Origin of the sequence: Halobaculum sp. P14 (assembly GCF_051195155.1) — an archaeon.
In the GTDB taxonomy this organism is placed as follows: domain Archaea; phylum Halobacteriota; class Halobacteria; order Halobacteriales; family Haloferacaceae; genus JBNTKA01.
This window is the reverse complement of sequence record NZ_JBNTKB010000001.1, coordinates 111,771-166,032: the sequence shown is the minus strand read 5'-3', so window position 1 is coordinate 166,032 and position 54,262 is coordinate 111,771. Positions and strand designations below refer to the sequence as shown.

The following is a 54,262-nucleotide window of genomic DNA, read 5'->3' as shown; positions in this document are numbered from 1 at the left end:
CGTGACCGCTTCGTCGTCGTGCGTCAGCCGCTCCAGAACGAGCGCCGTCAGGTCGGGGGCCGCGCCGGCGTCCAGCAGGTCCCGGGCGACGTCGCCCGGCATCAGGTCGAACGGCCGCGGGAGGACGAGGAGGTGGCGGTCGCCCGCCGCCTCGCGGAGCCGTTCGAGGTCGTCGGAGAGGTCGCCGCTCTTGTGGAGCGTGACGAACTCGGTGTCCTCCATCGGCGTCCGTGCGCGGCTCGCGGCCACCTGGAGCGACGAGACGCCCGGAACCAGTCGCACGGGCCGGTCGACGGCTCGCTCGACCTTCCCGAGGAACTGGTAGCCGGAGTGGTTCGGGTCGCCCATCAGGACCGCGGTGCCCCGCGCTCCGGCCGCGACGCGGTCCGCGAACCGGGAGAGCGTCTCGCCCTCGTCGCGGTAGCCGCACGTCAGGAGGTCGGCGTCGGTCGTCCCTGAGACGAACTCCACGACCGTCTCGAACCCGACCACGACGTCCGCCTCCTCGATGGCTCGCGCGCCGCGCGGCGTCAGGAACTCCCGGTTCCCCGGGCCGATGCCGACGGCGTAGACGGGGTCGTCGACGTTCCGGGCTTCGGGGTTCCGCGCGGCGAACTCGGCCGGGTCGGGCCCGGCGTCGAGGCCGTACTCATCGCTCACCGCTTCACCTCATCGCCGACGGGGTGGTCGGTCGCCGCTTCGGCGGTGTCGAGCGACACCTCCCCGTCCCGGACGTCGCTCGCGACGTGGACGAGCTCGTTCGTCAGCCCCGCGGCGAGACCGCTCCCGCCGCGTCGGCCGACGTTCGTGATCGCGGGGACGCCGTGTTCGGCCGCGACCGACCGCAGGCGCGTCCGGCTCTCTGCGGCCTTCACGAACCCGACCGGGGTGGCGACGACGACCGCTGGCCGCGTCCCGTCCTCGATGCAGTCGGCGAGCGCGAGCGCGGCTGTCGGCGCGTTCCCGACGGCGGCTACCGCGCCGTCGTACACGCCGCGCTTGTCGAGTTCGAGGACCGACGCGGCCGTCCGCGTCATCCCCGTTTCGGCGGCGAGGTCGGCGCCGTTCCCGATGGCCTTCCGGACCTCGCAGTCGTGGCCGCGGCCGGTGATTCCGGCCTGCACCATCGTGATGTCGGTCACGATGGGCGCGCTATCGAGGACCGCGCGGGCGCCCGCCCGTACCGGTTCGGAGTCGTCGGCGCCGGTGAACCGAACGAGGTGCTGGAACTCCGGGTCGCCGGTCGCGTGCACCGACTTCTGCCGAATCCGGTCCGCGAGCGTCTCGTCGGGGACGAGTTCGCGGACGCGGTCCATGCTGGTCTCCGCGATGTCCATCGCCTCGCTCGTGGTGGCGCCGAGGTCCGCGTACTCCGCGAACTCCTCAGTCGTCATCCGAACGCACCTCCTCGGGCGTCGCGGCCTCGGCCGGACTCGCTCTGGCCTCCAGGTCCCCGTCGACTGTGAGGTTCAGGTCCCGGAGCCGCTGTTCGACGCCGTCCTCGGCGTCCCAGAGGCCGCGCTCGATGGCCTCGAGGAGCGTGTCGGTGATGGAGTCGAGCGCCCAGGGGTTGACGTCTCGCATCCACTCCTGGCGGTCGTCGTCGAACGCGAACTTCTCCGCGACGTCCGCCCACAGCGTGTCGGAGACGACGCCCGCCGTGGCGTCCCAGCCGAGGACGACGTCGACCGTCGTCGAGAGGTCGCCGGCGCCCTTGTAGCCGTGCTCCTCCATGGAGTCGAGCCAGTCCGGGTTGAGGACGCGGGCGCGCATCGCCTTCCGCACCTTCTCCTCGTTCGTGTAGACGTCGACGTTGTCCGGGTCCGAGGAGTCGCCGACGTACGACGCCGGCTCCTCGCCCGCGGCGTCCGCGACGGCGGTGATGAAGCCGCCGTGGAAGGCGTACCAGTCCGAGGAGTCGAACTCGTCTTGCTCCATCGTGTCCTCGATTTTGACCGTGGCGTCGACGTTCCCGAGGCGCCGCTCGAAGGCGTCGTGAGCGTCGGAGACGCGCCCCCGAGAGCCCATGGCGTAGCCGCCCCACTGGACGTAGACGTCGGCGAGGTCCGAGCGCTCGTCCCAGTTCCCCTCGTCGACGGCCTTGTTCGTCCCGGCGCCGTACCCGCCGGGCCGCGTCGTGAACACGCGGTGTTTCGCCGCTTCCTCGGGGTTCTCCACGCCGTCCGCGTCGAGCTCGTCCGCCTCCTCCTCGACGTGTTTCTTCACGTAGTTCAGCTCGTGCGGTTCGTCGAGTTCGACGAGTGCGTCGACGGCGTCGTGAATCACGCCGGCGGCCTGCGGGAACGCGTCCCGGAACAGCCCGGAGACGCGCGTCGTCACGTCGATGCGCGGCCGGCCGAGTTCGTCGAGCGGAATCGGATCCACGTCGTCGACGCGGCCCGCGTCGGTCCAGACGGGTCGGACGCCCATCAGGCCGAGCACCTGCGCGATGGTCTCGCCGCGCGTGCGGACCGTGGGGGTGCCCCACGCGACCACGCCGACCTCCTCGGGGTAGTCGCCCTCGTCTTCGCGGTGGCGCTCGGCGACGCCGTCGGCGACCTCCTTGCCGACGTCCCACGCGGTCTTCGCGGGCACCTTCCGCGGGTCGAGCGTGTAGAAGTTGCGTCCCGTCGGGAGGAGGTCGACGCCGCCTCGGGTGGGCGCGCCGCTGCCGCCCGGTTCGACGTACTCGCCGTTCAGCGCGTCCGCGGTCTGCGGGATTTCGGTCTCGGCGTCGAACACCCGCGGGCCGGCTTCCTCGCAGATGAACCGGAGGACGTCGCGGAGGTCGCCGTGGGCGCCCGACTCCGCCTTCGCGTCGCCGAGCGTGTCGACGTCGACGACGAGCAGGTTCATGTTCACCTCGTCGTCCGGGCCGCCCTCGACCTCGGAGGCCGCCAGGTCGAACCCGTAGTCCGCGAGCGTCTCCACGAGTTCGACGCTCGTCTCGTACACCTCGTCGGCGGCCTCGGCGTACGTCATGCCCAACTGGTCGTCGTACTCGCCGGGCGCGTCGAGCATCGTCTCGTAGTCGACGCCGAGCACGCCGGCGACGCTCTCGCGGAGGGAGGGCGCGCCGGGGTTCTCGAGGCGCGTGAGCGCGACGAGGTACTCGACGAGCCGTTCGCCCGCCGGCGGCTCGCCCATCGTGTGCAGCCCGAGGCGTATCTGCGTCGTCTTCACGTCCGTCACGTACTCGTGGACGCGCTCCACCAGTTCGTCGACGGAGACGTCGTCGCCCGATACGTCGCCCTCCGCGAGCGTCGAACCGGCCTCGCCTCGCGAGTCGCTTCGCTTCTCGCTCGCGTTCCCCGAGGCGCGTGGCGCCTCGCTGTCCGGGCCGCGGACGTCCGCTCTCTCGGAAATCTTACCTTCGACGCCGAGTTCCACGGCGAGGTCGAGGTCGTCGACGGCCTCGCGGATGCGGTCCGCAAGGTGCTCTTCGCTCTCCGCGCCGGCACCGGTCCCGGCTTCACGGTAGCGCGACGCGAGTTCCTCCAGTTCGGCGAGTTCGTCGTACGTACCCGCGTTCCGCATCACCGGGGTCAGGTAGTCGACGACGGCGGCGTACGAGCGGCGCTTCGCCTGCGTCCCCTCGCCGGGGTTGTTGATGATGTACGGGTAGACGTTCGGGAGGTCGCCGACGAGCGCGTCCGGCGCGCTCTCCGAGTCGAGGCCGACGGTCTTGCCGGGGAGCCACTCCAGACTCCCGTGGGTGCCGAGGTGGACGACCGCGTCGGCGTCGAAGTCGTTGCGGAGCCACGCGTAGAACGCGTAGTAGTCGTGCGGGGGCTGCAGGTCGGAGTCGTGGTACACCTTCTCCGGGTCCATCCCGAACCCTCGAGGCGGCTGGACCGTCACGAGGACGTTCCCGAACGCGGCGCCGGGAATCGCGAACGGCCGGTCCGGAGGGTCTCCCCACTCCGCGACGACGTTCTCCCGGAAGCCCGGGTCGGCGTCGCGCCACCACTCGTCGTACGCGTCCGGCGAGACGACGTCGACGCTCTGCTCGCGGACGTCCTCCGGGGCGACCCAGCGGTCGTCGAGCGTCAACTGACTCGTCAGCGTCTCGATGAGTGACTGGCCGTCCGGCAGAGCCGTCCCGCCGAGGTCGTAGCCTCTCTCGTCGAGTTCGTCAAGGAGGTTGACGGTGCTCTCGGGCGTGTCCAGGCCGAACGCGGTGCCGATGCCGTCGTCGCTCGGCGGGTAGTTGTGGAGGACGACCGCGACGTTCTTCTCGTCGTTGTCGAGGTGGCGGAGGCGCGCCCAGTTGACCGCGAGGCGCACCGCGTGTTCGACGCGGTCGTCGATGGGGAAGTGCTGCTTCGGCGCGGAGCCGATGCCGGCGTCGTCGTCCATCCGCTCCTTCCCGGAGATGGGGTGGGTGATGACGTTCCCGTCGAACTCCGGGAGTGCGACCGAGAGCGCGAGTTCGAACCCCATGACGCCGGTGTCGCTCGACTCGTACCGGGAGCGCGAGCGCATCGTCGTGACGGTCTGTAACACCGGGACGCCGAGGCGGTCGAGGAAGACGTCTTCGGCGCTCTCGCCCTCGTCGCTGGCGGACCGGCCGCGCTCGTCCATGGAGAGCGAGAACATGAACGAGGAGAGGACGGCGTCGACGACAGCGTCGCCGTCGGCGTCGGTGAGCCACTCGTCGGTCACCCACTCGGCGTCCTCCTGTTCGTCCGCGTCGGTCGCGGGGTTACAGAAGACGGGGAGCGCGTTCGCGCCTTCGGATTCGAGCGCGCGGACGACCGCGTCCACGTACCGGGTGTTCTCGTGCGTCCAGTGGGACTCGTAGAACCAGACGGCGACCGTCGGCGCCTCCGGGTCGAACGTGGCGCGGAGTTCGTCGTACTCGACGCCCGGGTGGTCCGGGTGGTAGACGCCTTCAGTGGGGAGCGCGACGGGGTCGTCGTAGTCGGGGGAGTCCGTCGAGTACTGCGCGGTGAGAAACCGGACGCAGTTCGCGATGTTCGCGACACCGCCGTGTTCGAGGTAGTCCGATACCGTCCGTCGCGTCTCGTCGTCGGCGGTCGTGTCCTCGACGGCGTAGGCGTCACCCGTGGACTTCACCACGAGCGGGACGCCAGCGGCGTCGAGTCGGTCGGTCACGCGGTCGTAGTCGGGCATGCTGTCCTCGGCGCCGTGGAGCCAGAGTACGGCCGCGCTCGCGTCCTCGGCGGCGTCGACGAACGACTCGACGTCGGCCGCTTCTTCGAGGTCGCTCTCCGAGCGGACGACGAGGTCGGCGTCGACCCGCTCGCCGGCAGCCTGGATGGCGCCCAGTTCGTTCTCCGTCGCTGTGTACAGGGCGAGTGTAGTCACAACTCTATTAAACCTCCATTGTTCTATTACAACTATGGTTGAGTTATCTGGTGGGAAAAAACTGTCGCCGTCCCGGCGGAGCGACGTTCCGTTTCCCGCCGTCGTCGGCCAACACCGCCTGAAACGGGCGCTCACGGCGCTGGCCGTGAACGACGAACTCGACGGCCTGCTCGTCCGCGGCGAGAAGGGAACGGCGAAGTCGACGACGGCCCGGGCGCTCGTCGACCTCCTCCCCGAACAGCGAGCGGTCGCGGACTGTCCGTACGGCTGTCCCCCCGACGCCCCCGACCGGCAGTGCGAGGAGTGCCAGAGCCGGGAGAATCCGTCGGTGGAACAGCGACCCGTCCCCTTCGTAACGCTCCCGCTCGGCGCGTCCCGCGACCGCGTCGTCGGCTCGCTCTCCGTCACCGACGCGCTCGCCGGGACCGCCGAATTCAACCCGGGGTTACTCGCGCGGGCGAACCGCGGCTTCCTCTACGTCGACGAAGTGAACCTGCTCGACGACCACCTCGTCGACGTCCTCCTGGACGCCGCCGCCTCCGGCGTCAACCGCGTCGAACGCGACGGCGTCAGCGTCACTCACCCGGCGGAGTTCACGCTCATCGGCACGATGAACCCGGAGGAGGGCGATCTCCGCCCCCAGTTCCGCGACCGGTTCGCCCTCCAGGCGGAGGTCGCCGGAACCGCCGACCTCGACGACCGACTCGAAATCGTTCGACGGGCGCTCGACGGCTTCGACGGCGACCACGCCGCGGAAACCGACCGAATCCGCGACCGCGTTTCCGACGCCCGTGCCCTCCTCGACGACGTGACCCTCCCCGACTCGCTCGGCCGAGACGTCGCGGAACTCTGTCGGGACGCCGGCGTCGAGGGACACCGCGCCGACATCGCCACCGCCCGAGCCGCGCGCACGCTCGCAGCGCTCGACGGCCGGCCCACCGTCGCCGAGTCCGACGTCCGCCGCGCGGCGGCGCTCGCGCTCCCCCACCGCCTCAAAACCCGGCCGTTCGAAGACGAGCCGGACGCCGACGAACTGCTCGACGACCACTTCGACGACGACCGGCAGAACGAGGATCACGGGGGGAACGAAAACAGCGACGAGGCGGAGGAGAGCCCCGGGGACTCGCCCGAGGGAGAGACGGAGTCGTCGGAGGCCGGTCCCGAAGCGGATTCCGCGGGACGCGACAGCCAGGAACGAAACGGCGAGGAAGAGAACTGCGAGGAGCGGGACGACGAACACCGTGGAGGCCCACCGGGCGACGGCGAGGACGGTTCTGGTGAGGCGCCGGAGCCTCCGGGTTCTGACGGGGGTGCCGCGTCCAGTTCGACCGCGGAGAAGGGAGACGGCGGTGCCGACGAATCCGGGGGCGGCGGAGACGACGAGGAAGCGGCGCCGCTCGTTCCCGGGCAGTCGGTCGCCGACTCCGCTGACCCCGCGTTCGGTCGCGCTCCCGAACTGGACGTGACAGCGGACCGTGCCGGCGGCGGTGGTCGCGCCGACGCCGGGCCGACAGCCGGTGGACGGGGGGTTCAGGTCCGGACGGAGCGAGCCGATTCGGGCGGCGACGTCGACGCGGCGGCGTCGGTTCGCGCCGCAGCGCTCCGGGGAAGCGACCGCGTCGAGTCACGCGACCTCAGGCGGTCGGTGCGGTCCGGTGCGGACGCCGCGCTCGTCGTCTTCGCCGTCGACGCCAGCGCGTCGATGCGCGGTCCCCTGCGCGCTGCGAAAGGCGTCGCGCTCGACCTCCTGCAGGACGCCTACGAGCGCCGCGACGTCGTCTCCGTCGTCACGTTCGCGGGGACCGACGCCGACGTCGTTCTCCCGCCGACGGACGACGTCGACCACGCGGCCCGCCACCTCAAGTCCCTCCCGACGGGGGACCGGACGCCGCTTCCCGCGGGGCTTCGCGCCGCGTCGGACGTCCTGTCGCGCGCCGACCCGTCGGCGAGCGTGGTCGTCGTCGTCACGGACGGCCGCGCGAACGCCGGGAGCGACCAGCCGACCGCGGACACCCGGGCGGCCGCTCGCGCGCTCGCCGACCACGGTGCGCACGTGCTCGTCGTGGACCCCGGAACGGGCGGCCGGTCCAGCCTCGTCGAGGACGTCGTCGCCGCCGCGGACGGCGAACGCATTCCTCTCGATGCGCTCACGCCCGACCGAGTCGCCGACGCCGTCCGCGAAACCACCGGAGGTGGAGCCTGATGGCCGGGTTCGGAGTGGGCTCCGAAGCGGGTGTGTTCGCCGCCGCAGCGGTCCTCGGCGTCACCCACGGGTTCGAACCCGACCACGCCGCCGGCATCTCGGCGCTCACGGACGACACCGACGGCTGGCGGCACGCCGGGTTCGTCGGCGGGAGTTTCGCCCTCGGACACGTGCTCGTGGTCGTCGCGTGGGTCGGCCTGCTCACGGCCATCGACCGCACCGCCGTGCCCGCGGCGGGGGTGGTCGACACCGTCGGAACGCTGTTCGCGGGAACCGTCCTCGTCGCGGTCGCCCTGCTCCTCGCGACCACCGGGACCCGTCGGCTCCGCGGCCTCCCGCCGCATCCGACGCCCGCCGGTGCGTCCGGGCCGGTCTCGCGGACCATCGCGTACGCGCACACGCACGTCCACGGCCACGACCACGACACCACCCGGGACTACCTCCGGACCGGCATCGTCGGGTCTCTCTTCGCCCTCTCACCGCCCGTGAGTATGCTCGCGCTGGTCTCCGTCGTACTTCCGACCGCGGGGCTCGCCGCCACGGGCGTCAGCGTCGGCGTGTACGCGCTCGCGCTCACGGCCTCGATGCTGCTCGTCGGACTCGGGCTCGGCGGCGTCTTCTCGTTCGCGAAACGCCGCGGCCACGCGGTCCACGCCACCGTCGAACTCGTCGCGAGCGTCGTGGTGTTCGGGTTCGCCGTCCACCTGCTCGCCTGACGATTCTGTGAAAAGCGACCGCTACGTTTCGGCGAGTCGAAGCCGGTAGGCGCCGTGTTCGACGTCGCCGTCGTGGTACGCCACCGGTTCCTCGACAGCCGCGATTCTGTTCGCGTCTACCGCGACTGCGGTCACGACCCCCGGAGTCCGTTCGCTGGACTCCGGGCCGCTCTGCACGCCGTAGACGTCGAATCCGTGTCGTCCCGGGTCGCGGTCGCGGAAGTGCTGGGCGGCCGGCGCGACCACCCGGTGGCCGTCCGCCGCGACGGCGTGAGCGAACCCGCCGACGGAGGACCGCCAGCGTCGGTTTCCGTCGGCGTCGAACCCGACCGCGGTGTGTTCGTTCGGGTGGCGGCGGTCGGTTTCGCGGCCGTCCTCCGGGAACGTGTTCCCGGTGACGAAGACGACGCCGTCGGCGGTGGCGCGAACGTGGTTCGGATACGCGTACACCCGTTCGTCGCCCCGTTCGACCGGCCGGGCGAGGTCGACCGACCACTCGACGCCGTCGCCGCCGAGGACGTAGCCGCGGTAGTCGGCGTGGCTGGCGACGGCGAGTCGGCCGTCCAGGAACGCGACGTCTCCGACCCGGCGTTGTCCGTCACCGGGCGGGTCCCAGCGTCGGGACACTTCGCCCGTCTCCGCGTCCAGCACGGCGAGGCCGTCCCGGTGGGTTCCGGGGCATCGGTTGTACGCGACGGCGACGCGGCCGTCGTCGACGGCCAGCGAAATCGGCGACGCGTCAGTTCGGTGTCGCCACTGGACGTCCCCCGCGTCGTCGAACGCGTACACGACGCTCACGAACGTCCTGTTGCCGTCGTCGCCGCGCTCGTAGCGGCGTGACGCGACGTACACGCGGTCACCGGTCGCCGCGGCGTCCGCGACGAACGGGAGGAAGAACCGGGTGTCCTGCTGCGGAGCCCCGAGGTCGGCCGCGGTCCGGTACCGCCACCGCACCGCGCCGTCGACGTAGTAGGTGAGCGTGCCGTTCGCGCCGCGTTCGCCGGCGAGGACGCCGCCCGCGAAATCGGTGAGTGCGACGACGCTCCCCTCGACGCCGTCGTCGCGCCACAGCTCGTCGAGGGACGAGTCGAACGCGCGCACGCTGCCGTCGGCGCAGCCGACGACGACGGTCTCGCCCGCGAAACAGATGCTCGACCGGCGGCCGAGTTGGCGGGACCCCGCCGGTGTGACGCCGCCCAGGCCGACCTCACTCATCGGCCGGGAAGGCGTCGTGGAGCGAGTGGTGGGTCTCGCCGAGGTCGTCGAGGAAGGAGTCGCCGTGGTCTGCGAGCCGGGCGAGTGACCGCTCGGCGTCGCGGACCGCGACGAGGCGGCCGCGGAGGTAGTCGTAGCCGGGGGCCGACTCGTCTGCCGAAGCCACATCCTCTTCGAGGTCGACGAGCGCGGCGTCGAGGTGTCGGCGGAGCGCCGAAAGGCTCTCGGCGGTCGCCAGCCCCTCGATGGGGCCGTCGAGGTGCCCCTCCAGTTCCTTCTCGGCGTGTTCGCGGGCGCTGCGGTCGTCGGTTCCGAGGACGTTCATCAGCCCCAGTCGGAGGGCTTCGAGTTCGTGACAGCTCATAGGAGTTGGGAGTCGATGTCGGCGACGATGCGGTCCCGGTCGAGGTGGGACGAGACGATGCGGTCGGCGTCGTCGGCGTCGACGCGCTGGTACCAGACGCCGTCCGGGTAGACGGCGACGTTCGGGCCGTCCCCGCACTGCCCGAGGCAGGACGTCCGGGTGACGCGGACGTCGCAGTCGTCGGAGTCGCGGGCGCTCTGCCGGAGGCGTTCGAGGACGGCGGGCGCGCCGTCGGCCGCACAGGTCTGGTTCGTACAGACCGCGACGTGCTTTTCGGGGGCGTCGTGGGCGTGCGGTTCGTCCGCGACGTCGTCGCGGTCGGCGTGCGCCTCCTCGTGGTTCAGCGCCCGCAGCATCGCTTTCGCGCCGCCGACGTCCTCCTCGTAGCCGTCGAGTTCCACCTTGTACTTGCAGGTGTCACACGACATCTCGACGCTGTCCGTGCGGGCCTCCTGCCAGCGGTCGCCGAGCACGTCCAGGAGCCGGGAGTCCGTGCCGAGCGGGTCGCCGCAGGCGGCGTCGACGTAGGGGTAGTCCGCGTCGAACTCGGCCGCGCCCTCTCGGATGCGGCCCGTGAGCACGCCGTCGCCGAGCATGTAGGGGACGACGACCACGCCGTCCGGCCGGTGTTTGGCGACGTCGTGCAGGGTCTCGGAGAGCGTCGGCTCCGTGACCCCGATGAACGTCGCTTCGACCCGCGAGAACGCGCGGCCCTCGTAGAGCAGGCGAGCGAGTTTGTGGACGTCGGCGTTGGCGTCCGGGTCGCTCGACCCACGCGCACAGAGCACGACCGCGACGTCGTCTTGCTCTCGGTTCACGCCGAGGTCGGCTTCCACGGACGCCGCGCGGTCGTCCAGCAGGTCGACGATGGCCGGGTGAACGCCGAGGTGCGCGCCGTTGTCGAACGAGACGTCCGGGTAGTTCTCGCGGGCGCGCTGGAGCGCCGCGGGCACGTCGTTTTTCACGTGGCTCGCGGCGAACAGCGAGAGGTGGACGACCGCGATGGACGACACCGACGGCGCGAGCCCCGCGATGGCGTCCGGAATCGAGGGGTCCGCGAGTTCGAGGAACCCGGCGTCGACCGGGAGTCCGAGCCGGGTTTCGAGCGCCGCGGCGAGCTCCCGGACCTGGTCGTTCGACTTCTCGCGGCGCGAGCCGTGCCCGACCAGCAACACGGCTTCGTCGCCCCCCTCGACCGCAGCCGTATCCGCCTGACTCATCGGCACCACGCCTCCGAGCCGGCTGCTTCTTCGAGGCTCCGACGGAGCTTCCGGCGCCTGGACGGCGCGAACAGCCCGGACTCCGCCGCCCCCTCGTAGAGCCACGGACCGAGTTCGGGCACCGCCTCGTCGGCGACGCCGAACCAGTACCCCGAGGACGCCTCCGAGACCTCGTCGGCCGGGGCGTCCACCGGGACGTCGGCGAGCAGCGTCCGGATCCGTTCGAGGAGCCGGCGGTCGGGGTGCACGAAGGACACGCCGACGGTGCCGGACGACGACTTGAAACAGACCGTGCCGCTCGACTCCACGAGACCGCGGAGGAGTTGGCGCTCGTGGCCGTCGAACGAGTCGAACCGGTAGCCGCCGGCCTCGCCGTCCAGCGGGAGCCCGAACGCGGCGGCCGCGCGCCGCGCGAGGTCGCCGAAGACCTGGACCGTGTACTCGTCCGCCGAGCGCGTAATCGACGTGTCGTGCGCGTACCGGCGCTCGGTGCTTCGGTGGTCGACGTCACCGCCGTCCGCGATGGCGACGAGGCGTTCGGCGGCGGCTTCGTCGGTCGTCTCGACGGTGACGGAGTTCTCGCGCAGACGGCCCGCGCCGGCGACGTGCCCCCAGAAGTACGCGGTCTCGGGGTGGTTCGCGATGAGGGAGTCCGGCGTCACGGGCTCGGTGCTCACGCGCTCTCACCCCCGAGTTCTTCGACGGTGATGGCGTCGAAGGGGCAGGCTTCGGCGGCCTGCCGCGCGTCGTCGACGAGCGAGTCCTCGAACGTCCCGACGACCGTCTCCGAGTCGGTGCGGACGGTGCCGCCGTCCGCGTCCGCGGGCGGAACCGGGTCCGCCGTCGGGTCGAGCGTCGCGACGCCGTCGTCGCCCTCGACGAACCGCGGGTCGCGCGTCAGGCAGGCGAACACGCCGTCGCACGCCTCGCGGTCGATTGTGACTCGGTACATCAGTAGTCGTACTTGCTCTCGTAGCCGCGGGGCGTGACCATCCGGCCGTCCCAGACGTACGTCTCCTCGTTGCCGACGACGACGGTCGTCGTCATGTCCACGAGGTCCGTTTCGCCGTACGCCTCCAGTTCGCCGAGCGTCGTGATTTCGACGGCTTCGTCGTCGCGGCTCGCGCCGTGGACGATGCCGACCGGCGTGTCCTCGTCGCGGTGGGTGAGCAGGATTTCGCAGGCCTTCTGGAAGTTCTCGCGGCGCTTGCGGCTCCACGGATTGTAGATGGTGATGGTGAACGACTCGCTCGCGACGGCGTGAAGCCGGGACTCAATCTCCGGCATCGGCGTCAGGTGGTCCGAAAGCGAGACGCTCACGGAGTCGTTCACGAGGGGGGCGCCGAGCCGGGCGCCGCAGGACTGCGCGGCGGGGACGCCGGGCACGACCTCGAAGTCGAGCGCGGACGCGGTCGCGCCCTTCGACTCGATGATTTCGAGCGCCAGCCCCGACAGCGCGTAGACGTTCGGGTCGCCGCTGCCGATGATGGCGACGTCGTTCCCGGCGAGCGTCCGGTCGACCGCCTCCTCGGTCCGGGAGACCTCGCCGCACATCGGCGTGTCGTAGACGTCGTCTGCCTGCTCGATGACCTCGTCGGGGAGGAGTTCGGTGTAGGTCGTGTAGCCGACGATGTGGTCGGCGTCCAGCAGCGCGGCCTTCGCGCGCTGGGTCATGCCTTCCGGGCGGCCGGGGCCGAGCCCGACCGTCGTGAGCGTTCCGGGGTCCGCGTCGAAGTCGTCGGCGGACGCGCCGACGTTCTCCTCGGTCGCCTCCTTCTTCGAGGCCGCGGCGGAGCCGCACCCCGAATCCGACGAGGAGCCGGTGTCCGCGGAGTCGGTCGACCCTCCGCATTTCGACGCGTCGCTCGCGTCGTCGGTCGTGGAGGCCGTCGCGCCGCACGCGCTCTCCGAACTGCGCTCGGTGGTCGCGCCGCACTCGGAAGCCGATTCGTCCGTCGTGGTAGTGTCGTCAGTGCTCATTGTCGTTAGAAGTCGTCCACGTCACGCCCGCCGCGCGGGGTGACGAGGTGTTCGCCGTGGTCGTTCTCCCAGACCGCCGTCTCGCTGTTGCCGACGAGGATGGACGCGCCCATCCCGCCGACCTCGTCGTCGTGTTCGGTGGCTTCGCCGAGCGTGGTGATGGTGTGCGTCTCGCCGTCGCGGTTGCGGCCGGCCTCGCCGCGCCCGGCGTCGTTGATGATGGCGACCGGTACGTGGTCCGCGCGCTCCTCGCGCAGCACCTCGATTGCGCGCTCGTAGTCGCGCCAGCAGTTGTAGAGGAAGACGACGAACCCGCTGATGGCCGCCGCGCGGAGTTTCTCCTCGATCTCCGCCCAGCCGCGCCACTTGTCGGACAGCGAGACGGTGCAGAAGTCGTTCGAGAGCGGCGCGCCGAGGTTCGCCGCCCCGCCGAGCGCGGCGGTGACGCCGGGCACGATTTCGATGGGGACGTCGTACGCCTCGTCCTCCTCCGCCATCAGGTAGACCAAGTCGGACTTGCCGTAGACGTTCGGGTCGCCGCCGGAGACGTGCGCGACGTCCTCGCCGTCGCGGACGCGCTCGAACGCCTCGCGCGCGAGTTCGACCTGACGCCCCATCGTCGAACGGACCAGCTCCTGGTCGGGCCGGTCGTCGGAGTCTTCCGGCGGAAGCGTGCCGTCCCGGCGGAGGAACTCCTGGTAGAGGTTCGACGCGACGACGCAGTCCGCGGTCCGGATGACGTCTTTCGCGCGCTGGGTCATCCCGCCCGGGAGGCCGGGACCGATGCCGACGACGTAGAGGGTGCCGTAGTCGCTCGCGTCGACGGCGGTCCCGGCGTCGGCGCCCGGTTCGGCCTCGCTGCTCGCGGTTGCACCGCTCGCATCTTCCGAGGCCTCGCTCCGTTCGGCCTCGCTGCTCGCGGTTGCACCGCTCGCATCTTCCGAGGCCTCGCTCCGTTCGGCCTCGCTGCTCATCGTCCCACCGCCACGGTCACGGCGTCGTCGTACCGCTCCTTCTCCACCAGCAGCTCGTGGTCGCGGCCGCCGGCGATGGCCGACGCCTCGGAGATTCCGGGCCAGCCGATGAGCTCCTTCGACCGCGACGTCGTCGGTCCCTCGAACTCCTCCAGGGTGTCCTTCTCGAAGGCGACGACGCCGACGCCGAGTTCGTCGGCGGCTTCGAGCAGGCCGTCCTCGTCCTCCTTGCGGGTGCCGGTGGCGACGAACTCCACGTCGTCGACGCCGTAGTCGGTGTCGTCGAGCACGGACTCCCACGCGTCGAGGAACTGCTCCTGCTTGGCGCCGGAGACGCTCCCGGTTCCGAGGACGACGCCGTCCGCCTCGTTGCGCTTCAGGACGGTGACCCCGTCGCCGACCAGCACCGCCTTCGGGCCGTCGAGGCGGGCGACCGGGCCGAGGTCGTCGTCGAGCACCGCGAGGTTCGTCGCGACCGTCGAGTCGCCGTTGACGACGTGGGTGTCGAGGGCTTTCGCGCGCTCCTCGACGCCCTGTTTGCCGGCCGCCTCGGACGCGGTGGTCATCGCGGGCACCGCGCCCATCGACGCGAGGTCCTGGGCGACCTGGTTCGCGCCGTGGTGGCCGCCAGTGAGCGGAATCGCCCACGTCAGTTCCTCGTCGACCACGACGACCGCGGGGTCGTCCCACTTGTCGTCGAGCAGCGGCGCGGTCTTCCGCATCGCGATGCCGCTGGCCATCAGGCCGACGAAGCAGTCGTACTCGCCCCAGTGCTCGGCGAAGACCTCGCCGTGGTACTCCAGAACGTCGATGGACGCGTAGCGGTCGCCGATGCCGTCCACGATTTCTTCGGCCGTGTCCATCTTCCGGCCGAACGAGACGATGGCTATCTCCTCGGCGACCTCGCCGTCGGACTCGGGCGTCGAACAGTGCGCGCCTGCGTCGTCGTTGTCGGTGCTCATGTCAGTCGTCAGCCTCCTGTGGGTCGTCGTTCGAGTCGGCGCCGCGGTTCGCCCAGTCGCCGTAGAGGTACGAGCGCTCGTAGCCCGTGCCCGCGCCCGCCTCGCCGATGATGACGAGCGCTGAGGCGCGGTAGCCGGCGTCCTCGACCGCCTCGCCGATGGTGTCGATGGTGCCCTCGATGACGTCCTCGTCCGGCCACGACGCGTGGTAGACGACGGTCACCGGGGTGTCCGGGTCGTGGCCGTCCTCGCGGAGTCGGTCCATCACGTCGGGGACGGCGTGCGTCCCGAGGTAGATGCAGGTCGTCACGTCCCCCATCTCCACGAACTCGGAGATGTGGTCGTCCGCCGGGTCGAGGGTCTTCCCCTGCGGCCGGGTGAAGGCGACGTGGTCCGCGGTGCCGTTGAGCGTGAGTTGCGTCCGGAGCGTCGCGCTCGCGGCGAACGCCGAGGTGACGCCCGGGACGACGTACGTCGGGACGCCTTCGTGTTCGAGGGCGTCCATCTGTTCGAGCGCCGCCCCGTAGATGGCCGGGTCGCCGCTGTGGAGGCGGGCGACGGTCCGGCCGTCCTCGTGAGCGTCACGCATCAGCGGAATCAGTTCCTCCAGGTCCTTGCCGACAGAGGAGACGGTTTCCGCGTCCGCGCAGTACCGCTCGATGAGGTCGCTGTTCACGAGCGACCCCGCGTGCACGACGAGGTCGGCCGCCTCGACGAGTTCCTTCCCGGTCACCGTGAGGAGGCCGGGGTCGCCGGGGCCGGCGCCGATGAACGGGACGCCGTCCTGGACGTCGCCGGCGGTGTGCTCGTAGACGCGGGGGTCGCGGCCGCGTCCGCGTTCCGCGGCCGCCGCGTCGATGGCGTCCTGCGGGTCCGTCGCGCCGCTCTCAGTCATCGGCGCGCACCTCTGTCTCCGAGCGGGTGAACGCGGTCGGGCGGTCCTTCTCCAGCGTCCGCCGTTCGGCGTAGGCGAGCGTGTAGTAGTCACGGTCCGCGACGTCGGCGGGGTCGTCAGTGACGAGCGTCTCGCCCTGCTCCATGAACAGCCGGCGGCCGTACGTGACGTCGTAGCCCGCGTCGACGAGGCCGTCGTGCGTCGCCGGCGCGTCGGTCACCTTGAACAGGACCATGCGGTCCGGCCCGGTCGGAGCGTCGCCGTTCGCGGCTTCCCGGAGCGCGAGCCCGGCGCCCGCGTCGACTTCGACGCCGAGCGCCGCGGTGAACGCGGTGACCGCGCTCACGCCCGGGACGACCTCGACGTCGACGTCGGGGTGGAACGCGTCGAGCGTCCGGCGGAGGTGTCCGAACGTCGAGTAGACGTTCGGGTCCCCGAGGGTGACGAACGCGACGTCGTCCGCCGCGGCGAGCGGGGCGACTTCCGCGGCCGCCTCCTTCCACGCGGCGCGGAGTTCCTCGCGGTCTCGGGTCATCGGGAAGTCGAGGTCGCCGATGCGCTCTTCGGGGACGTGCTGCGTCGCGACGGACCGCGAGAGGCGGCCCGGCGAGTAGACGACGCTCGCCGCTTCGAGAACCCGCTTGCCGCGAACGGTGACGAGGTCGGGCTGTCCGGGGCCGAGACCGACGCCGTACAGCGTCATGCGGTTTCCTCCGCGTCCTCGTCGTCGGTTCCGCCGCCGAGCATGTAGACGGGGTTGTCCGAGTCGAACGACGTCGCGCCGGCGAGTTCGTAGCCGTGGCTGACCTGGAACTGGACGACTTCGTCCAGGAGGTCGCGTTCGCGGAACGCCTCGACTGCGGCGCCGGCGACTTCGAGCCGGGAGACGTTCATCACGACGCGGTCGACGCCGGTTTCGACCGCGTGGTCGAGGACCCCCTCGTAGTTCCGGCTGCCGCCGAGGAACAGGGCGTCGGCGTCGTCAGGGAGGCCGTCCGGCGCCTCGGCGGTGCGGACCGTGACCGCGTCTTCGAGCCCGTTCGCGGCGAGGTTCTTCCGGGTCACGTCGGCGCGGTCTGCGTGTCGTTCGAGCGCGGTGACGCGGCCCGCGTCGCGTGCGGCGTCGGCCGTGACGGCGCCCGTGCAGGAGCCGACTTCCACGAAGTGGTCGTCGGGGCCGAGGGCGAGTTTGTCGCGAAGGACGGCCCGCACCTCCGGCTTCGTGGGGCCGGCCTTCGCGTCGTGCGGTAGTCGTGTCCGTGGCATCGCAGAGAACAACGCAGGTGGAACCTAAAACAATTGTGGTTGAATTAGGGCAAGTGTGGTTGGGGTCCGTAGTTCCCGGCAAGTCGGCCGGTGCGGTCGGGTGAGACGGCGACGACAGCGGCCCCTGAACGCGCAACTCGGTGACGAATGAAAAATTACTACATCCGTCTTCACGTGGTCGGCGTATGGGTACAGCTGACACGGTCCGCGTCGGAATCGTCGGGCTCGGCGGCATCGGCACGCACCACGCCGACTACGTCCGCGACCTCGGCGAGACGCTCGTCGGCGGCGTCGACGTCGCCGAGGGCGCGCGCGACGCGTTCGCCGCGGAGTACGACGTGCCGACGTTCGAGACGTACGCCGGACTGTCCGACGAGGGCATCGACGCGGTCATCGTGACGACGCCGAACAAGTTCCACGAGCAGTACGTCGTCGAGGCGCTCGAAACCGGCGTCGACGTGCTCTGTGAGAAGCCGCTGGCGCACAGGCTCGACAGCGCGGAACGCATCGCCGCGGCCGCCCGCGACGCGGACGGCTTCTGCATGGTCGGGTTCAACAACCGGTTCCTGCCGGCCGTCGAGGTGTTCAAGGGCTACCAGGAGCGGGGCCGGTTCGGCGACGTGACGCACGTCGAGGCGAACTTCGTCCGGCGTCGCGGCGTCCCCGGGCGCGGCGGCTGGTTCACGACGAAAGAGCTGTCGGGCGGCGGGTCGCTCATCGACATCGGCGTCCACGCCATCGACCTCGCGCTTCACTTCCTCGACTTCCCGGACCTCGTCGAGGTTTCGGGCCAGACCCGGTCGGCGTTCGGGAGTCGCGCGGACTACACCTACCTCGACATGTGGGGCGAAGACGGCGAGGAGAGCCAGTTCGACGTCGACGACTCCGTCACGGCGTTCGTCCGGACCGCCGACGGACAGACCGTCTCGCTCGAAGTCGCCTGGGCGACGAACCGGCCGCCCGAACACGACTTCGTCGTGCAAGGCACCGACGGCGGAGCGACCCTCGACCGGCACGCGGGCGATCTCACCATCCACGAGGTCGCCGACGTCGGCGACCCGCACTTCACCGACACCGCCGTCGAGACGCGCGACGAACCGACGCACCGACGCGAACTCGCCCGGTTCTTCGAGGGGGTTCGGGCCGGCGAGGCGCCCGCGCGAAACACGGTCGAACAGGCGCTCGACGTCCAGCGCGTCATCGACGCGATTTACCGGTCGGCGGACGCCGGTTCCGCCGTGACACTCGACCAATGAACGTCGGCGTACTCACCGTTCCGTTCCATGACGAACCGCTCGAGGACACCCTGGAGTACCTCGCCGGCATCGGCGTCGACGCCGTCGAACTCGGCTGCGGCGGCCACCCCGGCGACGCGCACCTCCCGCGTGAGCGACACCTCCACGACCCGGACGCACGGGCGGCGCTCCGCGACACGCTCGACGAACACGGCCTGTCGGTGTCCGCGCTGGCGACGCACAACAATCCGCTCCACCCGGACGACGACACCGCCGACCGCGCGGACACCGAACTCCGCGAAGCCGTCGAGCTCGCCGCTCAGCTCGACGTGAACACCGTGACGGCGTTCTCCGGGCTCCCGGCGGGCGGCCCGAACGACGAGGTGCCGAACTGGATTACGGCACCGTGGCCGAGCGAACACGCCGACGCCCACGAGTACCAGTGGGGCGTCGCCGAGGAGTACTGGGCCGACCTCGCGGCGTTCGCCGACTCCCACGGCGTCGACGTCGCCGTCGAGATGCACCCGAACATGCTGGTGTACGAGCCGCACGGCATGCTGGAACTGCGCGAGCGCACCAACGACCGCATCGGCGCGAACTTCGACCCGTCGCACCTCTACTGGCAGGGCATCGACATGCCCGAGGCGATACGGCTCCTCGGTGACCGCGACGCCATCCACCACGTCCACGCGAAGGACACGAAGGTGTACGAGTCGAACGCGCGGACCAAGGGCGTCCTCGACACGACGCCGTACGGCGACGTCGAGGACCGGTCGTGGCTGTTCCGGTCGGTCGGCTACGGCCACGGCGAGGCGCACTGGAAGGACGTCGTGTCGACGCTCCGCATGGTCGGCTACGACGGCGCGCTCTCCATCGAACACGAGGACGCGCTGACGAGCAGCCGGGAGGGACTCGAGAAGGCGGTGGACGTGCTGCAGCGCGCCGTCTTCGAGACGTCGCCCGGGGAGGCGTTCTGGGCGTGACGCTCGACGTCGGCTTCATCGGCTACCGGTTCATGGGGAAGGCGCACGCGAACGCGCTGTCGCGGCTGTCGATGTTCTTCCCGGAGGCGCCGGAGACGAACCGGGCGGTCGTCGTCGGCCGCGACGAGGACGCGCTGACGGACGCCCGCGACCGGCTCGGCTTCGACCGGGCGGCGACCGACTGGGAGGACGTCGTCGACGACGTGGACGTCCTGTACAACCTCGGCCCGAACTTCCTGCACGTCGAACCGTCCGTCGCGGCGCTGGACGCCGGCGTCCACGTGCTGTGTGAGAAGCCGCTCGCGCCGACGATGGCCGGCGCCGAGCAGATGGCGTCGGCAGCCGCGGAGTCGGACGCCGTCGCGGGCTGCGGGTTCAACTACCGGTTCATCCCGGCGATTCAGCTCGCGAAGCGGCTCATCGACGCCGGCGAGCTCGGCGAGATTCGGCAGGTGCGCGGCCGCTACCTGCAGGACTGGCTGGTCGACGCGGACGCGCCGTGGACGTGGCGGATGGACGCCGAGCGTGCCGGCTCCGGGGCGCTCGGCGACCTCGGCGCGCACACCGTCGACCTCGTCCAGTTCCTCGTCGACGACGTCGTCGGCGTCTCCGGCCGACTGGAGACGTTCGTCGAGGAGCGCGACACGCCGGCGGGCGAGACGCGACCGGTCACCGTCGACGACGCCTACTCCGCACAGGCGACGCTGGCGAACGGCGCGACCTGCACGCTCGAAGCCTCCCGCGTCGCCGCCGGCCACAAGAACGACCACACCATCGAGGTGCACGGCTCGAAGGGCAGCCTCCGGTTCTCGCTCGAACGGCTGAACGAACTCGAACTGATGCGGGAGGGCGCCCGCGGCTACGAGACCGTGCTGGTCACCGACGAGGACGACCCGTACCTCGACCACTGGTGGCCGCCGGGGCACGTCCTCGGCTGGGAACACACGTTCGTCCACGAGAACTACGAGTTCCTGTCGGCGGTCGCCGGCGACGACTCGTTCCGGCCGTCGTTCGACGACGCGCGCCGCGTTCAGGCGGTGCTCGACGCCGTCGAACGCAGCGACGCCCGCGGAGAGTGGGTCGACGTCGACGCTGACCGCTGACCGCCTCCCGCCGAGCAACCCTCGACTCTCCGCGATTCTCCGGTCCGCGTCGCCTACCAGTACTGTTCGACGACGTCGGTCGCGTGCGCCAGCGTCTCGTAGCTGTCCGGGCGGCCTTCCGCTTCGTAGACGAGCCAGTCGAACTCGTGGTCGCGGACCAGTTCGACGGCCGCCTCGACGTCCAGGTCGCCCGTGCCGACCGCCGTCGGTTTCCTAGTCGTCTCGTCGTAGTCTTTCAGGTGGACGAGGTCGACCCGGTCGGCGTGGTCGTCGAGGACGGCGAGCGGGTCGTGGCCGGCGGCGCCCGCCCAGCCGAGGTCGAGTTCGAGGCCGACCCCGTCGGCCGCGTCGAGCAGCACGTCGAGCGCCGGTTCGCCGTCGAGGTCGACGAACCCCTGGTCGTGGTTGTGGTAGTGGAGGTCGAACCCGCGGTCGTCGAGCGCGTCGCCGACGGCGGTGAGCCGGTCGGCGGCGGCCTCGACGGCGTCCACGGAGTCGAAGTGCTCCGGGTCGAGCCACGGAACCGTTATGGCGCGGCAGCCGAGCGCGGCGTACGTGTCGGCGACGCCGCCCACGTCCGATTCGAGGGCGTCGAGGTCGACGTGGGCGCCCGCGACGGCGAGGCCCGCATCGTCGAGCGTGTCGGCCAGCTCCGCCGGGTCGGCGTCGTCGAGGCCGGCGAACTCGACGCCGTCGAACGGCGCCTCGCCGACGCGGCGAACGACGTCGTGGAGCGAGTCGTCGACCGCGTGGAGGCTGTGCAGTTGGAAGCCGAGGTCGGTCATGGTCGCGTGGTCGACCGCGGGCCCATTAAATCCGGGCGCGGACCCCGATTAAGGGCTCCCTAAAGTTCGATGGGCTTATCAGTGATTAGGCGGCCCTAAACAGTATGGACGCAGACGACTCGTCGACGCCGACGCGGAGAGACGCGCTGAGAGCGGGCGGGGCGGTCCTCACGGCGGGGCTGTTCGCCGGCTGTACGAGCGGCGGCGACGCGACGCCGACCGACGACGTGAAGACACCGACCGCGACCCCGGAGTCGGGGACGACCGAATCGACGACGGAATCCGGGCCGTACACGGTGTCGATGGCGCCGATGGGCGACGTCGCGTTCGACGCGCCGCCGGAGAACGTCTTCACCGTGTTCCCGCAGTACGCCGACATGGCCGTCGCGCTCGGCCACGGCGACGCCGTCAACTCGGTGTACGTCCCCGAGATGTCGGGGACGACGATGAACCACTACTACGATTGCCTCGACGGCGTCTCGTTCGACTGGAAGGGCCTGACCGACCCGCTCAGCGACGGGCTGAGCAAGGAGCTGCTCTTCGACCTCGGCAGCGACGTCCACTTCGCCGACCCCGCGTGGGCGTCGACGCAGAACAACTGGAGCCAGAGCGACGTCGAGGAGGTCGGCAGCGCCGTCGCGCCGTGGTTCGGGAACTTCTACAGCGGGACGCACGCCGATCCGCCGGAGGCGTACGCCGACAGCTACCAGTACTACTCGCTGTGGGACATGTTCGGGAAGGTGGCGCAGGTGTTCCGCGAACGGCAGCGCTACGAGGCGCTCGCGTCGGTCCGGCGGGAGATGCTCTCGACCATCGAGGCGAACCTGCCGCCGAAGGAGGAGCGGCCGACGGCGGTCCGGGTCACGCTCAGCAGCGACAGCTTCTGGACGTACCACCTGAACCGGCCCGGCTACTGGCTGGCGGACACCCGGCCGCTCGGCGCCATCGACGCGTTCGCCGAGAAGGACTGGGGGCAGCTCTGGGGCCAGGTCGGCTACGAGGCGATGCTGGAAGCCGACCCTGACGTCATCCTCCACCTCTGGGGGATGACGCCGAACTACGCGATGAGCGACGTCCGCTCACAGCTCGAGAAGGACCCGGTCGGCAAGCAGCTCTCGGCGGTCCAGAACGGCCGCGTGTACGCCCAGGGGATGCGGTATCAGGGGCCGATCATGAACCTGTTCCAGACGGAGATGACGGCGAAGCAGCTGTACCCCGACGTGTTCGGCGAGTGGCCGGAGTACACCGACGGGCAGCCGTACCCGGAGATTCCCGAAGACGAGTGGCTGTTCGACCGGACGAAGGTCGCCGCCGCGGTCACCGGGTCGGTCGAAGAATGACCGCCGACAGCGACGCGGCCGACCGCTACGACGTCGTCATCGTCGGCGGCGGACCGGCCGGCTGTTCGGCGGGCGTGTTCACCGCGCGGTACGGGCTCGACACCGTCGTCTTCGATCGCGGGAACTCCTCGCTGCGCCGGTGTGCGCACCTCGAAAACTACCTCGGCTTCCCCGGCGGCATCGACGTCGAGACGTTCTACGACCTCGCGCACGACCACGCGCGCGAAGCCGGCTGCGACCTCGTCGACGACCTCGTCGAGTCCGTCACGCGTCCGGACGCCGACAGGGAGGAGGACGCCGAGCCGTCGGGCTTCGTCGTCGAGACGCAGGACGGCAGAACCGTCGAGGCGGCGTCCGTCGTCGCGGCGGCGCGGTACGACGCCGACTACCTCCGGCCGCTCGGCGACGAGGACGCCATGTTCGAATCGCACGAGCACGACGGCGAGGTCCACGAGCACTTCGACCGGACCTACGCCGACCGCGACGGCCGAACCCCGATCGACGGCCTGTACGTCGCCTCGCCCGTCGAGTCGGTGAGCACGCAGGCGATTACGGCGGCGGGCCACGGCGCGCTCGTCGGCCGACACGTCGTCGGCGACGCCCGGCGCGACGAGGGCTACTGGGACGACGCCGCAGACCGGGTCGACTGGGTCCGCCGCGAGCGCGCCCGCGACCCCGAGTGGGGCGACCGCGACCGGTGGCGCGACTACTTCGACGACGCCGCGCCGGACGACCTCGACGTCAGCGACGCGGAGTACGAGCGCCTCCGCGAACGCGAAATCGACGACCGGCTCGACATGTACGTCTCCGACGACGAAATCGACCGTCGAGAGCAGCGCGCGCACGACCGGCTGCTCGAACACATCGACACCGACCGAATCAGGGCGTACCTCGACCGCGTCGACGGCGACTGAGCCGCACCGGGCGGCGCGCCGCCGCCGCCGCGACTCACTTCTCGATGACGGTGAACTCGTTCCCGGAGAACAGCACCGCGTATATCGGGGAGAGCGCTTCGAACACGGCGTACAGCGGCAGCGCGAGCGCGAGCACCGGCCACCGGCTGCCGCCGACGCGGCCGACGCCGTACAGGTAGGTGCCGCCGTAGACGACGCCGGCGAGCGTCGGCGCGAGTTCGAGGACGTCTGGGAGGGCGACGCCGCCGGAGGAGTACCACAGCAGCGTGCCGAGCGGCCCGGCGACGATGGCGCACACCCACGAGGAGAACCGGAGTCCGGTCAGCGCGCGGGTGACCGGCGAGGCGCTCCACAGCAGGTTCCACGTCCCGATGAACCACCGGGAGCGCTGCTCGAACAGGGCTTCGAGCGTGTGCGGGCTGAGGATGCTGACCCTGGTCCGCGACTGCCACGTCCGCACGTCGTTCCGGACGAGTTCGGCGGCGAACGCGAAGTCCTCGACGATGGTTTCGCGGTCGAAGCCGACGTCGAGCAGCACGTCCCCGCGGGCGGTGAGCAGTTCGCCGTGGAAGCCGATGTACGGCCGGCCGAACAGCCCCGTGAACGCCCGGAACACGGTGAGGTCGTCGAGCAGGCGGATGTGGTCCATGATGTACGTCACGGTGCTGTCGCCGCGCCGCGGGGAGAGCACCGCGTTCATCGCGCCGCGGCCCTTGGCCTCCTGCACCGGAATCTCGTAGAGGAAGCGGTCGTCGCGGACGAGGTTGTCGTCGTCGATGAACGAGTACCAGTAGTCGGGGGCGTCGGCGACGACGGTGTCGATGAAGTACTGGATGGCGCGGCCCTTCGCGACCGCGTCGCAGTCGTAGTCGTCCGGCACGACGACCGTCTCGACGCCGTCGAGCGCGCGGAGCTCCGCCTCCAGGTCGGCGCCCTCGTCGGTGAGACAGTACACTGTGTAGTCGCTGAACCGGTCGCGGTGGTGGTCGAGACACTCCAGCAGCGAATCGCGGACGTGGTCGGCGCCGACCGTCGGGACGACGAACCGGACGTTTTCGGCCGGTTCCGAGGCGGTCTCGGGCCGATACAGCAGGTAGCCGAGGAGCCCGAGGACGAAGTACGCGAGGAGGACCGTCCCGACGAGACTTCCCAGTACGAGGACCAGTCGGACGAGCACACGCGTCACTCCGCGGACGCCGCTCTAAACACTGACGGAATCCGGACCAGTAAGGCGATTCTGGTGTTTAAATACGATTACACACAGCAGAAATATTGTGAACGATCACGAGGAATTCTGCGTCGGTAGCCTGCTTTTCGGAGCGGCAGGTCACGGCACACCAGACCTCGACTCGACCACAGGGATGCTGTGCTCGATACACTCCGTCCACGCTCTGACCGCGCAGCCCCGCCGACCCTCTCGTTGAGTTCGTCGGTCCGGACGCCCGGAACCGAACGACTGTTCGGCGGCGAACCGCAACGTTTAGCAGGGAATTCGCCGAATTCGCCGGCGTATGCCCTCCAGCCAGCCGCGGTCCGCACAGCTCCGCGACAGGACCGACGTGGTCGGCGGCCGCATCGTCGCACAGATCATCGACGTCATCGCGATGACGGTTCAGATACTCGTCGTCGCGGTGGCGCTCGGAGCGCTCCTCGGCGGGAGCGGCACCGGGCCGGTCGCCGTCGGCATCCTCACGCTGCCGCTGTACGGCGGCCTGCTCGAAGGGTACTGGGACGGACAGACGCTCGGCAAGAAGTTCGTCGGCATCCGCGTCGTAGACCGCCGCGGCGGCGACTGCTCGGTGGGTCAGGCGTTCGTCCGAAACCTCCCGGCGGTGGTGATGCCGGGGTGGCTCGTCTACCTCGTCGCGCTCGCGTCGATGGCGGCCAGCGACACCCGCCAGCGCGTCTTCGACAGGCTCGCCGAAACCGTCGTCGTCCGCGCCTGAACCGCACTCCCACGCCGCTGCCCGGCGCCGGCGACGAGGCGGAGCGAACCGTTCGGCCACCACGTTTTCCGGCGCTCGCACCGACGACTCCCCCGTATGCCGGTCCACCACCTCGCAGTCGAGCCGGTAACGGCTTCGCCGGACGACTCGGTCGAATCGGTCGCGGAAACGATGGCCGAAGACGGCATCGGCGACGTCGTCGTCACCGAAAACGAGTCGCCGGTCGGCGTCCTCACCGACCGCGACGTCGCCGTCGCCTACGGGAACGGCCGGAACCTCGACGAACTGGAGGCTGCCGACGTCATGTCTGAGAACCCGGTGACAATCGAAGGCGACGCCGAAGCCGTCGACCTCCCGAAGCGGATGGCCGAAGCCGGTGTGCGGCGGCTCCCGGTCGTCGACGACCACGGCGACATCGAGGGCGTCGTCACGCTCGACGACGTGGTCGCGGTCGTCGGCGAGGAGCTGGAAGACGTCGCGACGGTCATCGAGTCGCAGTCGCCCGGCTACTCGCCGTAACAGGCCGACGGGCAGCGGTGGGTCCTCCGGGCCTGCGCGGTCACGTCGTGAACCGCAGCAGGTACTCGTAGTACTCGCCGCCGTACTCGATGTACCGGAACGACGGGTCGTCGTCGCCGGCGTCCTTCTCGACGTTCCCGTCGAGGTAGGCCCTGCGGTGCAGCGCTTTCAGCACCTCTCGGTATCCGTCCGAGTACGGGTGGCTCTCGGCGTACCCTTCAGCGGCGGCCTCCCGCATGATGGACCGCGCGGCTTCTGAGAGCTGTTCTCGCTCGACGGACGCCGTGACGAGGCGGGCGCGGAGGATTTCCTCCATCTGCGCCGGGTCGTCGGCGACCGGTTCGACGACGGCGCGGTACACCGGCTCGTGGAACCGTTCGCGCGCGACGTCGACGGCGTAGATGGTGTCGCGGAAGGCGACGTGGCTCGGCGGCGACCCGTCGAGGAGGCTGCTGTCGGCGACGGCGTCCTCGTCGCGGTAGACGTAGCCGCCGCGGTCGACGAGTTCGCGCGGGTAGCCGCCGGCGTTGCCGCGGGCGCGAGCCGCCATGTGGGCGACGTGGACGGCGCGCTCGTCGACCGCGGGAAGCGACGACGCGTCGACGTGTTCGGGGACCGAGTCGAGCTGGTCGGTTCGGCCGACGGTCTTCAGCCTGAGCACCGGGTGCGTCGCCGTCGACTCGTCGACGACGACGGAGCCGAGTTCGTAGTAGGTGCCGTCGTGTTCTGCGTACGCCGGTTCGCCGCGGGCGAGGAACGGCGTGTGGAACGTCGTCGTGTACGCCGTGCCGTTGCGCGCCGCCGCGAACGCCGCCTCGTCTCCCGACGAGCCGCTGTCGTCGAGCGAGCGGACGAACCGGTCTCGGAGCGACCCCTCTTCGTGCTCCATCGAGAGTTTCAGCGCGCGGCCGTCGCCGTCGCCGCCGCCGTCTCCGCCGAGTGCGTCGAGGCAGCCTGCGAGGCTGCCGACCGCGGCGGTTCCGGCGAGCGCGAGGACTGTCCGCCGTGACTGCGTGGAGGGCTGCACGGTTCCGACGACGCACACCCGGGCCTTCAAAACCTCGCTCGCGGGACCGGAACGACTTTTCGCGCCGCGGCCCGAACGTCGGCCATGACGCTGACACCGCGCGACGTCGCCGACCTCTCGACGGGCGAACGTCGCGCCTTCTTCGACCGGGACGCCGGGGTCGACGCGGTCCGCGGCGACGTCCGCGAAATCGTGGAGACGGTTCGCGACGAGGGCGACGCGGCAATCCGCCGGTTCTCCCAGGAGTTCGACGACGTCGACGTCGCCAACATCGACATCACCGACGAGGCCGAGCGCGCCGTCGACGCGGTCGGCGACGACGAACTCGCCGCCGTCCGGGACGCCATCGAGAACGTCCGGGAGTTCCACGAGGCGCAGCGCCCGTCGGACTGGACCGAGGAGTTCGGCGACGGCCGGACGCTCGGCCGCCGGTTCCGCCCCATCGACCGCGTCGGCGTCTACGTCCCCGGCGGCACCGCCGCCTACCCCTCCTCGGCCATCATGGGCGTCGTGCCGGCGACCGTGGCGGGCGTCGACCACGTCGCCGTCGTGACGCCGCCGGCCGACGACATCGACCCCGTGACGCTCGCCGCGATTCACGAGGCCGGCGCCGACGCCGTCTACTCCGCCGGCGGCGCGCAGGGCGTCGCGGCGCTCGCGTACGGCACCGAGACGGTCCGCGCCGTCCGGAAGATCGTCGGCCCGGGCAACAAGTGGGTGACCGCGGCGAAAGCCGAGGTCCGCGGCGACGTCGAAATCGACTTCCTCGCCGGGCCGAGCGAACTGCTCGTGCTCGCCGACGACACCGCCGACCCGGAACTGGTTGCCGCCGACCTCGTCGCCCAGGCGGAACACGACTCGGACGCGTCCGTCGTCGCCGTCACCGACGACGAGGACGTCGCCGCGGCGGTCGCGGAAGCGGTCGACGAACAGGCCGCCGACCGCGACCGCGAGGAGACGATTCGGGCCGCCCTCGGCGCCGACGCCTCCGGCGTCCTGGTCGCCCGGTCGATGTCCGAGGCAGTACTGTTCGCCGAGGAGTACGCCCCCGAGCACCTGTCGATTCAGGCCGACGACGACGAGGTGCTGCTCGACCGCGTCAGCAACGTCGGCTCCGCGTTCCTCGGGCCGTACACGCCCGTCGCCGCCGGCGACTACGCCTCCGGTACGAACCACGTCCTGCCGACGAACGGCGGCGCGAAAGCCTTCGGCGGCCTCTCCGTCGACACCTTCCTCCGCTCGTCGACCGTCCAGCGACTCGACGAGGACGGCCTCGCCGACCTCGCCGACACCGTGACGCTGCTCGCCGAGGCCGAGGGCCTCGACGCCCACGCCGAGAGCGTCCGGAAACGGTTCGAATAGGGCGGGCGGCCGCTGCGGACGGACGTTCGGTGGTTACCGCTCGCTGCTCTGTGCTACTCTGCTCGATGCCCGAGCGGCGGGTCGAGAGACGAATCGGGCGATGTCGATACGGGCGGAGCGACGTCGAGCCGTCCGTTTGCGACCCGAAGCCTGCTCGATGGTTCACTCGGTGTACTGCCGGAAGCCGATCCAGAGGGCGGCCGCGAGCCCCACGAGGCCGAATGCGGCGACGAAGAACGCGAACTGCGTCTCCAGCGCGGCCGAAACCACGGGGATGTCGGCCGTTTTGAGGCGGGCGAGCCCGAAGAATATCCCGAGGACGACGCCCGCGGCGGCGAGACGGGAACCGAGTTCCCGCACGAAGCTCCGGAACGAGAAGTCACGTGCCATATCGAACGGCTGGCTGGAGCGGCATTTCGGTCTGTTGAAATCGTACTCGGACGGTGGCTACGTGGCGCCGACACCGCTGCCGCGCGGTCCTCGGAGGCCGGTCCGCCGCCGTCTGCGTCCCGGTCGAACACGTCGAAGCCTCCGTCGGCGTCAGGGTTATGAGGACACAGCCGGATTATCCGCACATGAGTACTGACGCGTCCGATGGCGGCAGCGCGGACCCGGTAGTGTCGGTGACGCCCGACGCCGCCGAGGAAGCGGTGTCGCTTCTGGAGGGCGAAGGGATGGACACGGACGTCGCCGGGCTCCGGCTGTTCGTCCAGCAGGGCGGCTGCGCCGGGCTGAGCTACGGGATGCGGTTCGATACGGAGCCGGAGGAGGACGACCGCGTCGTCGTCCAGCACGGGCTGCGCGTGTTCGTCGACCCGTCGTCGCTGAACTACATCGGCGGCTCGACGCTGGACTACGAAGGTGGCCTGCAGGCGGAGGGATTCCACGTCGAGAACCCGAACATCGAAGCGGAGTGCGGCTGCGGCGAGTCGTTCCGGACGTAACGCGGCGGCATCGACCCCGGCTGCCCGGAAAGTCGGTTCTGCGTTCCTCTTTGCTCCGCCAGCGTCGGCCGTCGTCGTCAGCTGTCGTCGTCCGCGTCGGCCTGCGCGCCGCCGTCGGTGAGTTCCGCGACGAGCGTGTCGAGGCTGTAACTCTGGAGCGCGCTGTGTGCGTCCGCGACGGTTTCGACGACGAACGTCGAGTTCGTCCGCTCCACCTCGTCGATTCGCTCGAAGTCCGTGATGAGCCGCTCGACCATCTCGCGGCCGGAGAGGTGCGCGGTGACCATGAAGTCCGTCTCGCCCATCGTGAAGTACACCTGCGTCACCCCCTCGATTTCGGCGAGCTTCTCCCCGACGTCGTGGTGTGTGCCTGAGTAGTCCGTGAACACGTCGAGGACGACGGTGACGCCGAGCCCCAGCGCGTCGAGGTCGACGTCGTACAGGTCGTTCTCGATGACGCCGGCGTCGCGGAGGTTGTTCAGCCGGTAGTGAATCGTGGACACCGGAATCCCGGTCTCCTCGTGGAGCCGCTCCGGGCTCCCGGTTTCGAGGTCCGCGATGGCTTTCAGGATGGTGACGTCGCGCTCGTCCATCTGGCTACCGTGTCACCCGGCGACCGCAAATAGCCACCGGCTCCGGGGCGCACGGAAGGACTCCCGACACATCTCACCGCTCTCCGACGACGCAAACCGCCCGGACATTCGTGATGGGATATCCCGTCAGGTGTCTCCCAAGCCGTTCGTGACACAGCAACACGGGGGCTAGTTGAAGGAAACTCTAAAATACTCCAAGAATCTTGGATAGACATGAACTGGGACTGGCGGACTCTCCCTCCGGCCGCGCTGTTCGCGGTGCTCGCGCTGCTGTGGGGCGGGTCGTTCGTCTGGATCGAACTGGGGCTCGACTACTTCCCGCCGCTGTCGTTCGCGGCGCTGCGCTACGACGTCGCCGGACTGCTCGTCGTCGCCTACGCGGCGACAACGGTGGAGCGCTGGCGGCCGCGCGGCCGCGAATGGCTCTCCGTCGGCGCCGCGGCGCTGTTCGTCTTCGCCGGCTACCACGGCCTGCTGTTCCTCGGCGTCGAACACGTCAGCGGCGCCGTCGCCGCCACGCTCATCGGCCTCAATCCCGTCTTGACCGTCGGCTTCTCCGCGGTCGTCCTCCGCAGCGAGTCGCTGGACCTGACGCGGGTCGCCGGCGTCCTCTTCGGCTTCCTCGGCGTCGCCGTCGTCGCCGGCATCAGTCCGTCCGGATTCGTCGGCACCGACGTCGCGGGCGTGCTGCTCGTGCTCGCCGGCGCCGCGTCGTTCGCGTTCGGCTCGGTGCTCAGCCGCCCGCTCGCAACCGACCTCCCGACCCGGACCACGCAGGGATGGGCGATGCTCGGCGGCGCCGCCGTCCTCCACGTCGGCGGCTGGTTCCGCGGCGAATCCGTCAGCGACGTCGCCTGGACGGCCGAGTCCATCGCGGCGTTCGCGTACCTGACGCTGCTCGCCGGCGCCGTCGCCTACCTCGTCTACTTCCACTTGCTCGACGTCGTCGGCCCGACCGAACTGAACCTCGTCGGCTACGTCGAACCGCTCGTCGCCGCCGGCGTCGCCTGGGCCGTCCTCGGCGAGGTCGTCGCCCCCAGAACCGTCGTCGGCTTCGCGTGCATCCTCGTCGGCTTCGCCGTCGTGAAGCGCGCCGAACTCCGTCGGCTCGCCGACCGCGCCACCGCCGGCGTCTGACCCGGCCGACGCGGCGTTGCGGCTGCTGACCGCCCATCCGACTCGCCGGGAACCCGGAACTGCGGGCGGAATACCTGCGAACCCGGGAAGCTTTTTGGCCGCAGACGGCGTCGATGATACGTGAACCTCGAAGTCCTCGACACCGACGCCGGTTCGCTGTACGTCGACCGCGCCGCCGCCGAACGCGGCTCCGAGGCGCCGTTCTTCCACGTCTACGCCGACGCCGACGCGGAGACCCGCTGGGGCTACTTCTGCGGGAACTGCGAGACCGTCGACAACGCCATGGATACGATGGGCCGAATCGCCTGCAACCGGTGCGAGAACATCCGGAAGCCCGAAGAGTGGGACGCCGCCCACGAGTAACCGCGTCGACTCCGCGCGACGCTCGGCGTCTCCAGCTAACTCGCGTCGACTCCGCGCGACGCTCGGCGTCTCCAGCTAACTCGCGTCGACTCCAAACGGCCCCCGTCGGCTGGCCCGCGCCCCCAAAGAGCCAACTGTTCGCGGTGAGCAGCCACCCACGTGCTTCCGGCTTCGACTCACCGACTGACGGCTCCCCTGTTCGGCGACGTCCTCGGGGGGCTCGTCCGCGACGCGCTCTGGTCGTTCGTCGCCGACATCGAGGCGGCGCTCCCGAAGGTCATCGCCGGCGTCGTGTTCTTGCTGCTCGCCGCGCTGCTCGTGAAGCTGGTGACGACCGCGGTGCGCTGGGCGCTCGAACGGACGCTGGGGGGCGAATCACCGGTGTACCGACAGTTCATCACCACCATCGTCGCCGCCTTCCTCTGGTTCGGCGTCGGCCTGTCGTTCCTCTCCATCGTCGGCCTCGACAAGATCGCGCAGTCGCTCGGCACCGCCGCCGGCTTCCTCGCGCTCGGCGTCTCGTACGCGCTGTCGAGCATGATCGCCGACGCCGTCGCCGGCGTCTACCTCCTCCGCGACCCGGACTTCAACCCCGGCGACCGCGTCGACATCGGCGGCACCACCGGCGTCGTCAGGTCCATCGAACTCCGGAAAACCCGGCTCAGCGTCGACGACGACACCGTCGTCCGCGGCAACAGCGAAATCGAGAAGAAGTGGACGAAACTCGCCGAGGCGCCGGCGTCGGAGGCGGACTCGGAACCCGATTCGGCGCCGTGAACCGCTGCCACCCGGATACTCGCGACACGCGCGGCTCCGGGAGTCGATGACACGCACGACAGGAAGTTTATAGCTCGTGACGAGTAACTCCGCGGTATGTTCGTCGGCCACGCCCTCCTGGCGTTCGCGCTCGTCGCCGCCGTCGCCCACCGGCTGGGCTCCGAGCGGGCGCTGACGCTGGGCATCGTCGCCGCCGCGTTCGCCGCCGTCCCCGACGTCGACATCGGCTACGCGCTCGTCGGCGTCGCCAGCCACCTCGGCGGCGTCGGTGTCGCCGGCGCGACCGGCGCTGGCGGGACGGCCGCCGGCGACGCGGTGTCGCTCGCCGCGACGTTCTGGTCGACCGGGAACGTCGTCCACCGCGCGGTCACACACTCGCTCGTCGTCGCGCCCGTCGTCGCGGCCGCCGCGGCGCTCTGGGTCACGGACCGGACCGACGCGCGGCTGGTCGGCGCCGCGCTGCTCGGTTGTCTCGTCGTCGTCGCAGCCGCGGTCAGCGGCGCGCTCGGCGCGGCCGTCATGCTCGCGTTCGCCGTCGCCGCGCTGCTGCTCGCCGCCGCGGTCGCCGGCCGGACCGACCTGACGCCCGCAGGGACGTTCGCCGTCGCCGCGTTCGGACTGCTCTCGCACCCGTTCGGCGACCTGTTCACCGGCGAGCCGCCGCGGCTGCTCTACCCGCTCGGCGTCGAACTGGTGCCGCACCGAGTCGCGCTCAGCCCGGACCCGACGCTCCACCTGCTCGCCGCGTTCGGCGTCGAACTCGCCACCGTCTGGGCGGCGGCGCTCGTCTGGGCGCGCATCCGTGCGACCGACGCGGGCGGCCCGGCGAGGCTGCTGCCGCGCGTCGACGCCCGCGCGGTCGCCGGCGCCGGCTACGCCGCGTCCGCCCTCGTCATCCCCGCGCCGACGCTCGACCTGTCGTACCCGTTCGTGTTCAGCGTGCTCGCGGTCGGCCTCGTCGGCGTCGCGCCCCGCGTCCGGCTCCGCCCCCGGACGTGGCGCATCGGCGTCGCCCGACCCGGCCCGGAACGTGCGGTGTTCACGGCGCTCGCGGCGGTGACGGTCGCCGCCGCGGCGTACCTGCTCGCGTACCTCGGCGGCGTCGCCTGACTGCACGGTGAGAACGGTTTTCAGTGCCGGGTCCGAATCGAGGTTCATGTCGACGTCCGGGCTGCGAGAAGTGGTCGAAGCGAGGCGGCTGAACGCCGTCCTCGGCTGGCTCGTCGTCGCGTTCCTCCTGCTCACCGCGACAAGCGAACTGCTCGTCGGCGACGTCGTCTGGGGCGTCTTCGTCGCCGCCGTCGCCGTCATCGCCCTGATTCCGCCGGTCGCGTTCCGCGACCCGACCGCGATGCTCCCGTGGGAGGTGCTCGCGCTCGCGTCGCTGCCGGCGGTCGGCCGGACGCTCATCGCCGGCGAAACCGTCGCCGGCGTGACGCTCACCGGCCGCATCACGACGTACCTCGCCGTCGCGACGGTCGCGCTCATCGTCGCCGTCGAGACGGACGTGTTCACGCCGGTCCGGATGAACCACAGTTTCGCCGTGTTCTTCGTGACGATGACGACGATGGCGGCCGCCGGCGTCTGGGCCGTGATGCGGTACGCCTCCGACGTCCTGCTTGGGACCGACTGGCTGCTCGACGGCCGCCCGGAGGAGGTCGTCGAGTCCGCGCTGATGTGGGACTTCGTCGCCGCCACGGTCGCCGGCGTCGTCGCCGGCCTCCTGTTCGAGTTCTACTTCCGGCGCCGGTCGAACGCCGCAGAGCGCGTCGCAGTCGAGGTGGCCGAGCCGTGAACGTCCGAGACGCGCTCGGCATCTCCGAAAAGCGGCAAGAACAGCTCTCACGCGTGCTGCAACTGTCGCTCGTCGGCCTCCTGTTCATCGGCGTCGACCGCGGCAACATGGGTATCGCGGTGAACGCGACGGTCGCGCTGGCGGTCACCTACCTGCCGGCGCTGCTCGAACGCGAGTACGACGTCCCGATGGACGCCGGGCTGACGCTGTGGATCACGGTCGCCGTCTTCTTGCACGCGCTCGGAACCGTCGGCATCCCGGGGTCGCGGTACAGCTTCTACGCGAACGTCTGGTGGTGGGACCACATGACGCACGCGCTGTCGTCGTCGGTCGTCGCCGCCGCCGGCTACACCGTCGCGCGCGCCGTCGACGAGCACTCGGACGCCGTCTACCTCCCGTCGCGGTTCATGTTCGTGTTCATCCTCCTGTTCGTCCTGGCGTTCGGCGTGTTCTGGGAGGTCATCGAGTTCGCGGTCAGCGGCCTCGCGTCGGTCCTCGGCAGCGGCTCCGTCCTCACTCAGTACGGCCTCTCGGACACGATGCTCGACCTGGTGTTCGACGCCATCGGCGGCGTCGTCGTCGCCGTCTGGGGGACCGCCCACCTCACGGACGTCGCCGGCGCGCTCACCGAGAAACTGGACGAGCGCAGCGGCGACGCCTGAGCCGCGAACACCTTTTTCCCGCGGCCGCCCCTGCTACCGACTGTCATGGTATTCAAGAAGGTGACACTCATCGGGAGCAGCGACGAGAGCTTCGACGACGCCGCGGACGACGCCATCGACCGCGCCGAGGAGACCCTCGACAAGGTCCACTGGGCCGAAGTCACGGAGATGGGCGTCGAAATCGCGTCCGTCGAGGGCCGTGAGTACCAGGCGGAAGTGGAAGTCGCATTCGAAGTCCAGGAGTAGCGACGCCGAGAGCCGGCGGCGACGTACGGTCGACCGCGACGACCCCGAGGTCGCCGCTCTCGTCGCAGACCAGTTCTGTTCTTCCGCGAAGTCCGAAAATGAGGCGCCTCGTCTGGCCGGAACACGGCCCGGACAGGTGCCGCCTTCACTCGCCGCCGTCGCGGGCGTCGGCGTCGCCGGACCTGTCGGGGCCTGCGGTGCGCTTCTCCTCGGCGGCGCCGCCGGAGCGGTCCGGGCCGACCGTCCTGCTCTCGTCGTCGGGAGTTTCGGACGCGCCGCCGTCGAGCGGGCCTTCCGAGACGGCGACCTCCGCGGTGCCGCTCGTCTCGTCGAACACGAGGTGGCTGTGCGGGTAGGCGATGGTGACCGCCGGGTCCTCCGTCTCCAGGAGGTCCCAGATGGCGGTCTGCACCTTCGACCGGGTGGTGAGCAGTTTGTACGGCGACTCCGTCCAGTACCGCAGCGTGAGTTCCACGCCGTGGTCGCCGTAGTTGTCGATGTACGCCGTCGGCTTCGCCGGGTAGCGGGCCGCGCCGATGCGGATGTCCGGGCCGCCCTCGATGACGCCCTCGCACGAGGCCGCGGCGCGCTCCATCAGCCGCCGCGCCTGCTGGATGTCGGACTCGTAGGTGACGACGAGCGTCAGCGACAGCCTGGTCCGCTGGTCCTCCGCGGAGTAGTTCGTCACCTTGTTGTCGCGGATGACGCTGTTCGGGATGACCGCGAACGTGTTGTCGAGCGTGAACACCTTCGTGTAGCGGAGCGTGATGTCGTCGACGAACCCGCGCGTCCCGTCGGCCAGCTCGACCATGTCGCCGATTTCGTACGGCTGGTCGGCGAGCACGAACACGCCGTTGACGATGGAGCCGACGATGGGCGCGAGCACGATGCCGATGACGGCGGAGAACACCGTCACCGACAGCACGATGTTGCCGAGTTCGAGGCCGGCGAGGTTCAGGCCGAACAGCGCGAACACCAGGACGACGCCGATGCGGGTCGCCCGGAGGACGGTCTGGGCGACGCTCTGCCGGACGAACCGCTGAGCGATGGGCCGTCCGAGCAGCCTGATGAGGTACTTCGAGACGACGACGCCGACGACGAGACACAGCAGGAACACGACCGCGGGGACGCCCGGCACGGCGAGGACGTCCCGGTAGAGCGCGGCGAGGCCCGCGAACACTCCCGACCCGGTCGGCGGCGGCGCGGTCGTCGTCGCCGACGCGGTTCCGGATTGCATACCGCAGCCGACAGCACCGCGCGGAAAAAGCGTTGCCCTCCCGGAGTCGACCGGGCCGGTCAGGCGGTCGGTACGCCTAACTCCGGGGCCGCCGAACCGGGAATATGCCCGAGCTGTCACCGGATTCGGACGCGGTCTATCAGATCGAAGCGACTGAGCAGCCCGAAGCGACCGTCATCGCGGGGTTCTCGCAGTACGGGCTCGCCGGGCTGGCGGCGGTCGACTTCCTCGTCGACCACCTCGACCTGGAGCAGACCGGGTTCATCCGCGCGGACGGCCTCCCGACCATCACGCCGTTCGAGAACGGCCGGCCCCGGCAGCCGACGCGGCTCTACTCCCGCGACGACCTCGACGTGACGGTGCTGGTCGGCGAGCTCGCGGTTCCGGTGTCGATGGCCCAGCCGTTCTCGGAGGCGATTCTCGACTGGACCGAGGAGGCAGACGTCGACGAACTGGCGGTGCTCTCGGGCGTCCCGGTGCCGCACGGCCCGGACGACCACCGGACGTTCTACGTCGCGACCGACGACTACCGCGAGAAGCGGTTCGGCGACGACTCGCCGGTGCCGCCGATGGGCGCGGGCTTCCTCGACGGCACGAACGGGTCGCTCGTCAGCCGCGGCATGGACTCCCCGATGGGGGTCTGCGTGTACGTCACGCCGGTGCACGACCAGGTGCCGGACGTCGAGGCGACCATCCGGCTGCTCGACTCGCTCGAATCCGTCTACGGGCTCGGCGTCGACACCGCGCCGCTGCGGTCGTTCGCGGACCAGGTCCAGCAGTACTACCAGAACCTCGCCGAGCGACTGGAGTCCGAGCGGGCGGAGGAGCAGCCGCTCGACCGGATGTACATGTAGGCCGGCTGTCACCGGCCCGGGGCGTGCTATAACAGCTTTTCGGAACGCCGTGTTACTCGCCGTTCAGTAAACGACTTGTCGCTCCGGGAAAACCGTGAGGTATGGCCGACGACCTGCGCTCGACGATGGAGCGCGTCGGGGAGCGATTCAACCTCGGCGAGTACGAAATCGACGCCTACCTCGCCGTGCTCGAAAACGGCGAACTCACCGCGAGCGACATCGCGAACCGGACCGACATCCCCCAGCCCCGGGTGTACGACACCGTCCGGAGCCTCTCGGACCGCGGACTCGTGGAACTCCGCGAGTCCCGCCCGATGAAAATCGTCGCGGTCGACCCGGACGAGGCGTTCGGCGGCATCCGGTCGAGCCTCGCGGAGATGGTGGACGAACTGGAGGCGCGCTACACGGCGCCGGCGCGCGACACCGAGGCGGTGTCGCTCGTCAAGTCCCGCTCCACCATCCTCCGGTACCTGGAGGAGGTCATCGAGGGCGCCGAGTACGAACTCGCCGTGTCGCTCACGCCGGACCTGCTCCGCCGGTTCAACGAGGAACTCACCGAGGCGGTCGGCCGCGGCGTCGCCGTGGAGGTGCTGGTCGCGCCGGCGGCGCGGGCGCCGTCGCCGACCGAGTTCGACTACGACGCCGTCGCCACCGAGGCCCGCGAGCGACGCGGCATCACGACGCCCGTCATCGCGGTCGGCGACGGCGAGTACTCGGTGTACGCGACCCAGGACGCGCTCCGCGACGACCGCGACCGCTACGGCGTCATCTTCAACCGCTCGGCGCTCGGCTTCCTCGTCTCCGGGTTCTTCGGGACGGTGCTGTGGAGCACCGCCGAGGTCATCGTCGCCGACGGCGAAGACCGGCCGTTCCCGCGGACGTACGCATCCATCCGTCGCGCAGTCAAGGACATCCACGAAGTCGACGGCGACTTCGAGGCGTCCGTCACCGGCCGCGACGTCGAAACCGGCACCGACGTCCACGTCGAGGGACCGGTCGTCAGCTACGAACACGACCCGTCAGAGCAGGTCGCGTCCATCACGCTCGAAACCAGTGAGGGCGACCGCGTCACCGTCGGCGGCCTCGTCGCCGCCTACGAGGACATCGAGGGGCAGGAGATCGAACTACGGCGCGCCTGACCTGGCCGCATCTGACCGGACCTGACCGGACCTGACCGGACCTGACCCGGCCGCACCGCCTTCGAGCCGTACCGTCTGAACCGTTACGGTCCGGTGGCCACCGTCCCAGTCCGCTGTTCTCCGCGGCCGCTACACCTCGACTTCGAACGGCGCGAACTCGGAGGCCCGTTCGGCCATCGCGCCGAACAGGTCGGCGACGGCGACGAGGTCCTCGGTGTCGACGACCTCGACCGGCGTGTGCATGTAGCGGTTCGGGATGCCGACGTTCAGCGACGGGATGCCGCCGCGGCTGGTGAAGAAGGCGTCCGCGTCCGTCCCGGTCCGGCTGCCGGCAGCCTGCAGCTGGTAGTCGATGTCGGCGTGGTCGCCGGCGGTCCGAGCGAGGTCGACGACGACCGGGTGGTTCGCGGAGCCGCGGCCGACGACCGGTCCGGCGCCGAGTTCGACCGGGCCGCGCTTCTCCTTGTCGACGTCCGGGTTGTCGGTGGCGTGCGTGACGTCCGCGGCGACGGCGACGTCCGGGTCGAGGTCGAACCCGACCATCTGCGCGCCCTTCAGCCCGACCTCCTCCTGGACCGTGGAGACGGCGTAGACGGTCGCGTCGACGTCCGCCTCGGCGGCGCGGCGCAGCCCCTCGGCGGCCGCCCACGTCCCGACGCGGTTGTCCATGCCGCGGGCCGAGACGCGCGAGCCGTGGAGGTCGGAGACGGTTGAGGCGAACGTCACCGGGTCGCCGACTTCGACGAGGTCCGCGGCCTCGTCGGCGTCCGTCGCGCCGACGTCGACAAACTGGCCGGCGATCTCCTCGTACTCCTCGTCGGACGGGTCGCGCAGGTGAATCGCGGTCTGCCCGATGACGCCGTGGACCGGGCTGTCGCCGCCGTCGGCGTGAACCGTCACGTGCTGGCCCTTCGAGACCGTGCGGTCCGAGCCGCCGACGCGGGAGAGCCGCAGGAAGCCGTCGTCGGTGACGTCGCGGACGATGAATCCGATTTCGTCCGCGTGGCCGGCGAACGCGATTTCGGGGCCGTCGCCGGAGCCCTCGTGGACCGCGACGGCGTTGCCGTACGAGTCGGTGCTGACGGAGTCGGCGAACTCCGCGACGTAGTCGGTCCAGACGCGCTGCCCGGCGGCTTCGAAGCCCGACGGCGACGGCGTGTTCAGCAGGTCGTCGAGGAACGCGCGGCGTGTCTCGTCCATACGCGCCGTTCGGCGCGGCGGGTGAAGAAGCCGGTGACTCCGGCCGTCTCGCCGTCCGCCGACTCGGACGACGCCGCCCCAACCGATAAACCGCGCCGAGCCGATGCTCCACTCATGTCCGAGTTCACGTTCCTCGAACTCCACCTGCACGACGGAATCAGCCTTCGGAGCGGCGCTGAGACGGACGAACAGACGGAGCAGAGCACCGGGGCGGCCCCGACGGCGAGCGACGATGAGTCGTCCGGCGTCGGCGGCGCTGCGGTCGTCGCCGCGCTGGCCGCAGTCGTGGTCGCGGTCGCCGTGGCCGTCGGCGCGAAGAAACTGCTCTCGGGCGACGTCGACGCCGCGCCCCCGGACGAACTCGACGACCTGGACGACGTCGACGACCTCGGCGACCTCGGCGAGTAGCGTCGGTGCCGCGGTGCCGCGGTGACCGGGGTCGCGCCGCTACGTCAGCGTCCCGACGTTCTCGGCGGCGTAGCCGAACACGTCCTCGTAGCCGTACGCGGAGAGCAACACCGGGTAGAACGGCTCGTCGGCGGTGAACGACTCGCCGTCCGCCGTGGCGAACTGCTCGCCGGCCTCGACGCGCTCGAAGTTGTGCGCGAACACCTCGTACCGGTCGGCCGGCGGCTTCGCGATCGGGTCGAGCAGCCGAAACACGTCGACATCGTTAGTGGCTTCTTCGGCGTCGCCGGCGAGACCGACCAGCCCGTCGTTCGACTCCTCCTCGGCGACGGGCGCCGGCAGCGTCTCGGTGGCAGTGAGAAACGCCCGGACGAGCCAGTAGGCGTTGTCCGCGGCCTCCGCTGAGCCCTGCAGGCCGCATTCGACTTCGACTGTGTGCGGGTGCTCGATGAGCCGCCCCTCGGTGAACCGGTCTGTCTCGACGAGCGTGTCGACCGGGAGCGACGGGACGACGGCGCGGACGACCTCGTCGACGGTGTCACACAGCGCGAACGGCTCCGCGTACGACTGCGTCGAGTGCAGCGAGAACGTCGTGCAGCCGTCGAGTTCGCGGGCGAGCGCGGCGGCGAGCCGGCCCTCGTGCGTCTCGGCGTCTCTCGACCCGGGGAACGCCCGGTTCAAGTCCTCGTCGACGTACCGCGTGTCTCGCTCCAGCGCCTCCTCGTTCGCGACGACGAGTTTCACCGGCCGCGCGACGTCGGGGTCCTCGGCGACGAGCCGCTCGATGGCGGCGGGCCCGCACGGCTCGTCGCCGTGAATCCCGCCGACGACGGCGATTTCGGGGACACCATCGCCCAGTTGGTGGATTCGCATACCGTCTCTCCGCCGGCCGACTATTTGTGGGCCACGGTCCACGAACCGACAGTTCGGCCGCTCCGCCACCGTTCCGCTGCTCCGTCGCTCGGCTACGCCGGCGTTCCGCTGCTCCCCCCCGATTCGCCCCGCTGCTGCGCTACTCCAGCGTCTCGACGTAGTCGTAGTCCGCGTCGTAGGCGTCGACGCGCTCGCCGTCGAGCCTGATTCGCCAGCCGTCGACCGCGGCCGGGTCGTCGAGCGCCGCGTCGAGCGTCGCCCGGACGTCGGCGACGTCGACGCCGTAGAAGTCGTCCGGGAGGCCGTCGAGGTACTGCAGCGCCGTCTCGAACAGCGACCGCATCCCGTCGTCGTCCTCGAAGTCCACGCGCTTGTACGCGCCGGCCGCCACCTGTACCATCCCGTGGAGGAACGCTGACTCGGCCGTGCCGCTGCCGTAGTTGTACCACTCGTCCTCGAAGCAGTCGTGGCTCTCGTGGTAGTCGCCGCTGTTGAACAGCCTGACGCCGTGTTCGGTCGCGCGGCGGAGCGTCGCGTGCTCCCACACTCGCTCGCGGGTCCGCCACCCGGTCGGGTCGCCGAGCGGCGGCGCGACGCTCGGGTCGCGGGTGTGGTCGTCCATGCCCAACAGTCGCGGAGCCGTCGACGTAACTCCGTCGCCCGACTGCGCCGACCGCAGCCGGACGGGGAACGCGGGACGCGGGGACGGATTTATCTGTCGACGCGCCAACGTCCGACACCGATGGTCGACCTCTCGGCGGTGGTGCTCCGCGTCGGCGACGCGGTCGCGGCGGCGTGGGTCCGCGCCTCGACGGCGACGCGGCGGCTGCTGTTCCACAGCGGCTACCGGCCGGCGCTGCTCTACCTGCTCGCGTTGAACCTCGGCGGCGTCAGCTTCCTGCTGTTCCTCGTCGGCAGCGGCGGCGGCCCGTCGCGGTTCCAGTTCGCGCTGCTGCTCGCGTCGCTCGCCGTCGTGCTTTACCTGTCGATTCGGCAGGCGGGGAACGCCCCGACCCGCGGCCGGTGAGGAGCCGCTTCCGTGCAACCTTTATAGCAGTCGACGCGACGGTTCACCCGTGGACGAGCGGCGACGGCTCCGCCCGAGACCGGCGCCGCGTCCGTCCGAACAAGAGCGGTCCGTGCGAGGGTAGCCAAGCCAGGAAACGGCGGCGGACTCAAGATCCGCTCCTGTAGAGGTCCAAGGGTTCAAATCCCTTCCCTCGCACTGGCAACAGTGCGGAAGACGCCGCAGGGGCGCTCTTCCCTCGCAAAACTTACTCGGCGACGCTGCACTCCGAGCGGCTGCGCCGGCGAACGGCCGCGACGGAGAAACGCAGTGAAGAGAGCGCAGAACGGCGCGTCGCGGTAGGCTGTCGAGTCGACGGTCGAGTCGACGGTCGAGCCGTCGGTCAGTTCCCGCCGTCTGTGGCGACGCCGAGGACGCGGTCGGCGACGCGGTTCGCTTTCCGCGGCGTCGGGCGGCTTCCGGCGCGGACGGCGTCGCCGAGTTCCGCGGCGAGTTCAGCGACGTCGGCGCCGGTGCCGTCGTCGGCGACGCGTTCGAAGGCGGCGCGGTAGCCGGCGGCGCAGCGGCGGCCGCCGTCCGTGGTTGTCGCGTCGATGACGTGCTCGATGTGCCGGACTGCTTCCGGTGGGCGCATACGCAACCGTACCACCCTGCCCCCTATAAGTTCACTCTGAGTCGGAACTGAGTAAATCGCGTGCGGCGGAGGAGTGCGGTCGCCGCTGTCGGGGCGGAGCGGAACCGACGGATATTCGGTGCGGCCGCAGGAACCCGTGGAGTCATGAGCGACGAGACTGGCCGCGCCGCCGTCGTCGAACGCGCGGCGCGCGCCGGCGCAGCGGTCGCGGAGGAGCACTTCCGACGCGACATCGACGTCGAGACGAAGGGCGGAAAGACGGACGTGGTGACGGAGGCCGACCGGTCGGCGCAGCGCCGCGTCATCGAAACCGTCCGGGAGACGTATCCGACGGACGCGTTCGTCGGCGAGGAGGAGGACGAACTGAAGGCGGTCCCGGACTCCGGGCCGGCGTGGGTCATCGACCCCATCGACGGCACGAACAACTACGTCCGGAACATCCGTGTGTTCGCCACCTCCGTCGCTGCCGTCGTCGACGGCGAACCGGTCGCCGCCGCGAACGTCCTCCCGGCGCTCGGCGACGTCTACACCTCCGACGCCGACGGCGCGTACCGCGACGGCGACCCGGTGTCCGTCAGCGACGTCGCCGACCCGGAACGCGCCGCGGTCGCGCCGACGATCTGGTGGGGGTTCGACCGCCGCGACGAGTACGCCGCGGCCGGAGGCACACTGGTCGAACGGTTCGGGGACATGCGCCGGTTCGGCTGCGCGCAGGCCACGCTCTCGATGGTCGCCGACGGGTCGCTCGAAGGCGCCGTCACGAACGTCGACTGCAACCCCTGGGACACCGTCGCCGGCGTCCACATGATTCGGCAGGCAGGCGGCACCGTCACCGACCTCGACGGCGACCGGTGGACGCACGACGACCGCGGACTCGTCGCCTCGAACGGCGACCTCCACGACGAACTGCTCGCCGCGGCCCGCCGCATCGACGAGGTCCGCGACGACGACCGGTAGCCTCGCCGTCGCGCGACGGCAGCCCCCGGACGTGTCGGTTCGGCGGGCGGAGATTGAGCCGAACGCAACGTCGAAGTACGCCCCGCGCGACTCCGAGATATGGAACTGGACGAGACGGACCGGGCGATTCTGCGGGCGCTTCAGGAGGACGCGCGCACCCCGTTCAGCGAGATTGCGCGCCGCATCGACATGTCGAGCGCGACGGTACACGACCGCGTGTCGCGGCTCGAAGAGGCCGGCGTCATCCGGGGCTACCACGCGGACGTCGACGCCGCACAGCTCGGCTACGGCGTCTCCGCGCTCGTCGGCCTCCGCGTCGAACAGGGCCACGAGGAGGACGCGCTCGAACGGCTCCGCGGCATCGACGGCGTCCGCGAAGTCCACCTCACCACCGGCGAGTGGGACGTGATGCTCCGCGTGTACGCCGAGTCCACCGACGGCCTCCGCGAACTGATGTTCAACGAGATCGCCGCCACCGACGGCTTCGACCGCTCGCAGACCATGGTCATCCTCGGCACCGACTACGAGGAGTCCGGCGTCCCCATCTGAGCCACCCCCTCCTGTCCGCCTGACTGTCCGCCGCCGACCGCGGGACTCGCGACCGACAGAATTTCACGGCGACCGCGCGCACTGTCTCCATCTCCGCATGAAGGCTATCAAGGACAGCGTCCACGACTACATCACGCTCGACCCGGTCGCCGTCGACCTGCTCGACACCCGGGCCTTCCAGCGGCTCCGGCACATCAAGCAGCTGTCGACGGTCCGGCTGGTCTACCCCTCCGCGTCGCACACCCGGTTCGAGCACAGCCTCGGCGTCTACCACCTCGCGAGCCGCGCCCTCCAGCACCTCGGCGTCGACCCGGACGGCGACCGCGCGCGACACCTCCGCGCCGCGGCGCTGCTGCACGACGTCGGCCACGGCCCGTACGGCCACCAGACCGAGGAGGTCATCCGGCGGCGCGCCGGCCGCCACCACGACGAAATCGGCGGGCTGCTCGGCGACACCGACGCCGGTGCGGTACTCGACAGGCACGGCCTCGACCCCGGCCGAGTCGCCGACATCGTCCGCGGCGACGGCGAACTCGGCCAGCTGGTGTCCGGCGAGCTTGACGTCGACCGGATGGACTACCTGGTCCGGGACGCCCACCACACCGGCGTCCCGTACGGCACAATCGACCACGAACGGCTCGTCCGCGAACTCCAGTACCAGGACGGAGCGCTCGTGCTCGCGGAGGGGAACGTCCAGACCGCCGAGTCGCTGCTGCTCGCCCGCGCGCTGATGGACGCGACGGTGTACCGCCACCACGTCTCCCGCATCGCCGGCGCGATGCTGGAGCGCGCCTCCGAGCGGCTGCTCGACGCCGACGACGGGCCGACGGTGCGGGAGTTCAGCCGGATGGCGGACCACGATCTGCTCGTCGCGCTCCGCGAGCGCGTCCCGGCGCTCGGCCGCCGCATCGAACACCGCGACCTGTACAAGCGCGCCGCCTGGGCCGACCTCAGCGCGACGCCCGCGGACGTCGTCGACTTCCGGCACGCCGACGAACGCGACGCCGAGCGCGACGTCGCCGACGTCGCCGGCGTCGACCCGGCGGACGTCATCGTCGACGTCCCGAGCAGGCCGACGTTCACCGAGGCCGGGAGCCGCGTCGTCGTCAACGGCGTCCCGCAGCGGCTCGAAGACGCCTCCGAACTCGTCTCGGGGCTGCGCGCCGCCCAGCGCGCACAGTGGCGGATGGGCGTGTACGCGCCCGAGGAGCACGTCCCCGCCGTCGCCGCGGCGACCGAGGACGTGCTCGGCGTCCGCGCGGACGTCCCCTGACGACGGAGCACTTCGGTACGGAACCGCTCGGCGTTCTCTTCGGCTCGGCGCGCTCACCGGCTCTGCGCTCGAACCCAGCGGCCTCGTCGACGGCCCCGACCGGCCGCCGAACGCGACGCTAAATGCGACGCCGAATCGCGGACGGTTTTTACGGGATGACGGCGAACGGACGGGTATGACTGGCTTCGACCGCGACGGCGCCGGGTACCGACGGCGTCTCGCCGCCACCGCGCGCGCCGGAGGTGCCGCGGCGTGACGACCATCAAGGACTCCGTTCACGACCACATCACCATCGACGGCGTCGCCGCCGACCTGCTGGACACGCCGCAGGTGCAGCGGCTCCGCCGCATCGCACAGCTCGGCACCGTGAAACTGGTGTACCCGTCCGCGAACCACACCCGGTTCGAGCACAGCCTCGGCGTCTACTACCTCGCGAACCGCGCGCTCGAGCACCTCGGCGTCGAGGGCCGCGAGGCCGAGCGGGTCCGCGCCGCGGCGCTGCTGCACGACGTCGGCCACGCCCCGTTCAGCCACAACGTCGAGGAGCTCCTCCACCGACACACCGGCCGGTACCACGACGACGTCGACGACCTCATCGTCGACTCGGCGGTCGGCGACGTGCTCGTCGACCACGGCCTCGACCCGGCGAACGTCGCCGGGCTCATCGGCGGCGACGGCCAGTACGGCCAGCTGGTGTCGGGCGAGCTGGACGTCGACCGGATGGACTACCTGGTCCGGGACGCCCACCACACCGGCGTCCCGTACGGCACCATCGACCACGAACGGCTCATCCGCGAACTCACCTTCGCCGACGGCGAACTGGTGCTCGCCGAGGGGAACGTCCAGACCGCCGAGTCGCTGCTCGTCGCGCGGGCGCTGATGAACCCGACCGTGTACGCCCACCACGTCGCCCGCATCTCCAAGGCGATGCTCCGCCGGGCCACCGAGCGGCTCATCGACGTGTCCGACGTGGACGCCACGACGGTGCGCCGCATGGACGACCCGGCGCTCGTCTCCGCGCTCAGAGACACCGACGAGACAGCCGAGTTCGCGCGGCGGTACGACCACCGCGACCTGTTCAAGCGCGCCGTCTGGGCGGAGTACGACGACGTCCCGGAGTCGATCCGGCGCGCCGGCCACGACGAGATCCGGCGGGTCGAGCGGGACATCGCCGACGACTGCGACCTCCCGGCGACGGACGTCATCATCGACGTCCCCGCCGAACCGGAGATGAAAGAGTCGACCTCGGAGGTGCTGGTGAACGGCGAAGTCCGGCGGCTCGAAGACCAGTCGCCGCTCGTGACGGCGCTCCGCACCGCCCAGCGCGGCCAGTGGCGGCTCGGCGTCTACACGAGAGCGGACGCCACAGAACGGGTCGGCTCCGCGGCGGCGGAGCGGCTCGGCCTCGACATCGACGGCGCGCTCGTCAGCGACGTCAGACAGCGGCTCCACGTCACGCTCGACCAGTTCGAGGACGGAAGCCCGGAGGAGAACGCATGAGCCGCGACGCAGAGACCACGGAGCCGGCCGGGGACCGGTCGGCGACCGAGACGTACGAGGGGACGATACTGGTCGGCCGCGATTTCGAGCCCGTCGAGGGAACGGTCGTCGTGGAGGACGGCACGATTCAGGCCATCGAGGAGGAGCCCGTCGCCTCCGACGACGTCGTGCTGCCGGCGTTCGTGAACGCGCACACCCACATCGGCGACTCCATCGCGAAGGAGGCGGGTCGCGGCCTGTCGCTGGACGAACTGGTCGCGCCGCCGGACGGCCTCAAACACCGGCTGCTCCGCGACGCGAGCCGCGAAGAGAAGGCCGTGGCGATGCGGCGCTCGCTGGAGTTCATGCAGCAGACCGGGACGGCGGCGCACGTCGAGTTCCGCGAAGGCGGCGTCGACGGCGTCGACCTCATCCGGGAAGCCGGCGGCGGCCTCCAGATTCGGTCGGTCGTCCTGGGACGCGAGACGGTGGCGGCGATGGAACACGACGGCGCGGACGGCTTCGGCGCCAGCGGCGCCCGCGACGCCGACTTCGACGCCGAACGCACCGCGACCCGGAACGCCGGGAAACTGTTCGGCATCCACGCCGGCGAACGCGACCCGTACGACGTCGACGCCGCGATGGACCTCGACCCCGACCACCTCGTCCACATGGTCCACCCCGAACCGCACCACCTCGACCGGCTCGCCGACGTCGGAACCCCGGTCGTGGTCTGCCCGCGGTCGAACCTCGTCACGGACGTCGGCGTCCCGCCGCTCCGCGAACTGCTCGACCGGACCACGGTCGCGCTCGGCACCGACAACGTGATGTTGAACTCGCCGTCGATGTTCCGCGAGATGGAGTTCGCCGCGAAGCTCACCGACGCCTCCGCGCTCGAAGTGCTGCGGATGGCGACGGTGAACGGCGCCGAGGTGGCCGGGCTGAACTGCGGGCTCGTCGAACCCGGCCGCGACGCCAAACTGCTGGTGCTCGACGGCGACTCGGACAACCTCGCCGGCGTCAAGGACTTCGTCCGCGCGGTCGTGCGGCGCGCAGGGCAGGGCGACGTCGTCGACGTCGTGCTGTGACCGGCCGCGCGTGTCACGGTGGCACGCCGGCACGGAAGAACGCACCATTTATACCTGCGTCCGCTGAACACACCCGTACGATTATGCCGAGCTCGAACGGCCCCCTCAAAGGCACGCGCGGAAAGCTGTCGAACAAGCCCCGAGAACGCGGTACGTCGCCGCCTCAGCGCGCCATCGCCGAGTTCGAGGAGGGACAGAAGGTCCACCTCACGCTCGACCCGTCCGTGAACGACGGTCGGTTCCACCCGCGGTTCAACGGCCACACCGGCACCGTCGTCGGCGAGCAGGGCGCCGCCTACAAGGTCGAAATCACCGACGGCGGGAAGACGAAGACCATCATCGCGAAGCCGGCGCACCTCCGCGAGCAAACGGAATAGATGACGATCTTCAAGGAGAAGCTCGACGAGGAGTACCTCACCGTCTCCGAGACGAAAGAACTCCTCGAGGACGTCGAGGCGGAGCGCGCGGCCGACGAGGACCGCGAGCTCCGCTACGAACTGGCGCGCGCCATCGAACACGTCAACCAGTTCGCGTTCCTCTCGGCGGAGGACGCCCGGAGCCTCGTCGACGAACTCCAGGAGCTCGAGAAGGTCGACGAGGCGCAGGCGTACAAGATCGCCGACCTGCTTCCGCGCGACCGGACCGAGCTTCGCGCCGTCTACGCCCAGGAGCGGTACGCGCTCGACGGCGAGGAACTGGACGAGATCCTGAACGTCGTCGCGAAGTACGCCTGACCGACGGCGACCACCTTTTAAGTCCGTCCCCGTTCACTCTCGCGGTATGACTGACTCTGACACGTCTGACACCGCCGGCGACGCAGCGACCGGGGAAGAACCGCCCGGTGAGACCGCCAGCGACGGTGAGGCGGAGGGACGCGACGAGCCGCGGTACGCGGTCGTGCTCGACCACCTGCCGACCGGAAAGCCGGACGACAACCGGCCGCGGAACAAGAAGTCGCCGGTGGCGTACGCGCTCGGCGAACGCGACTTCCGGCTGTACGAACTCACCCTCGAACCGGACGCGGACGTCGGCTTCGCGGACCGCGTCGCCATCGCGCCGGCGGACGCCCGCGACGCCGTCGAACGGTTCCGCGAGGTCGAATACGACGACCTGACGCGGGCGGCGACCCAGGAGGTCGAGTACGCGGTCGAAGCCATCGTCGACGGCGACGAGCAGCGGTTCGTCGACTTCTACAACGACGCACAGCCCATCACGCTCCGGCTCCACCGGCTGAATCTGCTCCCCGGCATCGGGAAGAAGCTCCGCAACAACATCCTCGACGAGCGGAAGCGCGGCCCGTTCGAGTCGTTCGAGGACCTCGAAGACCGCGTCTCCGGGCTGCACCGGCCGAAGGAGCTGCTGGTGGAGCGAATCGTCGAGGAGATCCGCGAGGACGACCTGAAGTACCGAGCGTTCGTCGGCGGCGACAGTTCGTCCGGGGAGTGAGTCGCCGCGACGACCGCACCACTTTCGCCGGCTGCATCGCCTTCGCCGCCGTCGACGCGTGCCGGGCTGGCGTCGACGCCGCGGCACAGTCATAGACGGATTTACGGCGCGCGGCCGCGAATCACGTCCCAATGACTGACTCCGAGTCCGCGCGGTCGTTCCGCGACCCGGACCGGCTCCGGAAGCGGGCCGGCGTCGGCGGCGACCCCGACCAGGACCAGCACTTCCTCGTCGACGACCGCGTGCTCGACCGCGTCCCCGGCTACCTCCCGGCGGACGCGGACCGGTCGCACGTCCTCGAAATCGGCGGCGGCACCGGCGCGCTCACCGACCGGCTGCTCGCCGTCGCCGACCGGGTCACGGTCGTCGAACGCGACACGCGGCTCGTCTCGTTCCTCCGCGAGGAGTTCGCCGACGCGGTCGCCGACGGCCGCCTCGAAATCGTCGAGGGCGACGCGCTCGACGTCGACCTCCCGGCGTTCACGGCGTGCGTGTCCAATCTTCCGTACGGCGTCTCCTCCGAGGTCGCGTTCCGGCTGCTGCCGCTCGACCGACCGCTCGTCTTGATGTTCCAGAAGGAGTTCGCAGAGCGGATGGTGGCTGAGCCGGGGACGTCCGAGTACGGCCGGCTCTCCGTCTCCGCACAGCACTACGCGGACGTCGAACTGGTCGAGACCGTGCCGCCGGAGGCGTTCGACCCGAAGCCGCGCGTCGAGAGCGCCGTCGTCCGGTGTACGCCGCGCGACCCGGACTACGAGGTGGACGACGAGGCGTTCTTCCTGCGGTTCGTGAAGGCGCTGTTCACCCAGCGCCGCAAGAACGTCCGGAACGCCGTCCGGAACACGGCGCACATCTCCGGGCTGAAGTCGCCGGACGCCGTGGTGGACGCGCTGGACGAGGAGACGCTCCGGAAGCGGCCTGGGGAGCTGTCGCCGGCGCGGTTCGCCGAGTTGGCGGCGGTCGCCGCCGACGTCAGCGACGTGGGTGAGGGCCAATAATGCAGTCGGGCGGCTCGGCGACGGAGACGGCGACCGCAGCGTCTTCCGGAGCCGGAACCGCGACGTCGGCCGCGGCGGGCGGCGCCCCGTTCGGCCCGATTCTGCCGCCCGGAGTCGTGGACGCTATCCACCGGCTGTTCCCGACGCTGGAGTCGCAGTTCCTCGGGACGCTGCTCGTCGTCGCGCTGCTGGTCGGCGTCAGCGACGTGGTCCGCCGGCTCGGCCCGGCGATGAAGCGCAGATTCAACGACACCGCGGTCGAGGCGACGCAGGCGGCCGTCACGGCGATTCTCACGGGGCTGGTCGGCGTGTTCTTCGTCGTCGTGTGGCGCGGCGGCGGCGAGGTGAACGCGCTGCTCGAATCGTTCGAGTTCGGCGGGAGAGACGTCGTCCGCGCCGTCTTCACCGTCACGATTCTCGCCGGCGCCTACTCGGTGACGCGGCTCACCAGGCGCGTAATCCACCGGGTCGGCACGGAGCGCGGCGGCATCTCCGAACACCAGCAGGAGATCGCCCACCACGTCGTGCAGGTCAGCGTCTACGTGTTCGCGCTGCTGGTCGTCCTCGGGATGTGGGGCGTCAACATCGGCGGCCTCCTCGTCGGCGCCGGGTTCGCCGGCATCGTGCTCGGACTCGCCGCCCGGCAGACGCTCGGCGCCGTGCTCGCCGGGTTCGTCGTCCTATTCTCCCGGCCGTTCGAGCTCGGCGACTGGGTCGAAATCGGCGACCAGGAGGGCATCGTCACCGACATCACCATCGTCAACACGCAGCTGCGGACGTTCGACGACGAGTACGCGATGATACCGAACGACATCGTAACGAGCGAGGAGATAATCAATCGGAGCCGGCAGGGGCGGCTCCGCGTGAACGTCGACGTCGGCGTCGACTACACGACCGACCTCGAAACCGCGATGGAACTGGCGGAGGAGGCGATGACGGGCCACGACCTGCTGCTCGACAAGCCCGACCCGCACGTCGTGCTGGCGGAGTTCGGCGACTCCGCGGTCGTGCTCCGACTCCGATTCTACATCAGCAACCCGAGCGCCCGGAAGATGTGGAAAGCCCGGACGAAAGTCATCGCCGCGGTGAAAGAGCGGTTCGACGAGGCCGGCGTCAAAATCCCGTTCCCGCAGCGGGAACTGTCCGGCCGCGCCCAGACCGGCGGCCTCCGCGTCGCCGACGCGGTCGACGCGTCGGCGCGGGATACTGACGGCGGCGTCGACCCCGCGGAGGAATCCGATGCGGAGTGACGGCGGCGGAAGCGACGGCAGCGACGGCGCCCACCGCGACCACGGCAGCGACGGCGACGCCGAGTCGACCGCGTCGCGGGACGCGCTGGCGGCGCGTCGGGGTCTCGGCGACCCGGTGTACGCGCCGGCGGAGGACTCGGGGCTGCTCGCGGAGGCGGGCGCGGAGCGGGCGCGCGGCGTCGCGCTCGAAGTCGGCACCGGGTCGGGCTGGGTGGCGGCGCAGGTGCGCGACCGGGCCGACGTGGAGCGCGTCGTCGGAAGCGACGTGAACCCGCACGCGTGCGAGCAGGCGCGCGACCGGGGCGTCGAGGCGGTCCGTGCCGACCTGCTCGCGCCGTTCGCAGCGGACAGCGTCGACACGGTACTGTTCAATCCGCCGTACCTGCCGACCGACCCGGACGCCGAGTGGGACGACTGGCAGGAGGCGGCGCTGTCGGGCGGCGAGTCGGGCCGTGAACTCATCGAACCGTTCCTCGACGACGTCGCCCGCGTGCTCCGGCCGGGCGGCGTCGTGCTGCTGCTCGTGTCGTCGCTCACCGGCTTCGGCGCCGTCGTCGAGTACGCCGTCGACGCGGGCTTCGACGCGGAGACGGTCGTCGAGGAGTCGTACCCGTTCGAGTCGCTGTCGGTGCTCGCGCTCACGCCGAGAGAATAACTGAAGGTAATTCATTGGTTTAGCAAGTATTATGCCTCGGCATTTCGAACAACAGTTCGATGACTGACGCAGTCGCGACCACGCTCGGGCTGTTCCCGCTGCCCGACTGGGCGAAATCGGAGTTATCGGACCTGAAGGGCCACCAGAAAGCCGACCTCGTCTCCGGCGACGAATCCGGCGACGTCGCCGACGCCTACGACCGCGTCCGCAGCGAAGTCGTCTCCGATCAGCGCGACGCCGACCTCGACCGAATCGTCGAAGGGCAGGCGCGCTGGGACGACATGCTCGCGCACCCGCTGACCGTCCACGACAGCGTCGAGACCGGCGGCATCGTCCGGTACTACGACAACAACAACTTCTACCGCGACCCCCGCGTCGTCGACGACCTGACGTTCTCCGGCGACGTCGCTGACGAACTGTCGGCCGCCGCCGAACTGCTCGGCGACGACGCGCCGCTGCAGGCCGTCCTCCCGGGGCCGTACACGCTCGCGGCACTCGCCTCGGACGAGCACTACGGCGACGACCGCGAGTTCCTCGCCGCCGTCGCGGAGTTCCTCGCCGGCGAAATCGACGCGTTCCCGTCCCACGAGACGCTGTTCCTGCTCGAACCGAGCTTCGTCACCGACGCCCCCGACGACGACCTGCAGGAGCCGGCCAGCGAGGCGGTCGACGAGGTCGCCGCCGCGACCGACGCGGACGTCGTCGTGCAGACGTACTGGGAGGCGTTCGAGGAGAAGCCGTACGCCCACCTGATGGACGCCGACGTCGACGCCATCGGCTTCGACCTGGTCGGCGCCGACCGCGAGGCGAACCTCGAATGCATCAACGAGTACGGCACGAAAGCCGACATCTCGCTCGGCGTCGTCGACGGCCAGAACACGAAGGTCGAAGCCGCCGAGACGGTCGCCGAGCGCGTCGCGTGGACGCACGGACAGATTCCGGCCCAGGAGTTCGAGACGACGTACGCGACGTACAACACGGAGTCGTTCTACCTGCCGGTGAACAAGCACCTCGCGAAGCTCGACGCGCTCGCCGAGGGCGCTCACCTGGCCGCGACGACGGAGGTGGAAGCGTGAGCCGGAACCCCGAGAACCGCGAGCAGTTCCGGCCGGACGGCCACGACGCCGACCACTTCCTCTTGACCACCGTCGTCGGGTCGTACCCGAAGCCGAAGTGGCTGAACCGCGCGAACGACCTCGCCGAGGACGACGACTCAAAGTTCGACGCCGACGACCTCGCCGAGGCGCACGACGACGCCTGCCGCGTCATCACGCACGAACACGAACGCGCCGGGCTGGACACCGTCGTCGACGGCGAGATGCGCCGCGAGGAGATGGTGGAGTTCTTCGCCGAGCGCATCGACGGCTACGAGTTCAACGGCCCCGTGAAGGTGTGGGGGCACAACTACTTCGACAAGCCGTCCGTCGTCGACGACGTCGCCTACGACGAGCCGTGGCTGGTCGACGAGTTCGAGTTCACCGCCGGCGTCGCCGACCGGCCGGTCAAAGTCCCCATCACGGGGCCGTACACGCTCGCCCGCTGGGCGTTCAACGAGGCGTACGACACCGACGCGGACCTGGCGTACGCACTCGCCGACCTCGTGAACGAGGAGATAGAGAAACTGGTCGACGCCGGCGCGCGCTACATCCAGATCGACGAGCCGGCGCTCGCGACGACGCCCGACGACCACGCCATCGTCGGCGAGTGTCTCGACCGCATCGTCGCCGACATCCCGGAGGACGTCCGCATCGGCCTGCACGTCTGTTACGGCGACTACTCCCGCATCTACCCGGAAATCAACGACTACCCCATCGACGAGTTCGACGTCGAACTGTGCAACGGCGGCTACGAGCAGATCGAGGTGTTCGCGGACGGCGAGTTCGCGCCGGACCTCGCGCTCGGCGTCGTCGACGCCCACGTCGCCGACGTGGAGTCCGTCGCCGAAATCAAGCGAAACATCGAACAGGGGCTGAAGGTGGTCGGCCCGGACAAGCTCACCGTCTCGCCCGACTGCGGGCTGAAGCTGCTCCCCCGCGAGGCCGCCTACGGGAAGATGGAGAACCTCGTGCAGGCCGCCCGCGAAGTCGAGGCCGAACTCGACGACGGCGAAATCGACGTGCCGGCCGCGGAGGACGCCGCGCCCGCGGACGACTGACGACTCGGCCGGCCGTCCTCGCGCTCGGTTTCTTCGCCTCGCCACCCAAACCACTCAAGGCCGGGCGCCGCCAACTCGGAGGCCATGACCGACACGGACGACCCGGCGCTGTGTGACGCGCTGGAGGAGACCGCCGAGGCCATCGCGACGATGGAGACGCGCGGCGCGGCGACCATCGCCGCG

General features: G+C 70.5%; 59 protein-coding genes, 1 tRNA gene and 1 pseudogene (2 of these 61 only partly in view). 37 read left to right on the top strand and 24 right to left on the bottom strand.

All coding sequences use genetic code 11. The features are described from left to right. The 3 genes in view from ACQUS7_RS00850 to ACQUS7_RS00840 are tightly spaced (each overlapping or abutting the next) and all read right to left on the bottom strand, a layout consistent with a single transcriptional unit that may run on beyond the window. Positions 1-660, bottom strand: partial view of a cobalt-precorrin-7 (C(5))-methyltransferase gene (locus ACQUS7_RS00850; protein WP_435143620.1) — the 5' portion only. The gene continues 87 nt to the left of window position 1, outside the view; the window shows 660 of its 747 coding nt (coding positions 1-660); its start codon is at positions 658-660; the stop codon falls past the left edge of the window. Further along, positions 657-1,394 carry a precorrin-8X methylmutase gene (locus tag ACQUS7_RS00845; RefSeq protein WP_435143617.1) on the bottom strand — a complete coding sequence of 246 codons (738 nt, stop codon included), beginning with the start codon at positions 1,392-1,394 and terminating at the stop codon, positions 657-659. The genes ACQUS7_RS00850 and ACQUS7_RS00845 overlap by 4 nt, the downstream gene beginning before the upstream one ends. Continuing rightward, on the bottom strand, positions 1,384-5,331 hold the full coding sequence (locus ACQUS7_RS00840; RefSeq protein ID WP_435143614.1) for a cobaltochelatase subunit CobN: 3,948 nt from the start codon (positions 5,329-5,331) through the stop codon (positions 1,384-1,386). The genes ACQUS7_RS00845 and ACQUS7_RS00840 overlap by 11 nt, the downstream gene beginning before the upstream one ends. A 34-nt stretch (positions 5,332-5,365) precedes the next feature. Here ACQUS7_RS00840 and ACQUS7_RS00835 point away from each other — a divergent pair, with 34 nt between their 5' ends. After that, on the top strand, positions 5,366-7,534 hold the full coding sequence (locus tag ACQUS7_RS00835) for a VWA domain-containing protein (RefSeq protein ID WP_435143612.1): 2,169 nt from the start codon (positions 5,366-5,368) through the stop codon (positions 7,532-7,534). Continuing rightward, positions 7,534-8,250 (top strand): hypothetical protein, encoded by a 717-nt coding sequence (locus ACQUS7_RS00830; protein WP_435143609.1) that lies wholly within the window; start codon positions 7,534-7,536, stop codon positions 8,248-8,250. The genes ACQUS7_RS00835 and ACQUS7_RS00830 overlap by 1 nt, the downstream gene beginning before the upstream one ends. 21 nt (positions 8,251-8,271) lie before the next feature. On the opposite strand, the gene ACQUS7_RS00825 is transcribed toward ACQUS7_RS00830, so the two are convergent. The 11 genes and pseudogenes from ACQUS7_RS00825 to cbiT form a co-directional block, all read right to left on the bottom strand. Beyond that, positions 8,272-9,465, bottom strand: a complete 1,194-nt coding sequence (locus tag ACQUS7_RS00825; RefSeq protein ID WP_435143606.1) for a PQQ-binding-like beta-propeller repeat protein — start codon at positions 9,463-9,465, stop codon at positions 8,272-8,274. After that, entirely contained in the window at positions 9,458-9,829 is a 372-nt protein-coding gene (locus ACQUS7_RS00820; protein WP_435143603.1) for a DUF3209 family protein, read from the bottom strand. The genes ACQUS7_RS00825 and ACQUS7_RS00820 overlap by 8 nt, the downstream gene beginning before the upstream one ends. Then, complete coding sequence (locus tag ACQUS7_RS00815) at positions 9,826-11,049, bottom strand: CbiX/SirB N-terminal domain-containing protein (protein WP_435143600.1); 1,224 nt, start codon at positions 11,047-11,049, stop codon at positions 9,826-9,828. The genes ACQUS7_RS00820 and ACQUS7_RS00815 overlap by 4 nt, the downstream gene beginning before the upstream one ends. Further along, complete coding sequence (locus tag ACQUS7_RS00810) at positions 11,046-11,726, bottom strand: cobalamin biosynthesis protein (protein WP_435128730.1); 681 nt, start codon at positions 11,724-11,726, stop codon at positions 11,046-11,048. Before ACQUS7_RS00810 ends, ACQUS7_RS00815 begins: the two co-directional genes overlap by 4 nt. Next, entirely contained in the window at positions 11,723-12,001 is a 279-nt protein-coding gene (locus tag ACQUS7_RS00805) for a ferredoxin (protein WP_435143597.1), read from the bottom strand. The genes ACQUS7_RS00810 and ACQUS7_RS00805 overlap by 4 nt, the downstream gene beginning before the upstream one ends. Next, positions 12,001-13,029 (bottom strand): precorrin-3B C(17)-methyltransferase, encoded by a 1,029-nt coding sequence (gene cobJ / locus ACQUS7_RS00800; RefSeq protein ID WP_435143594.1) that lies wholly within the window; start codon positions 13,027-13,029, stop codon positions 12,001-12,003. The genes ACQUS7_RS00805 and cobJ overlap by 1 nt, the downstream gene beginning before the upstream one ends. Positions 13,030-13,034: 5 nt before the next feature. Further along, positions 13,035-14,003, bottom strand: a complete 969-nt coding sequence (locus tag ACQUS7_RS00795; RefSeq protein WP_435143591.1) for a precorrin-3B C(17)-methyltransferase — start codon at positions 14,001-14,003, stop codon at positions 13,035-13,037. Then, positions 14,000-14,965 carry a cobalt-precorrin 5A hydrolase gene (gene cbiG, locus ACQUS7_RS00790; RefSeq protein ID WP_435143588.1) on the bottom strand — a complete coding sequence of 322 codons (966 nt, stop codon included), beginning with the start codon at positions 14,963-14,965 and terminating at the stop codon, positions 14,000-14,002. Before cbiG ends, ACQUS7_RS00795 begins: the two co-directional genes overlap by 4 nt. Before the next feature lies 1 nt (position 14,966). Next, a complete protein-coding gene (locus ACQUS7_RS00785; protein ID WP_435143585.1) occupies positions 14,967-15,860 on the bottom strand; it encodes a cobalt-precorrin-4/precorrin-4 C(11)-methyltransferase in 894 nt (297 codons plus the stop codon). Positions 15,861-15,891: 31 nt separating this feature from the next. Next, a pseudogene (locus tag ACQUS7_RS00780) lies at positions 15,892-16,563 on the bottom strand (cobalt-factor II C(20)-methyltransferase); the annotation flags it as partial. Next, the gene (cbiT, locus tag ACQUS7_RS00775; RefSeq protein ID WP_435143582.1) at positions 16,560-17,126 is read right to left on the bottom strand and encodes a precorrin-6Y C5,15-methyltransferase (decarboxylating) subunit CbiT; all 567 of its coding nucleotides are present in this window, start codon (positions 17,124-17,126) and stop codon (positions 16,560-16,562) included. The pseudogene ACQUS7_RS00780 and the gene cbiT, both read right to left, overlap by 4 nt. Before the next feature lie 185 nt (positions 17,127-17,311). On the opposite strand from cbiT, the gene ACQUS7_RS00770 reads away from it, so the two are divergent. From ACQUS7_RS00770 to ACQUS7_RS00760, 3 genes are read left to right on the top strand one after another with little or no spacing between them, the layout of a single operon-like run. Beyond that, complete coding sequence (locus ACQUS7_RS00770; RefSeq protein ID WP_435143579.1) at positions 17,312-18,382, top strand: Gfo/Idh/MocA family protein; 1,071 nt, start codon at positions 17,312-17,314, stop codon at positions 18,380-18,382. Continuing rightward, a complete protein-coding gene (locus tag ACQUS7_RS00765) occupies positions 18,379-19,344 on the top strand; it encodes a sugar phosphate isomerase/epimerase family protein (RefSeq protein ID WP_435143576.1) in 966 nt (321 codons plus the stop codon). Before ACQUS7_RS00770 ends, ACQUS7_RS00765 begins: the two co-directional genes overlap by 4 nt. After that, complete coding sequence (locus tag ACQUS7_RS00760) at positions 19,341-20,447, top strand: Gfo/Idh/MocA family protein (RefSeq protein WP_435143573.1); 1,107 nt, start codon at positions 19,341-19,343, stop codon at positions 20,445-20,447. Before ACQUS7_RS00765 ends, ACQUS7_RS00760 begins: the two co-directional genes overlap by 4 nt. Positions 20,448-20,500: 53 nt before the next feature. Here the strand turns inward: ACQUS7_RS00760 and ACQUS7_RS00755 are convergent, their stop codons facing one another. Further along, positions 20,501-21,232, bottom strand: a complete 732-nt coding sequence (locus tag ACQUS7_RS00755) for a sugar phosphate isomerase/epimerase family protein (protein ID WP_435143570.1) — start codon at positions 21,230-21,232, stop codon at positions 20,501-20,503. Positions 21,233-21,336: 104 nt separating this feature from the next. Between ACQUS7_RS00755 and ACQUS7_RS00750 the strand changes: the two genes are divergently transcribed. Then, positions 21,337-22,572, top strand: coding sequence for an ABC transporter substrate-binding protein (locus tag ACQUS7_RS00750; RefSeq protein ID WP_435143566.1), 1,236 nt, complete (start codon positions 21,337-21,339; stop codon positions 22,570-22,572). After that, entirely contained in the window at positions 22,569-23,486 is a 918-nt protein-coding gene (locus ACQUS7_RS00745; protein WP_435143563.1) for an NAD(P)/FAD-dependent oxidoreductase, read from the top strand. The genes ACQUS7_RS00750 and ACQUS7_RS00745 overlap by 4 nt, the downstream gene beginning before the upstream one ends. A gap of 34 nt (positions 23,487-23,520) precedes the next feature. Here the strand turns inward: ACQUS7_RS00745 and ACQUS7_RS00740 are convergent, their stop codons facing one another. Next, positions 23,521-24,663 carry a glycosyltransferase family 2 protein gene (locus tag ACQUS7_RS00740; RefSeq protein WP_435128773.1) on the bottom strand — a complete coding sequence of 381 codons (1,143 nt, stop codon included), beginning with the start codon at positions 24,661-24,663 and terminating at the stop codon, positions 23,521-23,523. Positions 24,664-24,997: 334 nt separating this feature from the next. On the opposite strand from ACQUS7_RS00740, the gene ACQUS7_RS00735 reads away from it, so the two are divergent. Beyond that, positions 24,998-25,432 (top strand): RDD family protein, encoded by a 435-nt coding sequence (locus tag ACQUS7_RS00735; protein ID WP_435143559.1) that lies wholly within the window; start codon positions 24,998-25,000, stop codon positions 25,430-25,432. Positions 25,433-25,528: 96 nt separating this feature from the next. Then, positions 25,529-25,951, top strand: a complete 423-nt coding sequence (locus ACQUS7_RS00730) for a CBS domain-containing protein (RefSeq protein WP_435143556.1) — start codon at positions 25,529-25,531, stop codon at positions 25,949-25,951. Positions 25,952-25,991: 40 nt separating this feature from the next. Here ACQUS7_RS00730 and ACQUS7_RS00725 read toward each other — a convergent pair whose 3' ends face one another. Continuing rightward, complete coding sequence (locus ACQUS7_RS00725; RefSeq protein WP_435143553.1) at positions 25,992-26,978, bottom strand: hypothetical protein; 987 nt, start codon at positions 26,976-26,978, stop codon at positions 25,992-25,994. Between the two features lie 90 nt (positions 26,979-27,068). Here ACQUS7_RS00725 and hisD point away from each other — a divergent pair, with 90 nt between their 5' ends. After that, positions 27,069-28,340 carry a histidinol dehydrogenase gene (gene hisD, locus ACQUS7_RS00720; protein WP_435145206.1) on the top strand — a complete coding sequence of 424 codons (1,272 nt, stop codon included), beginning with the start codon at positions 27,069-27,071 and terminating at the stop codon, positions 28,338-28,340. 162 nt (positions 28,341-28,502) lie between these two features. Here the strand turns inward: hisD and ACQUS7_RS00715 are convergent, their stop codons facing one another. Further along, on the bottom strand, positions 28,503-28,730 hold the full coding sequence (locus tag ACQUS7_RS00715) for a hypothetical protein (protein ID WP_435143550.1): 228 nt from the start codon (positions 28,728-28,730) through the stop codon (positions 28,503-28,505). Between the two features lie 185 nt (positions 28,731-28,915). Between ACQUS7_RS00715 and ACQUS7_RS00710 the strand changes: the two genes are divergently transcribed. Beyond that, positions 28,916-29,284 (top strand): HesB/IscA family protein, encoded by a 369-nt coding sequence (locus ACQUS7_RS00710; RefSeq protein WP_435128788.1) that lies wholly within the window; start codon positions 28,916-28,918, stop codon positions 29,282-29,284. Between the two features lie 77 nt (positions 29,285-29,361). Here the strand turns inward: ACQUS7_RS00710 and ACQUS7_RS00705 are convergent, their stop codons facing one another. Then, on the bottom strand, positions 29,362-29,877 hold the full coding sequence (locus ACQUS7_RS00705) for an Lrp/AsnC family transcriptional regulator (RefSeq protein WP_435143547.1): 516 nt from the start codon (positions 29,875-29,877) through the stop codon (positions 29,362-29,364). Positions 29,878-30,090: 213 nt separating this feature from the next. Here ACQUS7_RS00705 and ACQUS7_RS00700 point away from each other — a divergent pair, with 213 nt between their 5' ends. From ACQUS7_RS00700 to ACQUS7_RS00670, 7 genes are all read left to right on the top strand, one after another. After that, positions 30,091-31,014 (top strand): DMT family transporter, encoded by a 924-nt coding sequence (locus ACQUS7_RS00700; RefSeq protein WP_435143544.1) that lies wholly within the window; start codon positions 30,091-30,093, stop codon positions 31,012-31,014. Between the two features lie 120 nt (positions 31,015-31,134). Then, positions 31,135-31,377: a DUF5816 domain-containing protein gene (locus tag ACQUS7_RS00695; protein ID WP_435128797.1), complete on the top strand. Its 243-nt coding sequence runs from the start codon at positions 31,135-31,137 to the stop codon at positions 31,375-31,377. 159 nt (positions 31,378-31,536) lie between these two features. Continuing rightward, positions 31,537-32,154, top strand: a complete 618-nt coding sequence (locus ACQUS7_RS00690; RefSeq protein WP_435143540.1) for a mechanosensitive ion channel domain-containing protein — start codon at positions 31,537-31,539, stop codon at positions 32,152-32,154. 96 nt (positions 32,155-32,250) lie between these two features. Continuing rightward, positions 32,251-33,264 (top strand): metal-dependent hydrolase, encoded by a 1,014-nt coding sequence (locus ACQUS7_RS00685; RefSeq protein ID WP_435143537.1) that lies wholly within the window; start codon positions 32,251-32,253, stop codon positions 33,262-33,264. Between the two features lie 46 nt (positions 33,265-33,310). Continuing rightward, positions 33,311-33,949, top strand: a complete 639-nt coding sequence (locus ACQUS7_RS00680) for a hypothetical protein (RefSeq protein WP_435143535.1) — start codon at positions 33,311-33,313, stop codon at positions 33,947-33,949. Then, positions 33,946-34,611, top strand: coding sequence for a hypothetical protein (locus ACQUS7_RS00675; RefSeq protein ID WP_435128808.1), 666 nt, complete (start codon positions 33,946-33,948; stop codon positions 34,609-34,611). Before ACQUS7_RS00680 ends, ACQUS7_RS00675 begins: the two co-directional genes overlap by 4 nt. Before the next feature lie 45 nt (positions 34,612-34,656). Next, positions 34,657-34,857: a dodecin gene (locus ACQUS7_RS00670; RefSeq protein ID WP_435128811.1), complete on the top strand. Its 201-nt coding sequence runs from the start codon at positions 34,657-34,659 to the stop codon at positions 34,855-34,857. Between the two features lie 145 nt (positions 34,858-35,002). On the opposite strand, the gene ACQUS7_RS00665 is transcribed toward ACQUS7_RS00670, so the two are convergent. Next, positions 35,003-36,094 carry a mechanosensitive ion channel family protein gene (locus ACQUS7_RS00665; protein ID WP_435143530.1) on the bottom strand — a complete coding sequence of 364 codons (1,092 nt, stop codon included), beginning with the start codon at positions 36,092-36,094 and terminating at the stop codon, positions 35,003-35,005. Between the two features lie 104 nt (positions 36,095-36,198). On the opposite strand from ACQUS7_RS00665, the gene ACQUS7_RS00660 reads away from it, so the two are divergent. Further along, positions 36,199-36,948 carry a proteasome assembly chaperone family protein gene (locus tag ACQUS7_RS00660; protein ID WP_435143527.1) on the top strand — a complete coding sequence of 250 codons (750 nt, stop codon included), beginning with the start codon at positions 36,199-36,201 and terminating at the stop codon, positions 36,946-36,948. A 101-nt stretch (positions 36,949-37,049) separates the two neighbouring features. Continuing rightward, positions 37,050-38,087: an HTH-type sugar sensing transcriptional regulator TrmB gene (gene trmB / locus ACQUS7_RS00655; protein ID WP_435128820.1), complete on the top strand. Its 1,038-nt coding sequence runs from the start codon at positions 37,050-37,052 to the stop codon at positions 38,085-38,087. A gap of 129 nt (positions 38,088-38,216) precedes the next feature. Here the strand turns inward: trmB and ACQUS7_RS00650 are convergent, their stop codons facing one another. Then, entirely contained in the window at positions 38,217-39,287 is a 1,071-nt protein-coding gene (locus ACQUS7_RS00650; RefSeq protein WP_435143524.1) for a M42 family peptidase, read from the bottom strand. 114 nt (positions 39,288-39,401) lie between these two features. Here ACQUS7_RS00650 and ACQUS7_RS00645 point away from each other — a divergent pair, with 114 nt between their 5' ends. Then, complete coding sequence (locus ACQUS7_RS00645; protein WP_435143521.1) at positions 39,402-39,695, top strand: hypothetical protein; 294 nt, start codon at positions 39,402-39,404, stop codon at positions 39,693-39,695. A 39-nt stretch (positions 39,696-39,734) separates the two neighbouring features. Here the strand turns inward: ACQUS7_RS00645 and ACQUS7_RS00640 are convergent, their stop codons facing one another. Next, positions 39,735-40,568, bottom strand: a complete 834-nt coding sequence (locus tag ACQUS7_RS00640; RefSeq protein ID WP_435143518.1) for a succinylglutamate desuccinylase — start codon at positions 40,566-40,568, stop codon at positions 39,735-39,737. Between the two features lie 139 nt (positions 40,569-40,707). After that, positions 40,708-41,190: a DUF309 domain-containing protein gene (locus ACQUS7_RS00635; protein WP_435128832.1), complete on the bottom strand. Its 483-nt coding sequence runs from the start codon at positions 41,188-41,190 to the stop codon at positions 40,708-40,710. 120 nt (positions 41,191-41,310) lie between these two features. Between ACQUS7_RS00635 and ACQUS7_RS00630 the strand changes: the two genes are divergently transcribed. Both ACQUS7_RS00630 and ACQUS7_RS00625 read left to right on the top strand, forming a co-directional pair. Then, positions 41,311-41,595 carry a hypothetical protein gene (locus ACQUS7_RS00630; RefSeq protein ID WP_435128835.1) on the top strand — a complete coding sequence of 95 codons (285 nt, stop codon included), beginning with the start codon at positions 41,311-41,313 and terminating at the stop codon, positions 41,593-41,595. A gap of 114 nt (positions 41,596-41,709) precedes the next feature. Continuing rightward, positions 41,710-41,793: transfer RNA gene (locus ACQUS7_RS00625), tRNA-Leu, on the top strand. Positions 41,794-41,977: 184 nt separating this feature from the next. Here the strand turns inward: ACQUS7_RS00625 and ACQUS7_RS00620 are convergent. Beyond that, on the bottom strand, positions 41,978-42,229 hold the full coding sequence (locus ACQUS7_RS00620) for a hypothetical protein (RefSeq protein ID WP_435128838.1): 252 nt from the start codon (positions 42,227-42,229) through the stop codon (positions 41,978-41,980). 144 nt (positions 42,230-42,373) lie between these two features. On the opposite strand from ACQUS7_RS00620, the gene ACQUS7_RS00615 reads away from it, so the two are divergent. The 14 genes from ACQUS7_RS00615 to ACQUS7_RS00550 form a co-directional block, all read left to right on the top strand. Next, the gene (locus ACQUS7_RS00615) at positions 42,374-43,186 is read left to right on the top strand and encodes an inositol monophosphatase family protein (RefSeq protein ID WP_435143513.1); all 813 of its coding nucleotides are present in this window, start codon (positions 42,374-42,376) and stop codon (positions 43,184-43,186) included. A gap of 99 nt (positions 43,187-43,285) precedes the next feature. After that, positions 43,286-43,735: an Lrp/AsnC family transcriptional regulator gene (locus ACQUS7_RS00610; RefSeq protein WP_435128844.1), complete on the top strand. Its 450-nt coding sequence runs from the start codon at positions 43,286-43,288 to the stop codon at positions 43,733-43,735. Between the two features lie 97 nt (positions 43,736-43,832). Then, complete coding sequence (locus tag ACQUS7_RS00605; protein ID WP_435128847.1) at positions 43,833-45,008, top strand: HD domain-containing protein; 1,176 nt, start codon at positions 43,833-43,835, stop codon at positions 45,006-45,008. 252 nt (positions 45,009-45,260) lie between these two features. Further along, a complete protein-coding gene (locus tag ACQUS7_RS00600; protein WP_435143510.1) occupies positions 45,261-46,508 on the top strand; it encodes an HD domain-containing protein in 1,248 nt (415 codons plus the stop codon). Beyond that, complete coding sequence (locus ACQUS7_RS00595) at positions 46,505-47,575, top strand: amidohydrolase family protein (RefSeq protein ID WP_435143507.1); 1,071 nt, start codon at positions 46,505-46,507, stop codon at positions 47,573-47,575. The genes ACQUS7_RS00600 and ACQUS7_RS00595 overlap by 4 nt, the downstream gene beginning before the upstream one ends. 83 nt (positions 47,576-47,658) lie before the next feature. Next, the gene (locus ACQUS7_RS00590; RefSeq protein ID WP_435128856.1) at positions 47,659-47,952 is read left to right on the top strand and encodes a 50S ribosomal protein L21e; all 294 of its coding nucleotides are present in this window, start codon (positions 47,659-47,661) and stop codon (positions 47,950-47,952) included. Then, positions 47,953-48,309: an RNA polymerase Rpb4 family protein gene (locus ACQUS7_RS00585; protein WP_435128859.1), complete on the top strand. Its 357-nt coding sequence runs from the start codon at positions 47,953-47,955 to the stop codon at positions 48,307-48,309. It abuts the gene before it with no gap. A gap of 46 nt (positions 48,310-48,355) precedes the next feature. Beyond that, complete coding sequence (locus ACQUS7_RS00580; RefSeq protein WP_435128861.1) at positions 48,356-49,021, top strand: DUF655 domain-containing protein; 666 nt, start codon at positions 48,356-48,358, stop codon at positions 49,019-49,021. Between the two features lie 131 nt (positions 49,022-49,152). After that, the gene (locus ACQUS7_RS00575; RefSeq protein WP_435128864.1) at positions 49,153-50,019 is read left to right on the top strand and encodes a 16S ribosomal RNA methyltransferase A; all 867 of its coding nucleotides are present in this window, start codon (positions 49,153-49,155) and stop codon (positions 50,017-50,019) included. A 116-nt stretch (positions 50,020-50,135) separates the two neighbouring features. Next, positions 50,136-51,269, top strand: coding sequence for a mechanosensitive ion channel family protein (locus ACQUS7_RS00570; RefSeq protein WP_435143502.1), 1,134 nt, complete (start codon positions 50,136-50,138; stop codon positions 51,267-51,269). Further along, positions 51,259-51,924 carry a HemK2/MTQ2 family protein methyltransferase gene (locus ACQUS7_RS00565; RefSeq protein WP_435128870.1) on the top strand — a complete coding sequence of 222 codons (666 nt, stop codon included), beginning with the start codon at positions 51,259-51,261 and terminating at the stop codon, positions 51,922-51,924. The genes ACQUS7_RS00570 and ACQUS7_RS00565 overlap by 11 nt, the downstream gene beginning before the upstream one ends. A 59-nt stretch (positions 51,925-51,983) precedes the next feature. After that, entirely contained in the window at positions 51,984-53,000 is a 1,017-nt protein-coding gene (locus tag ACQUS7_RS00560) for a 5-methyltetrahydropteroyltriglutamate--homocysteine methyltransferase (RefSeq protein ID WP_435143499.1), read from the top strand. Next, a complete protein-coding gene (locus tag ACQUS7_RS00555) occupies positions 52,997-54,079 on the top strand; it encodes a methionine synthase (RefSeq protein WP_435143496.1) in 1,083 nt (360 codons plus the stop codon). The genes ACQUS7_RS00560 and ACQUS7_RS00555 overlap by 4 nt, the downstream gene beginning before the upstream one ends. Positions 54,080-54,163: 84 nt before the next feature. After that, positions 54,164-54,262: the 5' end (the start) of a ribose 1,5-bisphosphate isomerase gene (locus ACQUS7_RS00550; protein ID WP_435143492.1), read on the top strand. 864 nt of this gene lie beyond the right edge of the window; only the first 99 of its 963 coding nucleotides appear in the window; its start codon is at positions 54,164-54,166; the stop codon falls past the right edge of the window.

Excerpts from the sequence above, each read along its gene's own strand:
- ACQUS7_RS00575 (WP_435128864.1), top strand. The coding sequence starts at position 49,153 with ATGACTGACTCCGAGTCCGCGCGGTCGTTCCGCGACCCGGACCGGCTC.
- ACQUS7_RS00830 (WP_435143609.1), top strand. The coding sequence starts at position 7,534 with ATGGCCGGGTTCGGAGTGGGCTCCGAAGCGGGTGTGTTCGCCGCCGCA.
- ACQUS7_RS00565 (WP_435128870.1), top strand. The coding sequence starts at position 51,259 with ATGCGGAGTGACGGCGGCGGAAGCGACGGCAGCGACGGCGCCCACCGC.
- ACQUS7_RS00735 (WP_435143559.1), top strand. The coding sequence starts at position 24,998 with ATGCCCTCCAGCCAGCCGCGGTCCGCACAGCTCCGCGACAGGACCGAC.
- ACQUS7_RS00685 (WP_435143537.1), top strand. The coding sequence starts at position 32,251 with ATGTTCGTCGGCCACGCCCTCCTGGCGTTCGCGCTCGTCGCCGCCGTC.
- ACQUS7_RS00700 (WP_435143544.1), top strand. The coding sequence starts at position 30,091 with ATGAACTGGGACTGGCGGACTCTCCCTCCGGCCGCGCTGTTCGCGGTG.
- ACQUS7_RS00845 (WP_435143617.1), bottom strand. The coding sequence starts at position 1,394 with ATGACGACTGAGGAGTTCGCGGAGTACGCGGACCTCGGCGCCACCACG.
- ACQUS7_RS00710 (WP_435128788.1), top strand. The coding sequence starts at position 28,916 with ATGAGTACTGACGCGTCCGATGGCGGCAGCGCGGACCCGGTAGTGTCG.
- cbiG (WP_435143588.1), bottom strand. The coding sequence starts at position 14,965 with ATGAGCACCGACAACGACGACGCAGGCGCGCACTGTTCGACGCCCGAG.
- ACQUS7_RS00580 (WP_435128861.1), top strand. The coding sequence starts at position 48,356 with ATGACTGACTCTGACACGTCTGACACCGCCGGCGACGCAGCGACCGGG.
- ACQUS7_RS00630 (WP_435128835.1), top strand. The coding sequence starts at position 41,311 with ATGGTCGACCTCTCGGCGGTGGTGCTCCGCGTCGGCGACGCGGTCGCG.
- ACQUS7_RS00590 (WP_435128856.1), top strand. The coding sequence starts at position 47,659 with ATGCCGAGCTCGAACGGCCCCCTCAAAGGCACGCGCGGAAAGCTGTCG.
- ACQUS7_RS00770 (WP_435143579.1), top strand. The coding sequence starts at position 17,312 with ATGGGTACAGCTGACACGGTCCGCGTCGGAATCGTCGGGCTCGGCGGC.
- ACQUS7_RS00585 (WP_435128859.1), top strand. The coding sequence starts at position 47,953 with ATGACGATCTTCAAGGAGAAGCTCGACGAGGAGTACCTCACCGTCTCC.
- ACQUS7_RS00615 (WP_435143513.1), top strand. The coding sequence starts at position 42,374 with ATGAGCGACGAGACTGGCCGCGCCGCCGTCGTCGAACGCGCGGCGCGC.
- ACQUS7_RS00635 (WP_435128832.1), bottom strand. The coding sequence starts at position 41,190 with ATGGACGACCACACCCGCGACCCGAGCGTCGCGCCGCCGCTCGGCGAC.
- ACQUS7_RS00815 (WP_435143600.1), bottom strand. The coding sequence starts at position 11,049 with ATGAGTCAGGCGGATACGGCTGCGGTCGAGGGGGGCGACGAAGCCGTG.
- ACQUS7_RS00755 (WP_435143570.1), bottom strand. The coding sequence starts at position 21,232 with ATGACCGACCTCGGCTTCCAACTGCACAGCCTCCACGCGGTCGACGAC.
- ACQUS7_RS00805 (WP_435143597.1), bottom strand. The coding sequence starts at position 12,001 with ATGTACCGAGTCACAATCGACCGCGAGGCGTGCGACGGCGTGTTCGCC.
- ACQUS7_RS00610 (WP_435128844.1), top strand. The coding sequence starts at position 43,286 with ATGGAACTGGACGAGACGGACCGGGCGATTCTGCGGGCGCTTCAGGAG.
- ACQUS7_RS00765 (WP_435143576.1), top strand. The coding sequence starts at position 18,379 with ATGAACGTCGGCGTACTCACCGTTCCGTTCCATGACGAACCGCTCGAG.
- ACQUS7_RS00620 (WP_435128838.1), bottom strand. The coding sequence starts at position 42,229 with ATGCGCCCACCGGAAGCAGTCCGGCACATCGAGCACGTCATCGACGCG.
- ACQUS7_RS00560 (WP_435143499.1), top strand. The coding sequence starts at position 51,984 with ATGACTGACGCAGTCGCGACCACGCTCGGGCTGTTCCCGCTGCCCGAC.
- ACQUS7_RS00650 (WP_435143524.1), bottom strand. The coding sequence starts at position 39,287 with ATGGACGAGACACGCCGCGCGTTCCTCGACGACCTGCTGAACACGCCG.
- cbiT (WP_435143582.1), bottom strand. The coding sequence starts at position 17,126 with ATGCCACGGACACGACTACCGCACGACGCGAAGGCCGGCCCCACGAAG.
- ACQUS7_RS00785 (WP_435143585.1), bottom strand. The coding sequence starts at position 15,860 with ATGACTGAGAGCGGCGCGACGGACCCGCAGGACGCCATCGACGCGGCG.
- ACQUS7_RS00670 (WP_435128811.1), top strand. The coding sequence starts at position 34,657 with ATGGTATTCAAGAAGGTGACACTCATCGGGAGCAGCGACGAGAGCTTC.
- ACQUS7_RS00645 (WP_435143521.1), top strand. The coding sequence starts at position 39,402 with ATGTCCGAGTTCACGTTCCTCGAACTCCACCTGCACGACGGAATCAGC.
- ACQUS7_RS00835 (WP_435143612.1), top strand. The coding sequence starts at position 5,366 with ATGGTTGAGTTATCTGGTGGGAAAAAACTGTCGCCGTCCCGGCGGAGC.
- ACQUS7_RS00715 (WP_435143550.1), bottom strand. The coding sequence starts at position 28,730 with ATGGCACGTGACTTCTCGTTCCGGAGCTTCGTGCGGGAACTCGGTTCC.
- cobJ (WP_435143594.1), bottom strand. The coding sequence starts at position 13,029 with ATGAGCACTGACGACACTACCACGACGGACGAATCGGCTTCCGAGTGC.
- ACQUS7_RS00745 (WP_435143563.1), top strand. The coding sequence starts at position 22,569 with ATGACCGCCGACAGCGACGCGGCCGACCGCTACGACGTCGTCATCGTC.
- ACQUS7_RS00705 (WP_435143547.1), bottom strand. The coding sequence starts at position 29,877 with ATGGACGAGCGCGACGTCACCATCCTGAAAGCCATCGCGGACCTCGAA.
- ACQUS7_RS00750 (WP_435143566.1), top strand. The coding sequence starts at position 21,337 with ATGGACGCAGACGACTCGTCGACGCCGACGCGGAGAGACGCGCTGAGA.
- ACQUS7_RS00820 (WP_435143603.1), bottom strand. The coding sequence starts at position 9,829 with ATGAGCTGTCACGAACTCGAAGCCCTCCGACTGGGGCTGATGAACGTC.
- ACQUS7_RS00640 (WP_435143518.1), bottom strand. The coding sequence starts at position 40,568 with ATGCGAATCCACCAACTGGGCGATGGTGTCCCCGAAATCGCCGTCGTC.
- ACQUS7_RS00605 (WP_435128847.1), top strand. The coding sequence starts at position 43,833 with ATGAAGGCTATCAAGGACAGCGTCCACGACTACATCACGCTCGACCCG.
- ACQUS7_RS00665 (WP_435143530.1), bottom strand. The coding sequence starts at position 36,094 with ATGCAATCCGGAACCGCGTCGGCGACGACGACCGCGCCGCCGCCGACC.
- ACQUS7_RS00730 (WP_435143556.1), top strand. The coding sequence starts at position 25,529 with ATGCCGGTCCACCACCTCGCAGTCGAGCCGGTAACGGCTTCGCCGGAC.
- ACQUS7_RS00795 (WP_435143591.1), bottom strand. The coding sequence starts at position 14,003 with ATGAGCAGCGAGGCCGAACGGAGCGAGGCCTCGGAAGATGCGAGCGGT.
- ACQUS7_RS00595 (WP_435143507.1), top strand. The coding sequence starts at position 46,505 with ATGAGCCGCGACGCAGAGACCACGGAGCCGGCCGGGGACCGGTCGGCG.
- trmB (WP_435128820.1), top strand. The coding sequence starts at position 37,050 with ATGGCCGACGACCTGCGCTCGACGATGGAGCGCGTCGGGGAGCGATTC.
- ACQUS7_RS00825 (WP_435143606.1), bottom strand. The coding sequence starts at position 9,465 with ATGAGTGAGGTCGGCCTGGGCGGCGTCACACCGGCGGGGTCCCGCCAA.
- ACQUS7_RS00680 (WP_435143535.1), top strand. The coding sequence starts at position 33,311 with ATGTCGACGTCCGGGCTGCGAGAAGTGGTCGAAGCGAGGCGGCTGAAC.
- ACQUS7_RS00660 (WP_435143527.1), top strand. The coding sequence starts at position 36,199 with ATGCCCGAGCTGTCACCGGATTCGGACGCGGTCTATCAGATCGAAGCG.